Annotated in this window: 43 protein-coding genes (2 of these 43 cut by a window edge); 24 read left to right on the top strand and 19 right to left on the bottom strand. The window is 60.7% G+C overall.

Annotation, left to right across the window (positions count from 1 at the left end; translation table 11 throughout):
- Nucleotides 1-685: the 5' portion of an SGNH/GDSL hydrolase family protein gene (locus tag ESZ00_RS01775; protein ID WP_164981290.1), read on the bottom strand. It extends 20 nt beyond the left edge of the window; 685 of the gene's 705 nt are visible here — the first part of the coding sequence; it begins with the start codon at nt 683-685; its stop codon lies beyond the left edge, outside the window.
- Between the two features lie 40 nt (nt 686-725).
- Between ESZ00_RS01775 and hemW the strand changes: the two genes are divergently transcribed.
- Nucleotides 726-1,907: a radical SAM family heme chaperone HemW gene (hemW, locus tag ESZ00_RS01770; RefSeq protein WP_129206450.1), complete on the top strand. Its 1,182-nt coding sequence runs from the start codon at nt 726-728 to the stop codon at nt 1,905-1,907.
- A gap of 6 nt (nt 1,908-1,913) precedes the next feature.
- On the opposite strand, the gene ESZ00_RS01765 is transcribed toward hemW, so the two are convergent.
- The 7 genes from ESZ00_RS01765 to ESZ00_RS01735 form a co-directional block, all read right to left on the bottom strand.
- The gene (locus tag ESZ00_RS01765) at nt 1,914-3,056 is read right to left on the bottom strand and encodes a glycosyltransferase (RefSeq protein ID WP_129206449.1); all 1,143 of its coding nucleotides are present in this window, start codon (nt 3,054-3,056) and stop codon (nt 1,914-1,916) included.
- A 2-nt stretch (nt 3,057-3,058) separates the two neighbouring features.
- Complete coding sequence (locus ESZ00_RS01760) at nt 3,059-4,144, bottom strand: O-antigen ligase family protein (RefSeq protein ID WP_164981289.1); 1,086 nt, start codon at nt 4,142-4,144, stop codon at nt 3,059-3,061.
- A 241-nt stretch (nt 4,145-4,385) separates the two neighbouring features.
- The gene (locus tag ESZ00_RS01755; RefSeq protein ID WP_164981288.1) at nt 4,386-5,318 is read right to left on the bottom strand and encodes a polysaccharide biosynthesis/export family protein; all 933 of its coding nucleotides are present in this window, start codon (nt 5,316-5,318) and stop codon (nt 4,386-4,388) included.
- Nucleotides 5,319-5,336: 18 nt separating this feature from the next.
- A complete protein-coding gene (locus ESZ00_RS01750) occupies nt 5,337-7,664 on the bottom strand; it encodes a GumC family protein (protein WP_129206446.1) in 2,328 nt (775 codons plus the stop codon).
- On the bottom strand, nt 7,661-8,641 hold the full coding sequence (locus tag ESZ00_RS01745; RefSeq protein WP_229740888.1) for a GHMP family kinase ATP-binding protein: 981 nt from the start codon (nt 8,639-8,641) through the stop codon (nt 7,661-7,663). Before ESZ00_RS01745 ends, ESZ00_RS01750 begins: the two co-directional genes overlap by 4 nt.
- Before the next feature lie 2 nt (nt 8,642-8,643).
- A complete protein-coding gene (locus tag ESZ00_RS01740; RefSeq protein WP_229740887.1) occupies nt 8,644-9,375 on the bottom strand; it encodes a nucleotidyltransferase family protein in 732 nt (243 codons plus the stop codon).
- Nucleotides 9,368-10,390 (bottom strand): NAD-dependent epimerase/dehydratase family protein, encoded by a 1,023-nt coding sequence (locus ESZ00_RS01735; protein WP_129206444.1) that lies wholly within the window; start codon nt 10,388-10,390, stop codon nt 9,368-9,370. Before ESZ00_RS01735 ends, ESZ00_RS01740 begins: the two co-directional genes overlap by 8 nt.
- A 135-nt stretch (nt 10,391-10,525) precedes the next feature.
- On the opposite strand from ESZ00_RS01735, the gene ESZ00_RS01730 reads away from it, so the two are divergent.
- The 3 genes from ESZ00_RS01730 to ESZ00_RS01720 are packed head-to-tail and all read left to right on the top strand — an operon-like array spanning nt 10,526 to nt 13,283.
- On the top strand, nt 10,526-11,572 hold the full coding sequence (locus tag ESZ00_RS01730; protein WP_129206443.1) for a glycosyltransferase family 2 protein: 1,047 nt from the start codon (nt 10,526-10,528) through the stop codon (nt 11,570-11,572).
- Nucleotides 11,563-12,390, top strand: coding sequence for a WecB/TagA/CpsF family glycosyltransferase (locus tag ESZ00_RS01725; RefSeq protein ID WP_129206442.1), 828 nt, complete (start codon nt 11,563-11,565; stop codon nt 12,388-12,390). The genes ESZ00_RS01730 and ESZ00_RS01725 overlap by 10 nt, the downstream gene beginning before the upstream one ends.
- Nucleotides 12,391-12,422: 32 nt before the next feature.
- Entirely contained in the window at nt 12,423-13,283 is an 861-nt protein-coding gene (locus ESZ00_RS01720) for a transaldolase (RefSeq protein ID WP_129206441.1), read from the top strand.
- On the opposite strand, the gene ESZ00_RS01715 is transcribed toward ESZ00_RS01720, so the two are convergent.
- From ESZ00_RS01715 to ESZ00_RS01705, 3 genes are read right to left on the bottom strand one after another with little or no spacing between them, the layout of a single operon-like run.
- A complete protein-coding gene (locus ESZ00_RS01715; protein WP_164981287.1) occupies nt 13,202-13,864 on the bottom strand; it encodes a D-glycero-alpha-D-manno-heptose-1,7-bisphosphate 7-phosphatase in 663 nt (220 codons plus the stop codon). The genes ESZ00_RS01720 and ESZ00_RS01715 overlap by 82 nt on opposite strands.
- Nucleotides 13,819-14,457 carry an SIS domain-containing protein gene (locus tag ESZ00_RS01710; RefSeq protein WP_129206439.1) on the bottom strand — a complete coding sequence of 213 codons (639 nt, stop codon included), beginning with the start codon at nt 14,455-14,457 and terminating at the stop codon, nt 13,819-13,821. Before ESZ00_RS01710 ends, ESZ00_RS01715 begins: the two co-directional genes overlap by 46 nt.
- Nucleotides 14,458-14,477: 20 nt before the next feature.
- Nucleotides 14,478-15,551 (bottom strand): glycosyltransferase family 2 protein, encoded by a 1,074-nt coding sequence (locus tag ESZ00_RS01705; RefSeq protein ID WP_164981286.1) that lies wholly within the window; start codon nt 15,549-15,551, stop codon nt 14,478-14,480.
- Between the two features lie 233 nt (nt 15,552-15,784).
- Between ESZ00_RS01705 and ESZ00_RS01700 the strand changes: the two genes are divergently transcribed.
- Nucleotides 15,785-18,268, top strand: a complete 2,484-nt coding sequence (locus ESZ00_RS01700) for a transglycosylase SLT domain-containing protein (RefSeq protein WP_129206437.1) — start codon at nt 15,785-15,787, stop codon at nt 18,266-18,268.
- 64 nt (nt 18,269-18,332) lie between these two features.
- Here ESZ00_RS01700 and poxB read toward each other — a convergent pair whose 3' ends face one another.
- Complete coding sequence (poxB, locus tag ESZ00_RS01695; RefSeq protein WP_129206436.1) at nt 18,333-20,054, bottom strand: ubiquinone-dependent pyruvate dehydrogenase; 1,722 nt, start codon at nt 20,052-20,054, stop codon at nt 18,333-18,335.
- 152 nt (nt 20,055-20,206) lie between these two features.
- Nucleotides 20,207-21,814, bottom strand: coding sequence for a S41 family peptidase (locus ESZ00_RS01690; protein WP_129206435.1), 1,608 nt, complete (start codon nt 21,812-21,814; stop codon nt 20,207-20,209).
- 204 nt (nt 21,815-22,018) lie between these two features.
- Here ESZ00_RS01690 and ESZ00_RS01685 point away from each other — a divergent pair, with 204 nt between their 5' ends.
- The 11 genes from ESZ00_RS01685 to ESZ00_RS01635 all read left to right on the top strand — a co-directional run bounded on the left by ESZ00_RS01685 (nt 22,019) and on the right by ESZ00_RS01635 (nt 35,786).
- Nucleotides 22,019-23,239, top strand: a complete 1,221-nt coding sequence (locus ESZ00_RS01685; RefSeq protein ID WP_129206434.1) for a hypothetical protein — start codon at nt 22,019-22,021, stop codon at nt 23,237-23,239.
- A 157-nt stretch (nt 23,240-23,396) separates the two neighbouring features.
- Nucleotides 23,397-25,244 carry a peptidylprolyl isomerase gene (locus ESZ00_RS01680; RefSeq protein ID WP_164981285.1) on the top strand — a complete coding sequence of 616 codons (1,848 nt, stop codon included), beginning with the start codon at nt 23,397-23,399 and terminating at the stop codon, nt 25,242-25,244.
- A gap of 4 nt (nt 25,245-25,248) precedes the next feature.
- Nucleotides 25,249-26,424 carry a 3'-5' exoribonuclease YhaM family protein gene (locus tag ESZ00_RS01675; protein ID WP_129206432.1) on the top strand — a complete coding sequence of 392 codons (1,176 nt, stop codon included), beginning with the start codon at nt 25,249-25,251 and terminating at the stop codon, nt 26,422-26,424.
- A 61-nt stretch (nt 26,425-26,485) separates the two neighbouring features.
- Nucleotides 26,486-26,878: an EVE domain-containing protein gene (locus ESZ00_RS01670; RefSeq protein WP_129206431.1), complete on the top strand. Its 393-nt coding sequence runs from the start codon at nt 26,486-26,488 to the stop codon at nt 26,876-26,878.
- Between the two features lie 175 nt (nt 26,879-27,053).
- Nucleotides 27,054-28,235 (top strand): chorismate synthase, encoded by a 1,182-nt coding sequence (gene aroC / locus ESZ00_RS01665; protein ID WP_129206430.1) that lies wholly within the window; start codon nt 27,054-27,056, stop codon nt 28,233-28,235.
- An 11-nt stretch (nt 28,236-28,246) separates the two neighbouring features.
- Nucleotides 28,247-28,756 carry a peptide deformylase gene (def, locus tag ESZ00_RS01660; RefSeq protein ID WP_129206429.1) on the top strand — a complete coding sequence of 170 codons (510 nt, stop codon included), beginning with the start codon at nt 28,247-28,249 and terminating at the stop codon, nt 28,754-28,756.
- 53 nt (nt 28,757-28,809) lie between these two features.
- Complete coding sequence (gene fmt / locus ESZ00_RS01655) at nt 28,810-29,769, top strand: methionyl-tRNA formyltransferase (protein ID WP_129206428.1); 960 nt, start codon at nt 28,810-28,812, stop codon at nt 29,767-29,769.
- Nucleotides 29,766-31,097, top strand: coding sequence for a transcription antitermination factor NusB (locus ESZ00_RS01650; RefSeq protein ID WP_129206427.1), 1,332 nt, complete (start codon nt 29,766-29,768; stop codon nt 31,095-31,097). The genes fmt and ESZ00_RS01650 overlap by 4 nt, the downstream gene beginning before the upstream one ends.
- A 19-nt stretch (nt 31,098-31,116) precedes the next feature.
- The gene (locus ESZ00_RS01645) at nt 31,117-32,079 is read left to right on the top strand and encodes a hypothetical protein (RefSeq protein ID WP_129206426.1); all 963 of its coding nucleotides are present in this window, start codon (nt 31,117-31,119) and stop codon (nt 32,077-32,079) included.
- 45 nt (nt 32,080-32,124) lie between these two features.
- Entirely contained in the window at nt 32,125-33,609 is a 1,485-nt protein-coding gene (locus ESZ00_RS01640; protein WP_129206425.1) for an NAD-dependent succinate-semialdehyde dehydrogenase, read from the top strand.
- 338 nt (nt 33,610-33,947) lie between these two features.
- Nucleotides 33,948-35,786, top strand: coding sequence for an ABC transporter ATP-binding protein (locus tag ESZ00_RS01635; protein ID WP_129206424.1), 1,839 nt, complete (start codon nt 33,948-33,950; stop codon nt 35,784-35,786).
- A gap of 10 nt (nt 35,787-35,796) precedes the next feature.
- Here the strand turns inward: ESZ00_RS01635 and ESZ00_RS01630 are convergent, their stop codons facing one another.
- Together ESZ00_RS01630 and ESZ00_RS01625 are read right to left on the bottom strand one after the other, a co-directional pair.
- Complete coding sequence (locus ESZ00_RS01630; RefSeq protein ID WP_164981284.1) at nt 35,797-38,277, bottom strand: PAS domain-containing protein; 2,481 nt, start codon at nt 38,275-38,277, stop codon at nt 35,797-35,799.
- Between the two features lie 156 nt (nt 38,278-38,433).
- Nucleotides 38,434-39,093: an HAD family hydrolase gene (locus tag ESZ00_RS01625; protein WP_129206422.1), complete on the bottom strand. Its 660-nt coding sequence runs from the start codon at nt 39,091-39,093 to the stop codon at nt 38,434-38,436.
- A 137-nt stretch (nt 39,094-39,230) separates the two neighbouring features.
- Between ESZ00_RS01625 and ESZ00_RS01620 the strand changes: the two genes are divergently transcribed.
- From ESZ00_RS01620 to ESZ00_RS01605, 4 genes are all read left to right on the top strand, one after another.
- Nucleotides 39,231-40,415, top strand: coding sequence for a pyridoxal phosphate-dependent aminotransferase (locus ESZ00_RS01620; RefSeq protein ID WP_129206421.1), 1,185 nt, complete (start codon nt 39,231-39,233; stop codon nt 40,413-40,415).
- Nucleotides 40,416-40,475: 60 nt separating this feature from the next.
- Nucleotides 40,476-42,941, top strand: a complete 2,466-nt coding sequence (locus ESZ00_RS01615) for a TonB-dependent receptor (protein WP_129206420.1) — start codon at nt 40,476-40,478, stop codon at nt 42,939-42,941.
- 293 nt (nt 42,942-43,234) lie between these two features.
- Nucleotides 43,235-47,326 carry a TonB-dependent receptor gene (locus ESZ00_RS01610; protein ID WP_164981283.1) on the top strand — a complete coding sequence of 1,364 codons (4,092 nt, stop codon included), beginning with the start codon at nt 43,235-43,237 and terminating at the stop codon, nt 47,324-47,326.
- A gap of 206 nt (nt 47,327-47,532) precedes the next feature.
- Complete coding sequence (locus tag ESZ00_RS01605; RefSeq protein WP_129206418.1) at nt 47,533-48,375, top strand: DUF2076 domain-containing protein; 843 nt, start codon at nt 47,533-47,535, stop codon at nt 48,373-48,375.
- Between the two features lie 78 nt (nt 48,376-48,453).
- On the opposite strand, the gene ESZ00_RS01600 is transcribed toward ESZ00_RS01605, so the two are convergent.
- From ESZ00_RS01600 to ESZ00_RS01590, 3 genes are all read right to left on the bottom strand, one after another.
- Complete coding sequence (locus ESZ00_RS01600) at nt 48,454-50,139, bottom strand: S10 family peptidase (RefSeq protein ID WP_129206417.1); 1,686 nt, start codon at nt 50,137-50,139, stop codon at nt 48,454-48,456.
- Between the two features lie 88 nt (nt 50,140-50,227).
- Entirely contained in the window at nt 50,228-51,982 is a 1,755-nt protein-coding gene (locus ESZ00_RS01595) for a chloride channel protein (RefSeq protein ID WP_129206416.1), read from the bottom strand.
- A 7-nt stretch (nt 51,983-51,989) separates the two neighbouring features.
- On the bottom strand, nt 51,990-53,246 hold the full coding sequence (locus ESZ00_RS01590) for a tetratricopeptide repeat protein (protein ID WP_129206415.1): 1,257 nt from the start codon (nt 53,244-53,246) through the stop codon (nt 51,990-51,992).
- Between the two features lie 156 nt (nt 53,247-53,402).
- On the opposite strand from ESZ00_RS01590, the gene larE reads away from it, so the two are divergent.
- The 3 genes from larE (at nt 53,403) to larB (ending at nt 56,417) form a co-directional block, all read left to right on the top strand.
- A complete protein-coding gene (gene larE, locus ESZ00_RS01585; protein WP_229740885.1) occupies nt 53,403-54,257 on the top strand; it encodes an ATP-dependent sacrificial sulfur transferase LarE in 855 nt (284 codons plus the stop codon).
- A gap of 67 nt (nt 54,258-54,324) precedes the next feature.
- Entirely contained in the window at nt 54,325-55,656 is a 1,332-nt protein-coding gene (larC, locus tag ESZ00_RS01580; RefSeq protein WP_129206414.1) for a nickel pincer cofactor biosynthesis protein LarC, read from the top strand.
- Nucleotides 55,653-56,417 carry a nickel pincer cofactor biosynthesis protein LarB gene (gene larB, locus ESZ00_RS01575; protein WP_129206413.1) on the top strand — a complete coding sequence of 255 codons (765 nt, stop codon included), beginning with the start codon at nt 55,653-55,655 and terminating at the stop codon, nt 56,415-56,417. Before larC ends, larB begins: the two co-directional genes overlap by 4 nt.
- A gap of 52 nt (nt 56,418-56,469) precedes the next feature.
- On the opposite strand, the gene ESZ00_RS01570 is transcribed toward larB, so the two are convergent.
- Nucleotides 56,470-57,060, bottom strand: a complete 591-nt coding sequence (locus tag ESZ00_RS01570; protein WP_129206412.1) for a YceI family protein — start codon at nt 57,058-57,060, stop codon at nt 56,470-56,472.
- Nucleotides 57,061-57,195: 135 nt separating this feature from the next.
- Between ESZ00_RS01570 and ESZ00_RS01565 the strand changes: the two genes are divergently transcribed.
- On the top strand, nt 57,196-57,671 hold the 5' portion of the coding sequence (locus tag ESZ00_RS01565) for a TetR/AcrR family transcriptional regulator (protein ID WP_129206411.1). The gene runs 211 nt beyond the window's last position; 476 of the gene's 687 nt are visible here — the first part of the coding sequence; it begins with the start codon at nt 57,196-57,198; its stop codon lies beyond the right edge, outside the window.

Here is a 57,671-nt window from a genome sequence, read left to right as displayed (position 1 = left end):
CGTTGACGGTTTCGAGCCAGGTCCTGGCCATCAGCTCATGCCCGGCGTAGGTTTCGTGCACGCCGTCCCAGCTCCAATAGTCGGCAGGAGCCCGCTTGAGCGCCTTATTCAGCGCATCCTGGTACATGACTTCCGGAAGGTGGTACTTCGCGGCGAGCTTCGCAACCACGTCCTGGCGCTTCTTCACCTCCGCGAGCTCTGCGGCATAGTTGTCATGGTGTTTGCCGACCGGCATGAGGAAAGGCTCGCCGAGCACGATCTTTATCCCCGGCAGCGCAGACAACGTTTCGCTGATGAGGTGATCGTATGTCGTCTCATACTGCTCGAGAGTCTCTCCCGGCACGATGAAATCGTTGATGCCGACTAGAATGCTCAGCAGATTCGGTTTGAGTGCCAGCGTGTCCGTCTGCCAGCGCTTTTCAAGGTCGATCGCCCGGTTCCCGCTGATTCCCCGATTGAGGAACTGGAGGTCGCGCTCGGGGAACTGCTCCCCCATCTCTGCCGCGATCAGGTAGGCATAACTCTGGCCCATGGTGTGATTCAGATCCTGGCTGCCGATCCACCTTCCACCATCGGTAATCGAATCCCCTTGAAACAGAACGACATCGTGCGGGTGAAAGACCGGCATGGCTTCCTGCGCCGCAAGAGGCAGGCATCCGCTGAGCATGAGAACAGTCGCGAACATACGCATGCGGAAAGTGTAGCGTGGGAGAATAAGAACTGGCATGGACCCCGTCGGACTCTACATCTCGATCCCCTTTTGCCGGTCCAAGTGCACCTACTGCAACTTCGCCTCAGGCGTTTTTCCGCTCGCGCAGATGGATCGCTATCTCGACCGCCTCGAGGCCGATCTTGGCGCTGCACGGGACTCTGCGCCATGGCGCGCCGCGCTGCCCGCAAAGGCCGATTCCATCTACCTTGGTGGAGGCACTCCCTCGCTGCTCTCCGCTTCGCAGGTCGATCGCCTCTTTCTGCTTTTGCGCCGTCACTTCGAGGTCCTTCCTGGCGCCGAAATTACCGTCGAGTGCGCTCCCGGCCAGTTGGAAGACGCGACCCTCACGGCCATGGCCGCAAATGGTGTCAATCGCCTCAGCTTCGGCGTACAGTCCTTCATCGATGAAGAGGCCAAGCACACTGGCCGTCTGCACACACGCGCCATTGCTCTCGAAGATGTCGCCCGCGTCCACTGTTCCGGCATCGCCCGCATCAGTCTCGACCTGATTGCCGGTCTTCCCGGGCAGACAGAGGCTTCCTGGCGAGAATCGGTAGAAGTGCTGATCGCCAGCGGTGTCAATCATGCCAGCCTCTACATGCTCGAGATCGATGACGACTCCCGCCTTGGCCGGGAGATCGAGAACGGCGGCCTGCGCTACTATGCGCCGCAGGTGCCTTCCGATGAAGCCATCACTACGATGTATCTCGAAGGCGCGGCCATGCTTGAAGCTGCAGGTCTCTTGCAGTACGAGATATCCAACTTCGCGCGCCCCGGTTACGAGTCTGCGCATAATCTCAAATACTGGGAGCGACGGCCTTATCTGGGCCTGGGGCTGGATGCGCATTCGATGCTGCGCGATGCGCAGGGCAGGGTGTTTCGCTTTGCCACGAGCAGCGAACTGCCGCGCTTCCTCGAGGCTCCTGGGTGGCATGATGCGCAGGCGCTTAAAGGTGAGGAAGAGCTGGAAGAAGCATGGTTCCTTGGTCTTCGTCTGAACCGTGGCGTTTCTTTGACTGAGTTGGAAGCGGAGTTCGGCACAGAGGCCATTGAGCCTTTTCAGCAGACGATCGCCGAGTTGAAGGAGGAGTCTCTCCTGGCGCAACAGCAGGATCGAATCTGCCTTACAGCCAAAGGCCGCCTGCTTTCCAATGATGTCTTCGAGCGTTTCCTGATGTCTGAAACAGAAGCTTGAAGCCCGTCAGGCGATCCGCCGCGTAGCCGCATCCACAACACGATCGTAGATGTCTTCGAGCAGGGCAGTCTGATGCCGGATATCGAAGAATTCCGCGGCTCTCCGCTGGCCTGCTTCGCCGAATTGTGTGAGCAGTTGCGGATCGCTGAGCAGCCGGGTGATGGCCTCGCCAAGTTCACGATCATCGCCAGGCGCGGCCAGCAGAGCGGTTTCTCCGTGCACGACTGCTTCATCCACTCCTGGTCCCCGGAAAGAAACTACGGGCAATCCCATGGCTTGAGCCTCGCACATCACGGTGGGCAGTCCTTCCGAGTCGCCGCTGCGCGCCACGATACTTGGCGCCGCGAGTACCTGAGCCCGGCGCATCCAGCTGATGACCTCATTGTGCGGCTGCATGCCAAGGAATTCGGCTTTCACGCCTAGCTTTCGCGCCTCTTCTTCCAGTTCCGGTTTCAGGGGACCATCGCCAAGCAGCACGAGTCGCGCATGGGGCAGGTGCGCCTGTACACTCTGCATCGCCCGAACCAGATGAATCGCGCCTTTTTTCTCAACCATGCGGCCGACGAAGAGCACAATGGGCTCCTGCTTTTCAGCCGGAAGGAAGCGGGTCAGGTCGATGCCGATCCGATGCACGAGCAGCTTGTCTTCCGGGAAGCCCCGCTCGAGGGCCATCTGCCGGATATGTTCGGAGACGCAGACAAATAAGGATGCCTGCTGCCAGAGATCCGCTCGCCGGCTCAGGTACATGCGTCCGAAGAGAGAGTCGCGAAAGGCTTCATCGCCTTTGGTGACATCGAAACCGTGCAATGTCACGATCAGCGGTACATCCAGCAGCTTTTGCACCTTGAGCGCAAGGCTCCCATCCGGTGCAAAGTGAGCATGGATGAGTGAGGGCCGGATCTGCTGCACCTTTCGATGAAAGCTGGGAGAGATGCGGCTGAGCAGATAGGCGCGCCGAATAAGCTTGTCCTGAAAGTTATTACCTTTGGTAACTGAAAGTACCCTCGAAGCGTCCAGGGTAAGTCCCTTGGTATAACGGCGCAGGCCAGCAAACCAGGGTGTGTATCGCTGCAAAGAAGCGGTTTGGCCCGTAATAAAGGTCTCGGACGGCGGAAGCAGGTCTGCTCTGTAGATGAGAACGCGTTTCAAATTCAATCCCAGTTGCGGCTCTCTTGCAGCGCGCCGTGCGCCATTCTTGATGTGACTGCGTGCTGGAGGGAAAGTTCGGCAGCCAATCGATCTTCGTGTCGCAGGAACTCCAGATTACACAAGACTGAAACGTAAACGACCCAGAATAACCCGTTGTAAATGAGAAGCGTGTTCTCATCCAGATCATAGAGGCCAATTAACAGGAGCAGAAGTAGAAACCAGATGAGGTGCCTGTCCCTTGCCTCTCTCATCCTCAGCCATAGTATCCGCCAGGCGCGTGCATAGCTGCAGAGAAAGATTGCTAGTCCAACGGCTCCCAGTTCCAGCCCGATCTCCAGAAAACCATTATGGGCATGATAGACGATAAAGCGCACAGCAGCTACGACTCGAAAGGCTTCGCCCTCCAGCCCCTTCCAGAAACCTGCGTAACCCCATCCGAGTAACGGATGTGTGATGACGAATGGCCATACTTGTGCCCAGATTTGGGTTCTTCCGCTCAGGGTGGTGTCTCGTCCGAGGAGGGCCATCGCTGCTTTCAGATGGGTCATGAGCACGGCGGCTGCTGTGATCGTGAAGCATGCGAGTGCCATGCCGAGCACAATCCGGCTGCGACGGGTGCTCGCCAGCATCAGGCAGATTCCACCGTACACGGTCAGTACGCCGCCTTCGATGACCCACGCTCCGCGTGAGCCGCTCATGGCGATTACAAAAAGAAAGAGCAGCATCGGAGGCAGGCTTCGCAGAACTCCACGGTTTTCGCCGAGGACAATGGCTGTGGCCAGAACCATGATGCGTCCGCAGGCATTCTTCGACGTGAAAATGCCTTGCCAATCGGTGACATGACCGGTAGAGCGATCCAGTGCCAGTCCGGGAAACAGGATGACCATGATGATCGTGGCCAAAGCCAGTCCGAGCATGCTCATGCGCAGGATCGAGAGTTGCCGCTTCACCGGATAGCGAAGCGCAAACCACAATCCGAACAGCCCGGCCATGGCAAAGGGGATAGAACGGCGCAAAGTATAGGAGGGAAACTGGGACCACACGGAAGAAGCAATGGCCAGCAGCGCAAGGCCGAGTGTCCAGCGCATCGCGCGGAGCCAGCGCAGGATGCGCGGCAGGTCGAGGAGGAGCAGCGCGGCGATGCTTCCATATACCGCTGTCTGGCTCAGAATTCCGCCCCAGAACATGAGTCCTGAAGCGGCCTGACCGGTTGTTTCCAGCGCCTGGTTGGGCGCAATGAAGGGTATAGCTCCCTGTACGGCAAAAAAAGCCAGCAGCGTGGCACACAAAATCCCCTCGACCCCAGGAGAGGTATCTGCAGCGTTGGGCCTAATGACCGGCATAGACCGCGGCCGAACTGGCTGCCGCCACGATTGCCGTTGCCCCCATCAGGATGTGCTTGCCCAGGTGAAATGGCACGTAGATGACATCGTTTGCCTGCAGCAGAAGATCGGGGACCTGTCCCCGTTCGATCTCTTTGAGTGGAAGCTCCTGCTCGTCGATGTCGCCGTCATGATTGCGCACCAGGCGCACGTGCTCTTCCGACGCGGTATGGTTTGCACCGCCGGCCAGAGCTACGGCCTGGAGCAGTGTCATCCGCGATTCATTCTGCATCAGGTATCCGCCCGGGCGGCCAACGTCTCCGAGGACGTAGATCAGTCCGGCTTTGGGTACGATGATGCGGTCACCGGCACGGATCTGCACATTTGCCTCCAGCGCATCGGCTGCCTGGTTGGAAAGAAACACCTGCGCCGGCGTCCGCCCATCGCTATGCTCGATCATCAGATGCCGGTCTGCGGAGTCGGTCAGTCCGCCGGCCATTGCCAGCACATCGAGGAGCGTGCGCGGCGATTCGAGGAGATAGGTTCCTGGGTGTGCGACCTGACCGAGCACAGCCACCTGCTGCGTCGCATATTCCTGAACCAGCACCGAGACTTCAGGGTGACGGAGATAGCCTGCTTCCTCAAGCCGCTGCGCAATCGCTGTGCCGGCTTCGTCCGGGCTGAGACCCATCACCTGGATTTGTCCAGCGAGCGGTACGTCGATCTCGCCTGAGTCGCGCACGCGCACTTTCCGATCCATCTCCGGTTCGCGCAATACCGTGATGGCCAGCAGATCGCCTGGACCAATTCTCAGGCTCTCCTGTGAGGCGGAGGAATGCGGAATATCCGATGCGGCCTGCGCGGGAGCATTCTGAGCTGTAGCAACATTCTCCGCCAGAGACAGGCACGCTGCCAGCAGTATGGCCAGTACTGTTCTCATGTTGTTCTCCATCTCTGCTTATGCCGTTTTCCGTCTCGAATAGGTCTTGTTGTCACCGTAGTAATCGTGAAAGTCCTGGCTGTCTTTGGAGATTCCGTTCAGCACCACGCGCAATGTGCCGGTCTCCGGAATCTGCTCGCGGAGCAGGGCCATGGAGCGATGCACGGCCTGGCAGGTGGTAACGCCGTGCCGTGCCACGAGGATGGTGACATCGCTCGCCTGCGCCAGCAGCGCCGGATCGGTTGCCGGCAGAATCGGAGGGCTGTCAAGTAGCACAACGTCGTAATTCCGGCGCCATTCGCGGAGCAGTTCCTGCATCTTTGCCGACGCCAGCAGTTCTGCCGGCATACTTGCAGCCGTGCTTCCGCACAGTACGGAGAGGCTGGGAAGACCGGGGAATTTCTGGATGGCGGGCTCGCTCTTGCTGCGCAGTGCATGTCTCAATCCAAGGCCGGCGGGCATGCCGAGCTCGTGGTAAATGCCCGGCCGTCGCAGATCGGCATCGACGAGCAACACTCGCTCGCCGGATTGCGCCAGCACTCCGGCCAGATTGGCGGCAATCGTACTCTTGCCTTCGCCGGCTACTGCGCTGGTGATTAATACCACCTGCGAGCTGTCTCCATCGCGCAGCCGCAGCAGGGATGTTCGTAGAGAGCATAGTGCTTCGACAAAGATCTCCTGTCGCGCCTGGTCTGCGATGCCTGTTCTGCTCATGAACAAGGGCGAAGTCGAGACCGATTCTCTGCGCATCAGGATTTCTCTCCAGGAGGCTCGACGGCGCGTCTTCAAACGCCGAGAGAATTCTGGCAGGATGCCGAGCAGAGGAGAGCCGACTTCCTCTTCGAGCTGCTCAAGGGAGCGTACCGAGTGATCGAAGCGTTCGGCTGTCCAGCCTCCGGTGCAGCCCAGGAACAGTCCGCCGATGAGGGCGCATGCGTAGACAAGCAGCATGCGCGGGCTGCTGGGCCGATGTGTCGGAGGAACCTGTGCCGGCGCTACTACGGTGAGGTTGGTCGAGCGCAGGCCTTCGAGCACCCCAGCCTGTTTGAGCTTCGCGAGCAGGCCTTCATAGACATTGCGGCTGCTGTCGGCTTCCTGCCGCGCCAGTTGATAGGCGACGGTGCGATTGCTCATCGCATCGGCGGTGGAGCGCTGTTTTTCGAAGGCGTCGCGGGCGGCATTCTCGGTGTTCTGCGCGATATCGAGATCGACCCGTGCGCGATGTCCCATGCGCTCTGCTTCTGCCCGGATCGATCGCTGCACGCCGGTAAGCTCTGCCTGCAACTCAGCGGTATGCGGATGGGCGGGACCATACCGCGCATCGTTTTCTGCGATCTCTGCTTCGAGTGCGGCCTCACGCATGCGCAGTTCCTGGATCACTGCCAGCTGCGGTCCATACCCGGGCATGCCACTGCCGCCTCCTCCGCTCAGCGCGGGTAGAAGCTCGGGATCTCCGCTCTCCGCAGCCTGCGCGATGGCTTGCATCAGAATGCGGTTTGTCTCTGCTGCGGCGAGCCGTTGGTTCAGGGTCGTGAGCCGATCCAATACGATGTTGTGCCCTGCATCATCCCCATAAATTCCCGTATCCCGCTGCAGGCGACTGGCACGGTCTTCAAGTGCCTGTGTCTGGGCGCGCAGACCCTTGAGTTGGCCGGCGAGCCAGTCGGAGGCCTGCGCGGTGGCCTGAAAACGTGCTTGATAGGTGTACTCCGTCAGCGCGGATAACAAGCGGTTGACCACTGCAGTCGCCAGATACGGGTTGGGGTCTGCATAGCTCACATCGATCAGGCGTGTACCCGGTTCCGCCTTCACCTTGAGGTGATGTTCGAAGATCTTCAACGCGACATAGCGCCGGTTCGGAGCATCTTCCAGGCGGATGTTCAGCGGCTCCAGAGGCTGTCGCCAGAAGAACAACCATGCAGGCAGATGCCATCCTGTCGTCCGCTGCGGGAAGTAGTCATGCGTCGTCTCCAGCTCGAGATCGTGCATGACCCTGAGTGCCAGCGTGGGTGACTCGAGGATTTTCGATTCCGTCTCGAGCGTCATGCTGTAGTCCAGTGAATCTCCCTCTGCCTGGGAAGGCTCGCCGTTTACCGAATTATCGAGGCCAAAAGCAGCGGCGGATTCTCTCTGGACTTCGATTTCTCCGTTCGCCTGGAAGCGTGGCGTCGCCAGCAGCCAATAGAGTGTTGCCAGCAGAAGGGCGGCGCCTGTCGGCCACAGGACCCATCGCCTGCGCCTGCGCATGACCTGCCACAGGTCCAGCATTGTCCACTCTCTCCGCGGCCGGGTGAGCAAGTCTGTCCACTCCAGCGGGCGGCCCGCCAGCAATGCTTTCTCATTCATACGCTTCTCGTGTGCACGACGGATCCGTCGAAATCGAACTGGAAGTCCATTTCCTCGACTCCCGCTTCTCGCATGCAGTTGCGGAGACGCCGCCGGTCGAAGGTCTGGAAGAGCAGGAAGCCACAGCCGCCGGCACCCACCAGCTTGCCGCCTAGCGCACCGCCGCTGCGGCGAGCCATCTCATAGAGGCCATCGATCCGCGCGTTGCTCATGCCCCGGCTCCGGTTTCGTTTCCGCTCCCAGTGCTGGTGCATCAGTGGGCCAAACGCAGCCACATCTCCGGCTTCGAGTATGTGGCGAATCTCCAATCCGAGTTGCCGTGCGAAGTGCAGCCCCTCGAGCATCGCCGGATCGTCTTCTTCAGTTCGCTTACGCTGCTCTTCCAGGATGACCGAAGCCTGCCGCGTCTCTCCGGCAAAGAACAGCATTAGGGAATCGCAAAAATCGCGTAGCGTATCTGCACGCATGGACAGGGGCTCGAGTGTGACCGTGTCGTCCTGGTGATAGTGCTGGCAGAGCAGGCCGCCATACGCGGCAATGTACTGGTCCTGCTTGCCTACTGGTTCGCCCAGGCGCTCCATCTCGATCTCGATGGCCTCGCGAGCCAATTGCTCCGGAGTGACCGGCTCGCACTTATGGGCATGCAGTAGGTGCACGAGGCCGACGACGAATGCGCCTGAGGAGCCCAGCCCCGTTCCTGCCGGCACGTCTGCTATGCTTACGATCTCCAGCGGGTCCCTGACTTCCTGCATCTCGATGGCATGGCGCAGCAGAGGATGGCGAATCTCAGAGGTATGTGAGACATGTTCATTGATGGAGTAACGCAGCAAATAGCCATGGGTGAAGCTTCGATTTGCCGTAAGGTAGACATGCTTGTTGATCGCTGCGGAAATGACGAATCCCTCGAAGCGCCGGTAGTAAGACGGAAGATCCGTTCCTCCTCCGCCGATCGAAATACGTAACGGTGTCCGTGTCATAATCACGGCGTTGTCTCCCGGAGCCTGCGCGGCTGTGAGCGGAGGTAGGCTTCTGTCTCGGCCAGTCCGCTCGGCGAGCCAATCTCGTAGAAACGCTGTGAAACCTCGAACGCCGCCATGCGTTTCCCCGCGGCCAGCATGCTTTGCACCTCGGTAAGAGGAAATGCAGCGTCATCCGGCCAGCTTGCGAAGACCTCGGCGCGAAACAGGCTCAGCCCATAGTCGATGTACTCCATCCCCGGAGAAGAATCGCAACCGTACTGCGTGACCAGGCCGCCGCGCATCCGGACATTGTTCGCGCCCCAGCGGCTCCGATTGAGAAGCGTGGTCATCAGCGCAGGCAGTCCGCTTTGCACGAAGGCGCAATAGACCTCGGCCAGATCGACTTCCAGATAGCTGTCACCGTAAAGAACAAAAAACTCTTCGCCTAGCATCGGCAGGGCATGGCGCAGCGCGCCTCCAGTGCCCAGCGGCGATGCGCCGTCGCGGGAATAATGTAGGTGCAGACCGAAGTCGCTACCGTCCCCGGCATAGCGTGCAATCTGCTCGGCGAGATACCCACAGCACAGCACGACATCGCTCACGCCGCGCTGCGCGAGCAGATGCAACTGGTGCCCCAGGAATGGTTCGCCGGCTACGGGCAGAAGCACCTTCGGCACCCACTCCGTGGTGGGACGCATCCGGGTTCCCAGCCCACCGGCCAGGATCGCTACCGGCGGGAGGCATTCAGACAAGCGCCACATGCTCATCTCTCAGCATCTCCTCGAGCGATAGCCGTATGGCATCGCGGCTGTTGTAGCGAGGTGCCCAGCCCAGTGCCCGCAGCTTCGCACAATCCAGTCGAACGATGGGCACATCTCCCTTCCAGCCGCGATCGCCGCCGCTGTATTCGATCATGGGCCGAAGGCCCAGAGCTTCGGACGCAAATCCCACGATGTCCGTGACCGTAATGGTGTCTTCTGTCGCTACGTTGTAGATCGCGTATGCCTGCTTCGATCGAGATTCGGCATGGAGCACGGCCTCGACGACATCGGAGACGTGAATGTAGCTCTTCTTCTGGCGTCCGTCGCCCAGAACACGAAGGCGCGCCGGATCATGCTGCAGGCGCTGCAGGAAGTCGTAACCTACGCCGTGTGTCTGCCGCGCGCCGACTACGTTAGCGAAGCGGAAGACACAAGCTGTCATGTCGAACATCGCGCAATAGCTGGCGATCAGAGCCTCCCCAGCTACCTTGCTTGCTCCATAGGTTGAGATCGGCGCTCGGGGACCATCCTCCTCTCGCAGGATTTGTTCGCCAGCATCGCCATAGACGCCGCTCCCGGAGGCATAGAGCACGCGCTTTACGTTGCAGGCGCGTGCCGCTTCGAGGATGTGCTGCGTAAGCTCCGTACCTTCGCGAAAATCGATCTCAGGCTCAATAGCGGCACGCGCGATATCTGCGTTCGACGCTAGGTGAAGGACCAGCGTGTGGCCCTCCATTGCCTCCATCAGCTTCTGCCGGTCGTGCACGTCTCCATGCACCATGCGAAAGCGCGGGTCGGCTCCCGAGAGATGCTTTCGCAGGTGACGGTGACGGCCGGTGCGGAAGTTATCCAGCACCGTAACGGCTTCGGTGCGGTCGTCTTCCATCAGGCGGTCAGCGAAGTGGCTGCCGATGAATCCCGCGCCGCCGATGATGCAGTAGCGGCGCTGTTCGTGGATCGGGAGAGCCTCGATCCATGATCCTGGTTCGGTGGCTGCGTGAAGCATATCCGTTACCTCGTCCCGGTTTTGGCGTTTTCTAGATTCGTCGAAGTTTGTGCAATAAGTCGGAAATACTGCACATGTGAGGCAACGCTGGTGAAAGTAGCATGCGCGATTCGGGAATGACAGATTACGTCGGTTATGGAGTTACAGATTTCTGCGTTGACGCGCTTCAAGCATCTGGCCAAAGCTGTCTTTACGAAAGGGGCGAGAATGCAGAGCGACCTGTTAACCATCGGTCTGCCTGTGCGCAATGCGATGCCGTTGCTCGCAGAGTGTATGGATAGTCTGCTCGCTCAGAGCGATGCGGATTTTCGCATTCTTGCCATCGTGGATGGCGGTGAAGATAGCAGTGCTGCGTATCTCCACTCTCTGCGGGATTCGCGTCTGCATGTGATCGAGCAGCCTGGGCAGGGCCTTGCGTATACGCTCAATCGGATGCTCCTCGAATGTGAGACGCCGTGGCTGGTGCGTCAGGATGCTGACGATATCGCGCATCCGCATCGCATCGCGGTTTTGCGGGAAGCCATTCGCAGTTATCCCGATGCAGGCATGTTCTATTCCTATGCGAACTATCATCCGCGAGGCAGGGCCGTCGGCTTTTTCCGCAGTTCACGTGGCTCTCCGGAAGAGCTGCGTGCTATTGTGCGCTCGGGATATCTTCTCGCTATCTGCCATTCGAGCGCAGTGCTCCATGTGCGCCGCACGCTTGCCTGCGGCGGCTACCGCGTCGGGCTGCATAACGAAGATGCCGATCTGTGGTGGCGCATGGCTCTGCATGCCGATATCTGCTGCATCCCGGAGGTGCTTGTCGGCTTTCGCCAGAATGCGGAGAGCGTCAGCTCGCGCCATCTCGGCGAGCAGATGATCGCGGGGCTTTATGTCCAGTATCTTCTGCTCTCTCATCTTTTGCGGCGTCAACCTCGTCCTATCGAAGCCATTCGTGCGGCGCTTGTGCAGATGCTTCCGCGCGGTGAGCGGGAGGCCAAAGAGCGGTTGCGCGCCTGCAATATGTCCCTGGCGCAGCGCAGCTTTCTGAATGCGGGACGGCATCTGGGCGCATCCTGTGTGGCGTCTCCCCGCTATTTATGGCGTCGTATCCGCGATGAGTATTTTTCTTCTGCACGCATTGCGAACGGCCTTCCCCCAAACTTCTTTCTGGAGCGCTCGGAGCTGTTATGGCCATGATGACGGCGTCTTCCCCGGATGCCGTGCGGCCGCCGCGCGTGCTGGTGGGGAATGTCTGCGTCGACAGCTTTACGCTGGCGGGGGCGGTCGCCTGGGTAATGACCGTACTTGGCCGAAGACAGCGCCCGCCAATGCTGATTATGGGGCCGAATGCGCAGCTAATACAGCTGGCCGAAAAACACGCGGGATTTGCCGCTGCCTTGCACGCAGCGGATCTCTGCGTTGCAGATGGTATTTCCGTGGTGTGGGCGGCGAGGTTGCTTGGCGGCCGCATGCCGGAACGTGTGACGGGAGGCGATCTGATGATCGCGCTTTGTGCCGCCTGTGCGGCGCAGGGGAGAAACGTCTTCTTTCTCGGAGGACTTCCCGGAGCCGCTGCTGCCGCTGCTGCAAATTTGCAGCGCCGCTATGTCGAACTGAAGATCGCAGGTTGCTACTGTCCTCCACTCGGGTTCGATGAGGACCCCGGAGAACTGAGCCTGATCCGCAGAATGATCGCGCAGGCGCATCCTGATCTGCTCTGTGTCGCGTTTGGAGCGCCGCGGCAGGAACTCTGGATGCTGGAGCATTGCCCGTCGCTGCCGATCGGCGCTGCGATCAGCGTCGGAGCTGCGCTCGATACCTGCGCAGGACTTCGCCGTCGCGCGCCGCGATGGACGCACCGTCTTGGGCTCGAATGGCTTTATCGTCTTATCCGCGAGCCGCGCCGTCTCTGGCGGCGCTACTTGCTCGGCAATCCGCGCTTCGCAGCCATCGTTCTGATCCAGTTCTGGAAGCAGCGGATCGCATCCCGCACGCGGCCGCCTGTCCCGGCCTGACTGCTCTCATGCACACTCACTGGAGGATCATCATGCCCCCATCCGGCCAGAACCATATCCGTATCTTCTGCGATGGCGCTGATCTCGACAGCGTCCGCGCTTACGCTGCAAATCCCACTGTGCAAGGCTTTACGACCAATCCCACGCTGATGCGTAAGGCGGGGATCACAGACTATGAGGCGTTCGCGCGAACCTTCCTCCATCTTGTTCCTCATCTTCCTGTTTCATTCGAGGTCTTTGCCGATGACGAAGCGGAGATGGAGGCGCAGGCCTATGCCATCGCCCGCTGGTCTCCAAATGTCAATGTGAAGATTCCTGTTACGGACCGCTCAGGCCGCTTTCTCGGGGAATTGATGCAGCGCCTTGCCGTTGCAGGCATCACCGTCAACGTGACGGCGGTGCTTACCCTGGAGCAAGTCGAACGAATTCTCGAGATACTTCCGGCGCAAGCCCCGGCAATTGTCTCTATATTTGCCGGGCGGATTGCCGACACTGGAGTGAATCCGGTGCCAGTCATGCGGCGTGCTGCCGAATGGCTCCATGCGCATTCGAGCGCACAGCTCCTCTGGGCCAGCCCGCGCGAGGTGCTCAACTTCTATCAGGCCGAGGAGGCCGGATGCGACATCATTACCATGCCTCCGGATCTGCTCGCCAAGCTTTCTCTTGCAGGCAAGAATCTGGACCAGTATTCACTGGAAACCGTCGAGATGTTTTTCCGTGATGCGCAGGCTGCGGCCTATGCGATCGACACCGCAGATCTCTTTCCGCCTCAACCTCTCGCGATGGGAGTAGAAACTCCCATGCATGCCATTCAGCGCAATGGAGAGTCCGAAGTGCTCGTTCTGGCGGATGGCAATCGTCGTTCGCCCTTGCCGCGGCCTGCCGCGCCATAACCTGGCGCGGTGTCCCGGTAGAGAATGATCTGCGCGGCTTCGCGCAGATCGCGCGCCCGGATATCCGCGCGCGGTGCTTCCGGCCACGCTTCTCCGACCCACGCGGTATGTGTACCCGCTGCCTGGCCGCAGACAATATCGGTTGCTCGATCGCCGATCATCCAGGAGCCAGGCAGGTCCACGTCGAAGCTGCGGCTGGCCATCCGCAGGAAATAGGGAGATGGTTTCCGGCAGAGACAGCAGCCGGTGTAATCTCTGATGCGTCCATCCGGATGATGAAAGCAGTAAAAGCAGCCGGTAAAAGAGATATCTGCGCGCTGCATGCGCTTGAGGAACGTGCGGTGGATCGCCGCCGGATCATTCAGTCCGGCTTTGCCCTTGGCGTAGTTCGGCTGATTGGAGACGAGAAACAGCAGATAACCGGCTCGTGCCAGGCATCGAAGCGCATCGATGACGCCGGGAATCAGTATGAACTGCGATGCCGAGAGAGGCGCCTCGAAGGCGCCTGTGTCAGGATTCCAGATATTGCGATTGATTACGCCGTCGCGATCGAGAAAGATCGCTCGCTGCAGGCCATGCATGTTTTCTCCCACTGCGGCTCGTTCTGTTTCAATCGCGGGTGGTTCACCATGAGGTGCCATAGCGTCCCCTGGGCGGATTCGGCGTGGGCGGTTACGGAGCTCTCCGCAACCGTAGGCACCAGCACGAAAGCATCGGCGACCTGGGCGGTATAGCCGCCCTGACGTCCGACAATGCCGACGATATTTGCGCCACGCCGCTGGCCGAGCCGCAGAGCCTCGATCAGGTTCAGGCTCAGCCCTTTTTCCTCATCGCCTCCGCCGACGGAGAGAACGAAGAGCGTGTCTGTGGAGCGCAGGCGGCTGGCCTCCAGCCAACCCGCGTAGGCGCGCAGCCAGCTCTCGTCGTTGCTGCGGGCGGTCAACTCGGCCGTATTGTCGGAAACGGAATAGGATTCGATGCCGCAGATCTTGCGGAAGTCTGCCGCGGCATGGCTGGCATTGGCGGCGCTACCTCCCACGCCGAGAAAGAAGATCCTTCCTCCGCGATCCCGCGTGCGGCTGAGAATTTCTACAACCTGCTCGATGGCCTGGAAGCTCAGCAGTGAGAGTGTCTGCTTCGCCTCCTCAAGATATTGCTCCGTATAGCCGTTCATGGACATAACTCGTGTCTCCGTTAGCTGTGCGTGGTGATGGCAGGAGAGCCGAGGCTGCCGATCTCCTGAGGCGTCATGGCATTTTCTGTGCTGGATTCGGATGGCTGCAGCCGCGTACGGGCTGCGCGCCGTATCCGCGTCTGTACCGGAGGCGGTACGAAGAGAAAGCCGGCCAGCGTCAGCAGGGAGCGCACGGTGGGCCGTCCGGACAGGAAGTAATCGCGGATCAGCGGCGCGTAGGCCTTCCAGCCGGCCCGGCTCTTGACGGCGCGGGAGACGCATTCGGTGGCCAGGAAGAAGGAATAGGCCCGGGGAGTGAATCCGTGCCGCATCTCTGTCGCCCAGGCGTGCGAGAACTCCCAGTCCTGTCCTCGACCGACGCTGTTTCTGCCCTCCTCCACATGGAAGATACTCAGCGGCTGCGCCACCATGTGGAATGCTACTCCTGGCTGCTTGGCCGCACGCAGAAGCCAGTCCCAGTCCTGGTGGCGCCGCAGATGAGGGCGGAATGGAATCTTTAACAGCAGCTCCTGCGGCACCAGCAGAGACGAGGTCTGCATGTACTGGGCTCCATCGATAAAGCGGCTGCGGCAGAAGAGGAAATCGCTGATCGCTTCGTCTGCCTGAAAGGCGCGTTCGGGAGATATCCATGCGCGGGTGTTCGATTGCACCAGGCTCTGCGAAGAGATCACGGGAAATTCCACCTGCATCGTCCGGGTGGCCTGCATCTGTCGTGCGAGTTTTTCCGGGTGCCACTCATCGTCATCGTCAAGGAAGGCGATCCAGGGCGTTCTTGCCATTCGGACGCCAATGTTGCGCGCCTGTGCGCCGCCTCTTCGCAGCCATAGAGGCACGACACGCAGCCGTCTGTCGCGGAACTCATCGACAATGGCCTGTGCATCCGAGCCGTCGTCTCCGTCGGAGACCACGATGACCTCCAGTGCGCTGTAGCTCTGTCGCAGGACGCTCATGAGAGCCCGCCGCAGAAGCTCCGGACGCTGATGCGTCGGGATTACAACCGTGATGTCGGCCTCCCTGGGCCGGTCAGCATGACCGTGCATCGAGCCGGCTCGGCTGAAGAGGGACTCAGGCATGACTTCATCCTTATGGAGAGCTGCCTCAGCATAGCCGTGTCTGCACTCCGGCAGGCTGGCATTCGGAACTGCAACCAGACTTTCGTAATGCGCGGTTCCGAAATTGAACCGAGGATGCCGGCCTGTTCCTTTTTTGCCCGTTGTCGAAGTCGGAAACCCTGTTGCCTTTGCCGATATCCGTCCGGCAATTTCCTGTTGCATTCGGCATAGAGTAGAAACAGGAGTCGAACCACTTGGCAGCCGCGGAGTTTTCACATTGCAGCAAATGGGCGAAGGCCGGAAGCGGAGCAGCGCTGCTGCTCGCGGCTACGCTCGTCCTCTCATCGCACCTGGGTGCGCAGACCATCTCGCATAAGAAGAAATCGACGCATCACGCGGCTTCTGCCTCGGCTGAGAAGAAATCGACAGGGCATGCATCCGGCCACTCTGCAGCCCGGACCTCCGAGCACAGCCATGCCGCGGCTATCCGCAAGGCAGCCATGCGCCGTCATCCGCGGCGCCCTCTGACCGCGCGGCAGATCGCGGTCAGCCATAAGCTGCAGCAGGCTTTTGTCGCCTCCTCGCAGCTGCGCCCGATGGCCCAGCAGCTGGCAGTCATGCGCACGCCGGCCGCTTATGACGGCGTTGCCGCCTATGCGCATGCGCATACCGGCGAAGCTGCGGCGACGGCTTACCTGGCCATGGGGCACGCCTACCTGCTCGATCACAAGTACGCGGATGCCGTGACCGCTTTTACTTCGGCGAACCGTGTCGGCGATGCGCTCGACGATTACGCGGATTACCTGACCGCGCAGGCGTATCTGCAGAGCAACCAGCTTCCGCAGGCCGAGTCCGTGCTGAGCAGCTTTAGCTCCAAGCATCCGGATTCCATCTTTGTTGCGAGTATCCCGGTTCTTGAAGCGAACCTCTATATCCAGGAAGGCGATCCGCAGTCCGCGCTGCGTGTTCTGAATGCCCATCGTTCTGAGCCGCTGGCCGGCAAAGCTGATTTTCAGCTTGCCGATGCGAAGGCGCAGCTGATGGCCGGCAATGCCGCGCAGGCGACGCAGCTCTTCCGTCATATTTATCTGAGCTATCCGCTCTCGCCTGAGGCTGCTGCCGCGCGCACGCAGCTCGCCTCTTCCGGAGCTCTTACTGCATTGCCCGCCTCCGAGCGCCGCAGCCATGCGGATGCACTCTATAACGCCGGACGTTATGATCCTGCGGCGGAAGAATACCGCTCACTGGCCAATGATCCGAGCCTGGATGCCTCCGGGCACAATGCCATGCTGGTGGCCGCTGCGGCCTGCGACTGGAAGCTCAAGCGCCTGAATGCGTCAGAGCTCATGCGTCTTCCCGACACTTCGGACGACGCAGGCGCGCGTCGCCAATACCTGCTCATGGAACTGGCCCGCGATAAGGACGATGGCGAGACGCAGCGCTCGATCGTCGAGAGCATGAAGGCCCGCTTCCCCTCGAGCCCGTGGCTGGCCGAAGCGCTCTACTCGAGCGGCAACATGTATCTGCTGCGCAAGGATTTCCCGACCGCCATCGGCTATTATTCCGAGCTGGCGAGACGGTTCCCGAAGTCGTGCGAATCTCCGCACTCCGGTCCCTGCTCGAATTACTCTCCGAGCGCGCACTGGCGCGCTGCATGGCTCACCTATCGGCAGGGGGATGTCACCACGGCCGCGCGTATGTTCGATGAGCAGATTGCACAGTACGCCGGTGGCAAGGAGATTCCTTCGGCTCTCTATTGGCGTGCCCGCGTCTATGAGGACAATCGCCAGTATGCCGAAGCGGCCAAGTATTACCGCACTCTTACCCGCGTTTATCGCCACTATTACTATGCCGAGCTTGCGCAGGAGCACCTGGCTCATCTCTCCCAACTCGATCCTTCGCTGTCGCTGCAGACCGCTTCTGCGAACGTGAGCGCGCAGCCTACGCAGATCCCGAGCCTCGATGCGCTTCAGCCCGAGGATATTCCCGAGCTTTCTGCCGATGTACCCGATCAGGACCCGCATCTGGTCAAGGCCAAGCTGCTGGCCAACGCCGGACTTAATGAGTACATCCCTGCCGAGATTCGCGCCGCTGACGGCAGCGATTCATGGGGCGCGTTCGCGGAAGCATCCATCTATGCTGCGTACGGTGAAACGTCGCATGCCATGCGCCTGATGAAGCGTGCTGTGCCCTTTTATACCTCGGCGCCGGTCAATTCGATGCCCATGGCTTACTGGCGCATTCTCTTTCCGCAGTCCTACTGGCTGGAGATTAAAGGCGCTGCCGCTGCCAACGGTCTTGATCCCATCATGATCGCCTCGCTCATCCGCCAGGAGACGGAGTTCAACCCCAATGCCGTCTCGAACAAGAGCGCTTATGGACTGATGCAGCTACTGCCGAGCGTGGGCAAACAGATGGCGCATGAAGAGGGCATGGGACGCTTCAGCACCGAGGATCTGCTCGATCCGGGGACGAATATCCGTCTCGGCGCCCGCTATCTCAAGCAGACCCTCGATAAGTTCGGCGACAAACCCGAATATGCTTTTGCCGCTTACAACGCCGGCGACAACCGTGTCCTCGACTGGCAGTCCAGCGGCCGTTACCGCGATATGGACGAGTTTGTCGAATCCATCCCCTTTACGGAAACCCGCGAGTACGTCCAGGCCATTATCCGCAACGAAGAGATTTACCGTGAGCTGGAGAAGGCGCAGGGCGGACACGCAGCTACGAATAACTAGTTCTGGTATGAATGCAGCAGGCAGAAAGCGGCAGATCGATATCGATCTGCCGCTTTCTGCTTTCCTACCGAAACAAATTCGTCTTCGCCAGGTCGATGACCTCGTCACCGCGGCCGCTCATCACGGCGCGCAACATGTAGAGGCTGAAGCCGAGGGCTTCCTGCGCGGAGATTGTCGGCGGCATGGAGAGTTCCTGTCGATTGACGACGACATCGACCAGCGTCGGGCCGTTGTGTGCGAGAGCCTTGCGCAGCGCAGGCTCCAGTTCTTCGGGCGACTCGACATGTATACCCAGAACGCCTGTGGTGTTCGCCAGTTCGGCAAAGTTGGGATTCACCAGCTCGGTGCCGAAGTCGACCAGGCCGGCGGCTTTCATTTCGAGTTCGACAAAACCCAGCGTGTCGTTGTGGAAGACCACCAGCTTGACCGGCAGACTATGCTGACGCAGGGTGAGCAGATCGCCGAGCAGCATGGCGAGGCCGCCGTCGCCGGAGAGCGTAATCACCTGCCGCCCGGGATAAGCTGCCTGCGCGCCGAGCGCTTGGGGCAGGGCATTGGCCATCGATCCATGATTCAGCGAGCCCAGCAGGCGGCGCTTGCCGTTCATGTGCAGGTAGCGCGCGGCCCAGATGGTTGGCGTGCCCACATCGAAGGCAAAGACAGCGTCATCTGCGGCGACTTCATCAAGAACCTTCGCGACAAATTGTGGATGGATCGGCTTCTTCCCCGGTTCGCCGACAGCCAGATCGTCGAGGTCCGCGCGCGTCTTCGCATAGTGATCGCGGCATTTCTCGAGATACGAGGCGTCCCTCTTGTCCTCGAGCAGCGGCTGCAGCTTGTCGAGCGTCTCCTTTACGGTGCCGACGAGACCCAGCGCCACATCGGTGCGGCGGCCGATCTGCTCGCCGCGCACATCGATCTGGATGATCTTTGCTTTCGGCGGATAGAACTGCCGGTAGGGGAAGTCCGTGCCCAGCATCAGCAGCGCGTCGCAGTTCATCATGGCGTGATAGCCAGAGGAGAAACCGAGCAGCCCGGTCATGCCGACGTCATACGGGTTGTCGTACTCGATGAACTCCTTGCCGCGCAGGGCATGTACGATCGGTGATTTCAGCTTTGCTGCCGTAGCCAGCAGCTCCGTATGCGATCCCTGGCAGCCCGCGCCGCCAAGAATCACCACCTTCTTTGCACTATTCAGGATCGATGCGGCCTGTTCGAGCTCTGCTAGCGAGGGTACGACAGCGGACTGCGAGGTGAGGATGCCAAGCTCGAGCGCCGGGGACGGACACTTGCGCAGCGCCACGTCGCCGGAGAGCACAATGACCGCGACCCCACGTTTGGTGAGCGCCGTGCGCATCGCGATTCCCAGTACGGTCGGCATCTGCTCAGCCTGCGTGATGACGCCTACGTAGTGGCTGCATTCCTTGAAGAGGTGCTCCGGGCTGGTCTCCTGAAAGTAGTTCGAACCCACTTCCTGGCTGGGAATCTGCGCGGCGATGGCCAGCACCGGCACGCGGCTGCGATGGCAGTCGTAGAGGCCGTTGATCAGGTGCAGATTACCCGGTCCGCAGCTGCCGGCGCAGACGGCCAGTGTCCCTGTCAGGTGCGCCTCGGCTCCTGCCGCGAAGGCTGCAGACTCCTCATGGCGCACGTGCATCCAAGCGAGCCCTTTGGTCGTGCGGATCGCATTCGTGATCCCGTTCAGTGAATCGCCGGTTACGCCCCACACGCGTTCCACGCCAGCCTTTGCGAGTGTCTCAACCAGAACTTCCGCCACAATTGCCATCTCGATCCCTTTCGCTTTTCTGGTGATTTCTACAGACTTCGATTGGTGATGTGTGCTGTGAGTTGGCCGCTGCCGCTCTCCTTGCAAAGCAAAAGGCACAATCCTTTTTGAGGACTGTGCCTTTTGTGTGCCTGTAAACGGCGGAAGAGCAGTTATTCGGTAGGCGAGTTTTGCGCCGTCTGTTTTGCCGCCGCATCCTTGAGTGCCGTCTGCTCCAGCGCTTCAGCCTGCGGCATGTAGGTCAGGGCCTTGGCGATCATCGGATCCCAGTCGGCTTCGATGCGCAGGCGCTGCGTCTCGCCGAATTGCGTGCCGAAGAGATACGCCTTGATATTGGTCTTCAGCCAGTCGTCCACGCCGTTCAGATCCTGGTCGGTATAGCTGATGTTCTGCGCCGTCAGGAACTGCTTGAAGTCGGTCATGACCGCATCATCCACCTGGAAGTTTTTATCGACCGTATGGTTGATGAAGTAATGCTTGGTGTAGTTGAAAAAGACGTTGTGCGCGGCGAGCAATTCCTGGAAGTGGTTCGCCTTGGGGGTCGTAATATCGTCGTCCGGCGTGATGCCGCCGCCGCCGTAGACCGTTCTGCCCGAGTCGGTCAGCTTGACCTCGCGGTCCTTGTTGTTCTGCGGCTGGCCGTGATTGTAGTAGTAGTCGTACAAAGACACGCCGTTGTAATTGCGCTGGATCAGGCGTCCGCTGGGCGTGTAGTAGTGGTAGGTCGTCAATGCCAGGCCGGTGTTGTCCGAGAGCGGATAGACCGTCTGCACCAGTCCTTTGCCGAAGGTGATCTCGCCGGAGATGATGGCGCGGTCATGGTCCTGCAGCGCGCCGGAGACAATCTCCGCCGCCGAGGCGGTGCCGTGATTCACCAGCACGACGACGGGGAAGACATGTCCGCCGTTGCCATGCTGAGCGCGATAGCTCTGCTCCGGATAGGCGCGGCCGCGCTGTGAGACGATGAGCTGTCCTTTGTTGAGCAGCTTGTCGCAGACCGATACCGCTTCGGTCAGCAGGCCGCCGGGGTTGCCGCGCAGATCAAGCAGCAGGCCTTTGATGTCGCCGGCCTGGTCGATGGCGTCCGAAAATTCGCGGCCTGTCGTCTCCTGGAATTGCGTAATGTGGATGTAGAGCACGCCCGGACGAATTTCATACTTGAGATCGATCGAGGGATGCGAAATATCGTCGCGCACCAGGTCGAAAGTCAGCGGAGAGGCCGCACCCTCACGCGTGACGGTGAGGTGCACATGCGTGCCCTTGGGGCCCTTCAGAAGGTCGGCCACGGCTGAAGTATCCAGGCCCTCGGTCGGTTTGCCATCCACGGAAACGATCAGGTCGCCGGGGCGGATACCGGCCTTGAAGGCCGGCGTGCCTTCGGAGGGATAGACGACGATGATCTTGTTGTTCTGCTGCTGGATCGTCATGCCCACGCCGAAATAGCGGCCGTGCTGGTCCTCGCGCATCTTCGCGTAGGACTTCGGATCGTAGAAGTTCGAGTGCGGGTCGAGCGTATGCAGCATCGACGGAATGGCCCCGTCGTAGATCACATCGTCCGGCTTGTCGCCGGTCAGGGGTTCGGCGTAGTTATCCGCAACCACCTGATAGACATCGGTGAACTTCTTGAGGCTGTCGCGGAATGCCGATTCGTCGGTCGAAGACTGCGCTCCCACCTTCTGGCTGATGAACATGCCCGCTACACCGCAGGCAGTGAAAAAGACAATGAGGGAGAGAAGCGTGCGACGGGCGCGTGAAGACATTCTGGGAAGAATCCTCTGGCTCCCGGCCCCGCAGGAAAAGGACTTTGCGGGAGCGCTCTAGGCCGAAGTATAGCACCGGAGAGCCTCGCAGATAGCCGGCGGCCCGGAACCTGAGTGCGTGTGGCGCAAATGTCTGTTATGGCGGCCCGGAACCGGTGATATAGTGATTTTCTCCCCTGCGCAGCTCCCTGAATACTTAAAGCCATGTCTGCTTCCCATCGTACGCACGCTGCTGACGGCGGTCCGGATCCGTTTATCCCCAAGCTGCCCCCGGCCTTATTTCTGTTTCTTGCGACCCTGGCCGTGCTTGGGGTCTATGTGTGGCTGAATCCGAGCGGAGCCCGCTATTTCTGGGACGCCAAGGTGTATGCCCGTGCGGTTACCGACTGGCAGGCCCATCGCGATCCCTATACGGATGGTGAGGGCCTGCTTTTCGTGTATCCGCCCCTGGTTCTTGCAGCTGCGACGGCTCTGTCCCATCTTCTGCCCGGAGTCATCGGCTGGACGGTCTTTTTCACCCTGCACTTCGCATCTGTGCTGGTGATTCCCTGGCTGTTTGCCCGTTTTTACTTCCAAAGGCCCTGGCTCAGCCTGCCCTTTGCCTTTCTTATCTATGCGGCGGAGCCGAGCTACGCCAGCGTCGTTGCTCTGCGCGGCGGGAATATTGCGAGCGTGGTGTATGCGGCAGCCTTTGCCGCCGCCGTCCCCGGAATCCGCTCCAACCGCTGGGGCTGGTTTTATACCGTCGTTTTCCTGTGCGGCCTGATCAAACCGCCTTTCCTGCTGCTGCTTTTATTTCCAGTGCTTGCAGGGCATTGGTGGAAGAGCATCGCTTGCGGCCTGCTCTCCGCCTCCAGCTATCCGCTCCAGCAGTGGCTGGCGCCGGATCTCTACCGCCGGTTTGTCATCGCCGCGCGCATTCAGGTGGCAGATCACAGCGATTTCGGCTCAGGCATCCTCGGTGCAGTGGCCACGATCGAGCGCAAGCTCTTTCATCACCCCGTGAACTGGTTTCCTTACCTAGTGCAGGGAATAGTGCTTGCCGTCATCGTTTTTCTGCTGTTTCGAGCCCGCCGCCATGCCGTCAACTCGGAAGCGCTATGGTTGGGTTGCCTGACCGTGGCTGTGATCCTGGCCAATCCCCGGCTCCTGCGATATGACACCTGCATCAGCCTGTTCGCCGCCTTCTTTGTGCTGGTCGAGGCACTCCGAATCCGGCGTCCGCTCCTGCTGCTCGGTGTAATTTATTTCCCGTCGCTGCTTTCTTTATATGTACGTCTCAAGTCTCATCGTGTGGATGCCTGGGGTACGTGGGAGACCATTGTGATGGTTGCTGCGCTGCTTGTAGGCCTCTGGCGGCTGTGGCAGCTCTCTCAGGCAGAAGTTCCGGAATCCGGGCGGCTTGCGGCTTCTTCGCAAGCCTGACGTGCCTGTCCCGCGCGCGGTTGCCGCCTTACCTGCAAGACCGGGCCCGCTTCACTGGCGTTCAACAAGGCGGGTGTTTAGAATGACCACAAGCGCGGCCAGGATGGGTCAGGACTTATCGCTCCCCCTAATGCCGCCGATCGAGACGTTCATACAGATGACCCTTCGTTTTCCGACGCATCGAATTGCCTGCGCCGTGCTGGCCGCCAGCCTGGCTGTTCCCACTCTCCATCCCGCCTTCGCACAGACGAAGCAGCCTGCACAGGATGCTTCTCCCTACCAGGGCGAGGTCGTCGAGGACATCGTCGCGCGCGTCAATGACCAGGTCATCAGCCGCTCCGACTACGAGCGCGCCGAGCAGGACCTGGAGAACCAGGCCCGCCAGCAGAATTGGACCCAGCAGCAGCTTTTCGAGCAGAAGCACGACATGCTCCGCGACCTGATCGATCGCCAGCTCCTGCTCTCCAAGGCCAAGGAGCTGGACATCACCGGCGAGACCGAGCTGGTCAAGCGCCTCGACGAGATGCGTAAGCAGAACAATCTGCCCACGCTGGAAGCCCTGCAGAAGGCCGCCGAGGATCAGGGCGTCTCCTGGGAAGACTTCAAGCAGAGCATCCGCAACCAGATCATTGCGCAGCAGGTGATCCGCCAGGAAGTCGGCCAGCACGTCAACGTAACGCCCTCCGAGCTGCAGGCCTATTACAACGACCATAAGCAGGACTTTGAGCAGCCGGAGCAGGTCCAGGTCAGCGAAATCCTGATCTCGACTGCGAATCCGGACGATGCTGCCCAGGTGGCGGCGGCGCAGAAGAAGACCGACGACCTCTATAACCAGCTCAAGAACGGCGGTGATTTCGCCGCGCTGGCCAAGGCTGACTCTGGTGGTCCGACGGCAGCACAGGGCGGCGAACTGGGCGAGTTCAAGCGCGGTGCCCTGTTCCCCTCCTCCAAGGACCTGGAAGACAAGGTTTTCGCTCTTCAGAGCGGCCAGTTTACCGAGCCGATCCGCACCCGCCAGGGCTTTGCGATTCTGAAGGTTACCGAGCACACCCCGGCCGGTGTCCAGCCGTACAAGGATGTCGAGCCACAGGTGGAAGACGCGGTCGGCATGGCCAAGATGGGCCCTGCCATGCGTGAATACCTCACCCATCTTCGTGAGGATGCCTATATCAACATCAAGAGCGGCTATGAAGATTCCGGCGCCAGCCCCAACGAGATGAAGCCGATCTTCAGCGCCTACGAGCCGCCGAAGCCCAAGAAGAAGAAGAAGGTTGTCCGCGCCCGCTTCCATCAGCGCGGTCGGAGCGCGGGCGTTGCTGCGCCTGAGACGGAAACCGCTTCGGCTCCGGCCGGGGCTGCGCCGCCAGCCGGTACTCCCTCGCTCGCGGATGTTCCGCAGGGCAATGCTCCGGCTGCATCGGCCACCGCTACCGCGGCTCCCGCTGCAACCGGAAAGACGCGCAAGCAACAGGAAGCCAGTGCAAAGGCTACTGCCAAGTCTTCGACGATGAAGGCGGGCAAGAAGGAGAAGATCCGCTTCGGTCAGGCTCCGCGTGAGACGCTTCCCTCGGCTCCCACCAAGACTGAAGACGCCGGCGCTACCGCCGACACCAGCACGCAGACGGGTACGGGAAACACCTCGAACCTCAAGGTCGTCAACCCGGATGGCTCTGCCGCGGCTCCTGAGCAGGTAGAAGAGAAGAAGGTGAAATCCCGCTATTCGGCGCACAAGTCCGAGCCGAAGAAGAAGAAGGTCGATCCCTTTGCTCCGGAAGCGCCCTCGTCCGACGAGGTTGCCACTCGCCAGCAGCAGCGGAAAGCTCTTGGCCTGAACGGCGATACCTCGAAGGTGAAAAAGGTCGACGATTCCAAGACCGGTCCCAAGCGCCGCATGAAGGACCGGAAGAAGAAGAACAGCGACCAGAATCAGAGCCAGCCGCAGGCCCCCGCGCCTGCCCAGCCGGCCTCCAACCCGGCGCCCGCCGCGCCGTCGCAGCAGAACTAGCCTGATGAAAGAGCCCTCTGTCGCCGAGCTGGCGAAGTACGAGAACCGAAGCATCACCGCGTACTTCGCCGTTACGGCGAAACAGGTCCGCAGCAAGAAGGACGGCGCCCCTTACTTTTCCCTCACCCTCGCCGACCGTACCGGTCAGGCGGAAGGGGTGATGTGGGAGACCTCGGGGGCCGGCGAATTCTCCACTGGCGACATTGTCAAGGTCCACTGCCAGGTTGGCCGCTACCGCGACAAGATCCAGCTCACACTTGAGCGTATCCGTGTCGCTGAGCCCGGCAGCTATCAGCTCTCCGATTTCGTCCCCAGCACGGTGTACAACATCGACGACCTGTGGGCCAGGCTCAATGGCTACGTCGCCAGCTTCACCGATCCGTATCTCCACGCCCTGCTCGGCTCGTTTCTCGATGATCCGGAGTTCTCTGCGGCCTTTCGCGAGGCTCCAGCGGCCAAGGGCATGCACCATGCCTGGATCGGCGGCCTGCTCGAGCACGTGGTCTCGCTGCTCGGCATCGCCGATCTCGCCGCCGGCCACTATCCCGTCCATCGCGACTTACTGCTGACCGGCGCGATCCTGCACGATATCGGCAAACTCTACGAGCTGCGTTGGGGCGCGACGTTCGATTACACCCTCGAAGGTCAGCTCCTCGGCCACATCACCATGGGCGTCAACCTGATCGACAAGCGTATCGACGCCATCCCCGGCTTTCCGCCGGCACTTCGCGTCCTGGTCGAGCACATCGTCCTCAGCCATCACGGCAAGTACGAGTTCGGCTCACCCAAGCTCCCCATGATTCCCGAGGCGATCCTGCTGCATTACCTCGACGACATGGATGCCAAGATGCAGACCATCCAGTCGGAGTTCGAGCGCACCGTCGCCGCTGGACGGACTCCGGGCGAAATGACGGACTACGTCCGCGCCATGGAGCGGCCGCTGCTCGATACAAAGGCGTTTCTGGCGAAGAGCGGCGTGCCGTCGCTCGCCTTGGAGCCTGCAGCCGTTCCGGTGCCGCCATCCGCTGGGAATGAGTCGGTTGTCGTGGCCGAAGTTGCGGAGAGCGTTGCCGTCACGCCTGTTCCGGAAAGTGAAGACGATGAGCCCGAAGAGCACAAAGCCGCTGCTGAGGTTTCTGAGTCTGTGATCGAACCGCAGTTCGGCTTGTTCGGTTCCTGAAAAATACACAGTGGCTGGGTGCCCCGCACCCTATACCCTGAGTCGTAAGAGAAAAAACATCATGAATACTATCGCCGGATACCTGCTCAAGACCGAGCCTTCTGTCTACTCCTTCGCCGATCTTCAGCGCGACGTCGAAACTATCTGGGATGGCGTCACCAATCCTGCCGCCGTGAAGTACCTGCGCGAGATGAAGAAGGGCGCGAAGTGCATCATTTATCACACCGGGGATGAGCGCACCGCGATGGGAGCGGCGACTGTCCTTTCCGTCGATCCCACCGATCCGAAGGTGCCGATCGTTCGCATCAAAGTCGGCAAGCCGGTCAAGACGCCGCATAACCTTGCCGAGATCAAGGCGAACCCGATCTTTACGCAGTCGCCGCTGGTTACGCAGGGACGGCTCTCGGTCGTGCCTTTGAATGAGGCGCAGTGGGACTGGCTCACGCTCTCGTAAGAATCCGTCATCCCGACCGCAGCAAACGAAGTGAGCGGAGGGACCTGCGGTTGATCCATCAGTGCGAGCGGTCAGCTTCGCGCTTCTACTACAATGAAAAGTCAGGTGTCTTGAGCCGCTGGCGCTACGCGCCGCGGCCAGTCCCTTTTAGGCAGAACGGACGGTACAGGGAAGAATGCTGCGTTTTTCAACCGCCGGGGAATCCCACGGCGAGAGCCTCATTGCATTGGTTTCGGGCATGCCTGCGGGCGTTCCCATTGACGGTGCGCGCGTTAACCGCGAGCTCTGGCGCCGCCAGCAGGGCTACGGCCGTGGTGGCCGTATGCGTATCGAGCAGGACACCGCGCAGTTCCTCTCCGGCGTGCGCCATGGCAAGACCATCGGCTCGCCCATCGCCATCGAGATTGAGAATCGCGACTGGAAGAACTGGACCGAGATTCTGCCTGTCGAGACCGGCGATCCCGCGAAGCACAAGGCCGTAGCCTCGCCGCGCCCCGGCCATGCCGACCTGGCCGGCGCTCTCAAGTGGGATTTTCCCGACGCTCGTTACGTCCTCGAGCGCGCCTCGGCGCGTGAGACCACCTCGCGTGTCGCTGCCGGAGCCGTTGCCAAGGCGCTGCTGCTTGAACTCGGCATCGATGTTGCCAGCCACATCGTTCGCGTCGGCGGCGCCGAGCTTTCGCGTCCCGCAACCTGGGCTGAGATCAGCGCGCTCCGCGAGAAGAACGAAGTCCTGCTCAATTGCGTCGATGAAGAATCCGAAGCCCGCATGAAGGCCGAGGTCGATATCGCGCTGCGCACCGGCGATTCCGTCGGCGGTATCTTCGAAGTCGTCATCCACGGCGCGCCCGCGGGCGTGGGCACCTGCGCCAACTGGGACGAACGCCTCGACGGACTGCTCGCGCAAGCCGTCATGTCGCTCCAGGCCGTCAAGGCCGTCGAGATCGGCCGCGGCGTGACCGCTGCTGCTTCCATGGGCTCGACCGTGCATGACTCCATCGGATACGCGGACGCTCCGCAGGAAGGTGCGCACACGCGCTTCACCCGCGATCACAACAACGCAGGCGGCATCGAAGGCGGCATCTCGAACGGCGAGGACATCGTCGTGCGCGGCTACCTCAAGCCCATCTCCACGCTGCGCCGTCCGCTTGGTTCGGTGAAGTTCGATACCCGTGAGCTGACCAAGGCGGCCTATGAACGCAGCGACGTCTGTGCGGTTCCGGCTGCCGGTGTTGCGGCTGAGGCCATGGTCGCCCTAGCCTTTGGCAAACTCGTTCTCGAGAAGTTCGGTGGCGATTCGCTGCGCGAGCTCAAGCGTAACTATGACGGTTACGTAGATCAGATCCGGGCGTACTAGGAGACATTGCGATGATCAGACCAATCGTGAAGTATCCTGACCCCATTCTTGAGCAGCCCACCGAGCCTGTTACCGAGTTCAACGACGAGCTGCGTCAGCTCGTCGACGACATGTTCGAGTCGATGTACGACGCCAAGGGCATCGGCCTCGCCGCGCCGCAGATCGGCGTTGCCAAGCGTCTTACGGTGATCGATCTGAGCTTCAAGGAAGATCCGGAAGACAAGATCGTTCTCATCAACCCTGAGATCATTCATCGCGAAGGCAAGCAGTACGAGGAAGAAGGCTGCCTCAGCCTGCCGGATATCCGCGAAAAGGTTTCGCGCGCCGCAAAGGTGACGGTGAAGGCACAGGATGTGAACGGCGAATGGTTTGAAATCGACGGCGAAGAATTGCTGGCCCGCGCCTTCCAGCATGAAATCGACCATCTTGACGGCGTGCTCTTCTTCCGCCGTGTCAGTGCCCTTAAGCGCGATCTCATCCTGCGCCGCATCCGTAAGCTGCAAAAGGCAGGGGACTGGTAGAGACCAGTCCCGCCGGACTATTTTCTTAACCTGTAAAGCTTTCGAGGCGAACGATGAAATTCGTATTCTGCGGCACCCCATCCTTCGCCGTTCCTACGTTTGAGGCTGTGCTGCGCGCCGGGCACGAGCCGCTGCTTGTCGTTACCCAGCCCGACCGCCCGGTGGGCCGGAAGCAGGAGCTTGTTGCTCCGCCGGTCAAACAGGCTGCGCTTGCGCATGGCCTGCCCGTTGTGCAGCCCGAGAAGATCAAGACCAACGCAGAGTTTCGCGCCCAGCTCGAAGCACTCAAGCCGGATGTGATCCTGGTCGTCGCCTACGGGCGCATCATCCCCGTGTGGATGCTCGACCTGCCTCCACACGGCAACATCAATTTGCACGGATCGCTGCTCCCGAAATATCGCGGAGCCGCGCCCATCCAGTGGGCCGTCGCCAACGGCGAGCCCATCACCGGCAACACCACCATGCGCATCGACGAAGGTCTCGATACGGGCAACATGCTTCTGCAGCGTGAGCTGACGATTGCTCCGGACATGACTTCGGAAGACCTTTTTCCGCGCCTCGCTGCGATGGGTGCAGATTTGATGGTCGAAACGCTCGCCGGTCTTGAGGCAGGTATACTGCTGCCGCGCAAGCAGGATCACGCCCTGGCTACGCATGCGCCGATCCTCACACGCGAAGACGGCCGTATGAATTTCTCGCAGCCTGCAATGGTGCTCTACAACCGCTGGCGCGGCTTCCAGCCCTGGCCCGGTGCCTGGACGACGCTCGACGGCAAGAAGCTCATCGTTCATCGCTTGATGCCGCATGAAGCCGGCGCCCTCGCCGGTAGCCATGCAGCGCCCGGCGAGCTTCGTGTCGAACAGGGCAGGCTCTTCGCCGCCTGCGGAGAGCAGACATGGCTTGAGCTTGTGGACGTCCAGCTCGAAGGCAAGCGCCGTGTCGCTGCGTCGGAGTTCCTCCGAGGCCACTCGCTTGAAGGCGTGAAGCTTGGTCATTTCCCAGGTGAACCATGATCGCCCCGGCACGCTCCATTGCCTTTGAGATTCTTCTGTATGTAACCGATACGGATACAAATGCGCATAGCGATGAGCTGCTGCGCGATCCGCAGGTCAACGCGCTCTCCGCGCAGGATCGCGCCCTTGCCACCACGCTGGTGATGGGCACCCTGCGCTGGCAGCTCCAGCTGGATGCGCATATTCGTCCATTGCTTGCGCGTCCGGATACGAAGCTCTCGCCGGCTGCGGAAACGGCGCTCCGTCTTGGAGCCTTTCAGCTTTTGCATCTCGATCGCATTCCGCCGCACGCTGCCATTGGCGAGAGCGTGGAGTTGACCAGGCGCGCCGGCGAACACTTCGCCACCGGGCTGGTCAACGCAGTTCTGCGCAAGCTTGCGAAAGCGCCGAAGCCGACTGCGGTTCCCTCGTCGCTCGCCGGAGAGTTCGCGCACCCCGCGTGGCTTGCGGAACGATGGGCCCGCAATTACGGCGAGCCTGCGGCTCGCGCCATCTGTGCCTTTGACCAGCAGCCTGCGCCGGTCACTATCCGTCTCGCTCATCCCGAAGCTGAGGCATCGCTTGCTGCAGCAGGCATCGAGCTTGCTCCTGGTGATTTCCTCTCTGCCGCTCGCCGCGTCCTCAGCGGCGATGTTGCCCGTACGAAGGCCTTTCGTGACGGCTGGATTCGCATCCAGGACGAAGGCTCACAGCTGGTCGCTGAGCTTGCCGGGCAGGGAAGCCGCATCCTCGATGCCTGCGCTGCTCCCGGTGGCAAGACGGCTATCCTTGTCGAGCGCAATCCTGAGGCGCATTTGACCGCGGCCGACATCAACCGCCGTCGCCTCGACTCCATGCGCCGTAACCTCTCCGCATGCGGGGACCGCGTGCGCTTCGCCGTGCAGGATGCAGCCGCAATGACACTCGAACCCGAGTACGATCTCATCCTCTGCGATGTCCCGTGCAGCGGCACCGGCACCATCGCCCGCAATCCTGAGATTCGTTTTCGCCTCGCCGCAGGCGATCTCGCCCGCCATAGTCAACGCCAGCGCCGTATTCTTGCAGCCGCGCTGACGGGGCTCGCCCCGGGCGGACGCCTCGTCTACTCTACGTGCTCACTCGAGCCAGAGGAGAACGAGCAGGTTGTGGATGCGGTTCTCGCTGCGCATCCCAGCTATGAGCGCATTCCCATTTCTGCTGAACTCGCCGCTCTCGCTGTCAGCGGCCGTATTCATGCGGAAGGCGCAGCTGCGCTTGCAGCACACGCGCTACGCGATGGTTGCCTCCGCACGATTCCGGGTATTCTCAACTGCGACGGCTTCTTCGCTGCCATTCTGACCCGATCGTAGCGGCAAGGAGATACTGCACATGGCAAAGAAACGGATGGAGCAGGATCTCGAAGCCCTCGATGCCGTGGCTCTGTTGCCGGTTAAGGATCGTATCGAGCCCCTGCGAGCGGCGCTGCGCCATCGTAATAACTTTGTCGTAGCCCGCGCTGCAAAGCTCGTCGAGCTGGCCCCGGCCCCTGCGCTCATTCCCGATCTGCTCATCGCTTATGATCGCTTTTTTGCCGATCCCGTGAAGACCGATCCGCAATGCTGGGCCAAGAATGCACTCGTGCATGCGCTGGCTGCGCTCGATTACCAAGAGGCCGATCCGTATCTGCGCGGCCTCGCGCATCGCCAGTTTGAGCCTGTATGGGGTGGCCAGTCCGACACCGCATCTACGCTGCGTTCCTATGCTCTTTTCGCATTGATCCCGTGCCGTGAGCTCTCCGAGTCCGTGCTCCTTCGTCATTTCGTCGCTGCTTTCGCAGATCCCGTCCCCGCGGTGCGCGCCGCGGCTGCGCGTGCCACTGCGCAACTCGGGTCGGATACCGCCGCATTGCTTTTGCGCCTTCGTGCGGAGGTGGGTCGCGACGAAGCCGAGGTGCTTGGCGCCTGTTACAGCGGCGTGCTTGGGATCGAAGGTCACTCTGCCATCGGGTGGGTTGCGAAGTTTCTTGTAAAGGAAGACGAGCCGGCCGCCGAAGCAGCCCTGGCTCTCGCCGCCACACGCGCACCGGAAGCCGTTCCCCTCTTGCGTGCGGCCTTTGCCCGCGTTGGAGATCCGTGGTTCGCTTCCATTCTGCTCTCCGCGCTTGCGCTCACGCGGCAACCGGAGGCCGCACGGTTTCTCTTCGATCTGGTTGAGTCTGAATCGTATTACGCGGAGCAGGCAGTTGAGGCGATCCTTCGTTCGTCGCCCGCTTCTGAAACGGTTGAGCAGATTGCAGCGCTCGTGCAGGGAAATGCACGTTTGCAGCGCGCCTTTGATCGCGAGCGTAGCTGACAGCTTTGCTTTTCAGCGGCGCGCGCATAGGTCTACCATCGCCTCATGTCCGGAATAGTGCCGTCCGCTATCGACTCGCTTCGTCTGAAAGATTCCACGCTCCTTCGCACGCAGGCCTGGATCGACGGTCAGTGGAGCGATGCTGACAGTGGTCAGCGCTTCGATGTGTACGATCCGGCTACCGGGAGTGTTCTCGCGTCTGTGCCGTGGATGGGGGCTGCCGAGACGCGTCGGGCTATCGAGGCCGCCAATGCCGCATGGCCTGCATGGCGCAGGCAGACCGCGAAGGCTCGCGCTGCCATCCTGCGCCGCTTCTCCGACCTCATCCTCGAGAGCGCCGATGACCTCGCGCGCATCATGACTGCAGAGCAGGGCAAACCTCTTGCTGAGTCGAAGGGCGAGATCCAGTACGCGGCATCCTGCCTGGAGTGGTTTGGCGAGGAGGCAAAGCGTATCTATGGAGATACAATCCCCGGTCCTACTGGAGACCGCCGCATCGTGGTCATCAAAGAACCTGTGGGAGTCTGTGCTGCGATTACGCCGTGGAACTTTCCTGCTGCGATGATCACGCGCAAGATTGCGCCAGCGCTTGCCGCGGGCTGCACTATCGTGGTGAAGCCCGCAGAAGCCACACCGCTTACAGCGCTTGCGCTTGCCGAGCTCAGCCATCGTGCCGGTGTTCCTGCAGGGGTGCTCAGTGTCATCACCGGTGAGCCGAAGAGCATTGGTGCCGAGATGACGTCGAATCCGATTGTTCGCAAGTTAAGTTTTACCGGTTCTACTGCCGTGGGGAAGCAGCTCATGGCTCAGTGTGCTTCAACCGTGAAGAAGCTTTCGCTTGAACTCGGCGGCAACGCGCCTTTCATCGTCTTCGAGGATGCGGATCTCGATCAGGCGGTGGAAGGAGCGATCGCATCGAAGTATCGCAACAGCGGCCAGACCTGCGTGTGCGCCAATCGTTTCTATGTGCACGAGGCGGTCTACGATGCGTTTGCTGCGAAGCTCGAAGATGCCGTGGCCACTCTGTGCGTCGGGCCCGGTACTGAGCCTGGTGTGACGCAGGGACCGCTGATCAACGAAGCTGCCGTGCGCAAGGTGGAGGCGCACATCGAAGATGCCGTGAGCAAAGGCGCGCATATCGTTATCGGAGGTAAACGCCACGCACTGGGCGGAACGTTCTTTGCGCCTACGATCCTTACCGGCATGCATGCGGAGATGCGCATGGCGCGTGAAGAGACCTTCGGTCCTGTGGCGCCACTCTTTCGCTTTTCAAGCGATGAAGAGGTGATCGAGCTTGCGAATAAAACAGAATTCGGCCTCGCAGCCTATTTCTACAGCCGCGATATCGGCCGGGTTTGGCGCATTGCCGAGGCGCTCGAATATGGAATGGTCGGCATCAATACCGGACTCATCTCGAATGAGGTTGCGCCTTTCGGAGGAGTGAAGGAGTCCGGGATCGGACGCGAGGGATCGCGCTATGGTATCGACGAGTATGTTGTCGTGAAGTATCTCTGCATGGGCGGTATTTAGGTTCTCTCTGCGGAGATACATTCCATGCGGATATAGCCCGCTATCTGCATCATTGCGATATTTTTGCCGGATATAGTCATCTCTTTGTGTCGAAACCCTGCTATCATGCAGGCATCTATTTTGCGAAAGGGAGGCATCATGATGAATATCGATCTGCCTGGCGTCGTTACTGGATTCCGGCCCATGGTCCTTCCCGAAGTCTCGCGCCGCTAGTTTCCATCCTCCAATCCACTTGGTGGCTCTGAGCGCAGCTTCAGCCTTCGCCGGTTCCTTCTTTCCTCTTTGATCGCCAACGGATTCGTTTTCCGTGGCCACTGGTCTCTTCAACGGGTGTTTTTATGAGTCAACGTTCCAGCGAGAACGCGATACGGGAAGTGCTTACTTTTCTGCTGCGCCACTGGTGGCGAGAGAAATGGTTTGTCGCCTGGGTAGCCGGCTGCATGCTTTCGGCTACGGCGGCTGATCTGCTCATGCCTGTCTATTCCGGCCACCTGGTGGATGCGCTCGCCGCTCATCCTGTCTCTCGTGCGATGGCACTGATGGCTGCGATACGCGCCATCGCTATGATGGCCTTCCTCGGCGTGTCTCTCGCGCTGTTGCGTTATGCGGGGATGGCCGGGATCATCCGTCTCACGCTGCGCCTCATGTCACGCTTCGCGGGCCAGGCTTTCTGGCGGGTGCAGCGTTTCTCCACCGATTGGCACGCGAATAACTTCGCGGGCGCTATCGTGCGCCGCATCACGCGCGGCATGTGGGCGGTCGACATGATGGACGACATCCTGCTGCTCGATTTGCTCCCCGCGCTTGTGGTGCTTGTCGGTTCTTCGCTTCTGCTCGGCTGGCACTGGCCCATCATGGGTGCGCTTGTCGGTGCTGGCGCGGTGGCATATATCACCATCTCCATCCTGCTTTCGCTCTACTACGTGTCTCCGGCGTCGCGCCTCTCGAATGCGCAGGACACGCGCATTGGTGCGGCGATGGCCGACTCGATTACCTGCAATACGGTGGTCAAGTCGTTCGGTGCCGAGCGCCGCGAAGATGTGCGGCTGGGCCGCGTTCTCGATAAATGGCATCGCCGCACTGCGCGTTCCTGGACCTTCGCTACGCGCAACGGAGCCGCGCAGCAGCTTCTTCTGCAGGTACTGCGTGCCGTGGTCCTGGCCTGTGCTGTCTGGCTCTGGTGGAAGGGACGTGCTACTGCGGGCGATCTGACCTTTGTGCTGACCAGCTACTTCATCGTGCATGGCTATCTGAGAGACATCGGGCAGCACGTGCGTAATCTCCAACGCTCGGCCAATGACATGGAAGAGATGGTGCAGTTCTACGCTCGTCCGCTGGGTATTGAGGATCGTCCGGGTGCCGTGCCGATTCGCGTTCGCGAAGGTGAGATTGTCTACGATCACGTGACCTTCCGTTATGCGGGGCAGACGGATGCGCTGTTCGAGGATTTTTCTCTGCGCATTCGCTCCGGAGAGCGCATCGGTTTGGTGGGACATTCCGGCTCAGGCAAGACGACGTTCGTAAAATTGCTGCATCGTCTCTATGACGCGGACAGCGGCAGCATTCTTGTTGACGGGCAAGATATTTCTCACGGAGTGCAGGAATCGCTGCGCGCACAGATTGCACTGGTGCCGCAGGAGCCGATTCTCTTCCATCGCACGCTGGCTGAGAACATCGCGTACGGTCGTCCGAATGCGCCGATGCACGAGATCGAAGCCGCGGCGCGGCTGGCCAACGCGCACGACTTCATCGTGCGACAGCCTAAGGGCTACCAGACGCTGGTAGGAGAGCGCGGCGTCAAGCTCTCCGGTGGGGAACGCCAGCGCGTAGCTCTGGCGCGGGCATTTCTCGCCAATACACCGGTGCTGGTTCTCGATGAAGCGACCTCGAGCCTGGATTCCGAATCCGAGGCGCTGATTCAGGAAGCGATGGAGCGGCTGATGGCCGGTCGTACCTCGATCGTGATTGCGCATCGTCTTTCCACGGTGCGCATGCTGGACCGCATTCTCGTTTTCGAACGCGGCCGCATCATCGAGGAGGGAACGCACGAGGAATTGGTGCGGCGCATCGGTGGCACCTATCAGCGGCTCTTTGAGCGTCAGGCTCTTGGGCTGGTGGTGGATGGCATCGATGAGGAAGAGACTGGCTTTAACGATGAGGCTCTCGCGTATGAATGACGCGAGAGCCTCAGTTCCAGAAACCAGGAGGAGACGGAGGCAGGGGTTCTGGCTGCATCAGCTCCGAGGCGAAGGGCTTTGGCCTGTGGAACATGTAACCCTGAAAATGATGAATGCCCAGTTCGAGCAGTGCGGCCAGATCGTCCTGTGTCTCCACGCCTTCGGCCACGAGCTGAAGGCCCATACTTCTGGCGATGGCCGCTGAAGCCACAGCCAATGCGCGGTCTACAGGATCAGAGCCGAGATCCCGGACCACCTGCCGATCCAGCTTGATGCCGTCGAAGCGTACTTTCTTGAGCACATCGAAGGAGTTGTAGCCCATGCCAAAGTCATCGAGCATGACCAGCACGCCCTGCGCGCGTAGTCGATCCACAAAGCCGATCTCTTCCCTGGTCCAGCTGATGCGTTCGGTCTCGGTGATCTCGATACGCAGTTTCGAGCAAATGCCGGGATGCGCGTCGAGCAGTTCCAGCAGCCAGAAGGCGAACTCGGAATCTGCGAGGGTACCCGAACTGAGATTGATAGACAGATAGCTGCCGATCTCTGCGGCGAGGGAAGAGTCGCTCAGTGACTGTGTCAGCAGCTGTGCTGCACGCTGTGCGACCCAGCGGTCGATGTGCTTGAGCAATCCCATGCGTTCGGCTGCGGGAATGAAGGCATCTGGAAAGATGTGATGATGCTCTCCGTCGCGCAGGCGCAGAAGGCATTCGACGCCGAGCAGTGTCCCGTCAGCGGTATTGATCTGCTGATGGAACAGCTCGAATTGCTCTTCATGGATGGCTGTGCGGATCTTATGCGCCCAGTTCAGGTCCTGCTGGATCAGGGAAAGCTTGGGGTCGCGGCTGGAATAGAAACGGAAGCGGTTTCTTCCCTGATCCTTGGCCAGGTAGCATGCGGAATCGGCCTCGGTCAGCAGGCGATCGAGGGAGCCTGGGCCGCCTGTAATCTGGGTGACGCCGATGCTGGCCGTCATCTGGTGCCGATGCTGTTGATAGGGAAAGGTGTAGCCGGCAATTGCCTCAAGAAGGCGCTCGGCACTGCGATGCGCTGCTTCGTAGTTCGCATTGCGCAGAATCAGCACAAATTCGTCGCCGCCAAAGCGCGCGAAGAAGTCGGTTGTGCGGATTACGCTTCGAACCAGCTGTGCGAGATGCTTGACCAGGAGGTCGCCGGCGGCGTGTCCGCTCGTGTCATTTACAACCTTGAAGTGGTCAAGATCCATGAAGAAGAGAAAGTGCTGCCGGTTCTCCGATTCCGGCTCTTCCAGCAGGGACTGAATCATCTGTTCTGCGGCTGAGCGATTGGGCAGGCCGGTCAGAAAGTCATGCGTGGCCTGGAAATGCAGCTTTTCAGTAAAGGAAACAGACTCGGATGCGTCCTGGAAAACAAAAACCGCGCCGATAATTTCGCCTCTTGCATTGCGCAGGGGAGAAATCGAATCTGTAATCGGCCGCAGATCCCCGGAGGTGGTTCTCACCCGCGTAAACGCCGGAATGCGGCTCAGCTGGCCAGACTGCAGGGTGTGCTCCAGGGGGTCGCCATGGAGAGGATTGCCGGATGCGTCGCAGAGCGCAATGGCAAAGGAAAAAGGGCGGTCGAGAATCTTTTCTATCGGCGCATCGATCATCCGGGCCGCGGCCTCATTGCAGTAGGTGATGGTGCCGTTCAGGTCGGTGCGAATGACGCCGTCGGCAATCGAGGCCAGTGTGACCTGCGCGAGTTCTTTGGCTTCAAATAATTCTGCTTCGTATTGCCGCTGCGCCGTAATATCGCGGCACTGGGCAAGGTAATGCATCGGCTCGCCCTGGCCGTCTCGTATCAGCGTCAGGGCGACTTCCATCCAGACATAGCTTCCGTCGCGCTTCCGGTATCGTTTCTGGTGTACGCAGCGATCCAGCTCGCCGCGCCACAGCAGGCTGCGGTACTTTGCAGAGATCGGCCGGTCTTCCGCGTGCGTGAGATCAACCGTGGTCTGCTCAAGCAGGTCCTGTTCACGGTATCCCAGTGCGGTGCAGAAAGAGGGATTCACCAGCAGAATGCGTGTCTGCGCATCGGTCAGCACCAGGCCGTCCGGCGAATTCCAGGTAAGCGTGCGAAAGCGTTCTTCTGCGGTCTGTTGGGACTTGCGTTCCTGCTCGATGGCATCGACGTCGAAGATGACGCCGGAGACGCTTTGTACCAGCCCGTCACGAAGCACCGGCCGTCCGGCGGCCATGACTTCGATGACCTGTCCATCGGCGCGGCGCAGTTTCAGATGGAGCGCGTAATCCTTGCCTGAGCCCGTGGCCTCTGCCAGCGCGGCTTCGAGCAGGGGACGGGATTCCTCGGTGAAGTACTGGACTGCGGTCTCAACGGTGGGCGTGTATGCACCGGGTGTAAGCCCGTAGATCCGATACGTGCCGTTTGACCACCAGAGCTCACCGGTGATCCAGTTCAGGGTCCATGTTCCCGCGTGTGTGCGTTCTTCAAGAAGATTGAGGGCAGATTGCATCGATGGCGGGTTTCTCAGGTCCGGAATTCTCATTTCGCGGATGGACGATCATGAGCATGCAGGCGAACCAGGCGACACATAGACTCATGGTGAGCGTGCATTCAGAGTAGAGCGTTCGTATTCCCCCTCTCTATAGCACTTCCGGGGGAGACTTTGCTATTCGCTGGAAGTGGCTCCACGCGCGGCTCCGGGCAGCGGCAGGCCGCTGTCGAGGCCGCGTTCTTTTAGCTCGCGCAGAACCTGCTCGAGCGAGTGAAACTGGATCGCCTGCAGCCCCATCTGCGCCGCGGCTTCAATGTTCTCCGGCTTGTCGTCGACAAACAGTGTCGTTTCCGGTGCTACGCCCAGCCGCTCGCAGGTATGCGTGTAGATCGCCGGGTCCGGCTTGCCGATGCCGATTTCGCACGACCAGGTGTGATGCTGGAAATGCGCCAGCCAGCCGAACTCCTGCCGCATATAGCGCAGCATATCCTCGCCCATGTTCGAGAGGATGGCCGTCGGGTAACCGGCATCCTGGAGGGCGACCACCCAGGCCAGCATCTGTTCGTTCAGAGAAGCCCACATGAGGATGTCGGTTTCGATCAGGTTCTCGATCTGTTCCGGCGTGAAGGCTGTTCCCGCGTCCGCGGCCACCTTGTTCCAGTAAGACGGGCCGTTCAGCTCGCCCAGATCGTAGGCGTGGCGGAACTTCCAGTACGAAGGGAAAAGCTGTTCTTCGGTCAGCCCGCTCAGCGCGATCATTTTGGCCTTGGCTGCTGCATCTTCGGGATTGCTGAGAACACGTCCATAGTCGAAGATGACGGCGTGAATGGGCATGGGGGATACGCTCCTTAAGCGGGTAGGGGCCTGTGGCACGAGAATCGATTATGCAGCGGGGGCTTGCGTCCGCATCTGCATAGCTATGTCTTTATTATGCCCAAGCCGGACGCGGATTTCGTGAAAGGATAATCCGGATGAGCGTTGTTCCGAGCTTCTCCTCCCGCACCGGGTGGAACACCGAAGAGACCGATCTTGCTCGCGCCCTGCGCGAGCGCCGCATGGCGGGGCTGCCGCTCTTTGACCTTACCGCTTCAAACCCTACGCACTGTGGCTTTGAATATGATGCGGAAGCAATACTCGCGCCACTGCGGGAATCACGGGCGCTCGATTACGATCCCGATCCGCGTGGCATGCAGACTGCGCGTGAGGCGGTTGTCCGTTATTACGCCGAGCAGGGAAGTCCTCTTCCTGCCGAGCATGTTCTACTCACCACCAGCACCAGCGAAGCCTACAGCTACCTCTTTCGGCTGCTTGCCGACCCGGGCGATGAGATTCTCATCGCCCAGCCCAGCTACCCGCTTTTCGATTTTCTCGTGCAGCTCGAAGATGTGCGCCTTGTCCCGTATGCGCTCTTCTACGATCATGGCTGGCATCTCGATCCCGAATCATTGCGCCGCCGCATCGGGCCGCGCACCCGCGCCATCGCGCTGGTGCATCCGAACAATCCCACCGGCCATTTCACCAAGGCTTCCGAGCGGGAAGCCCTTGAGCAGCTTTGCGCCGAGCATGGTCTGGCGCTCATCGTCGACGAAGTCTTTCTTGATTACAGCATTGAAAGTTTTCCGGCGGTGAGCTTTGCTGCCGGCGAGCATCCGGTGCTTACCTTCGTGCTCAGCGGGCTCAGCAAGGTGGCCGGGCTGCCGCAGATGAAGGCGTCCTGGATTGCAGCCTTCGGCCCGCAGCCTGTCCTCGATGCGGCACTGAAGCGGCTTGAAGTTATTGCCGACACCTTCCTTGCGATGAACGCGCCTGTCCAGTGCGCGCTGCCCGCGTGGCTTGAGAACCGGGTCGCGATCCAGCAGCAGATCCGTCTTCGCCTACGCGAAAATCTCAATCTGCTCGATGCTGCACTGGCCCGGCAGGTTATGGTTTCCCGGCTTGAGCTCGAAGCCGGCTGGTATGCTGTTCTCCGCATTCCCGCGCTGGTTCCGGATGAGGACTTCGCTCTGCGTATGGTCCTCGAACACGGCGTCAGCGTGCATCCGGGCTCATCCTTCGGTTTTGCCGGCAGCGGATGGCTGGTAGTCAGCCTGCTTGCGCCTCCGCACGAGTTCGCATCCGGTATGGAGAGCCTTCTTGGGGTCTTTCGGGGAAACTGACTCTGCGAGAAAGCCGTTTTCTCGCAGGAAGGGTAGCGCTTCTCAGTAGAATGACCTTGAATGCTTCGCCGCTCCCGTCTTCGTACTGTTGCCTCGCTCGCCCTCTGCACGTTGCTGGCTCCTTTGCTCCATGCGGTGAGCGTGCATGGCACGGTGAAGGACCCGGCCGGCCGGCCACTCGAAGGCATCGTGGTGGCTTTGCTGCAGGGGGGGACAGTCATCACCAGCGCCCGTACCGGCGGAGACGGAACCTTCGAGCTCACTTCCTCGGCCCATGGTCAGTTCACTGTGCTCGCAGGAGGCATCTCTTTCCGGCAGGTGCTGGCCAGAACTTTCTATGGCGGTACCTTCGATTCGGTGAATCAGGACATCATCCTCGAGCCGGAATGGGTGCGCGAGTCTATCGTGACCACTCCCGCCGGAATTCCCCAGTCGCAAGGGCAGGTCAGCAATGCGGTCACTACCATTGAAAAATCGGCCTTCACCAACCGTTTTGACCTGATCGACCCACTGCGCCAGGTGCCGGGCTTCCAGGTTATCCAGAACGGTCAGCGCGGCGGCGAAACCTCGATCTACGTTCGTGGCGGCAATGCCGATGCGAACAAGGTCCTGCTCGATGGTGCTCCGATCGAAGATATCGGCGGCCATTTCGACCTCTCGGCCATCCCTTCGACCGGCATCGCTTCGGTCGAGGCTTATCGCGGCCCTGACAGCGTGCTGTGGGGCTCGGATGCAGCCTCTGGAGTCGTGGCTTTTACTACTCCGCGCGGTACCACGACCTTTCCCTCGCTTCTTTACGAAGGGGATGGCGGTGGCTTCGGCACCTATCGGAATGAGGTCCAGCTCGGCGGCGCGTTCACCCGTCTGGACTACTACGGAGCCTATGCCAACCTCCAGACGGGGAACTCATTGCCGATGGATCAGCACCACAACATCACCGAAGTGGTGAACCTCGGCTATCAGTACTCGGGCAGCACCGCGATTCGCCTCATCGCGCGCAGTGGCAACGTGGCTACCGGTCAGCCTGGCACCTACTCCTTCTTCGGTATGTCGAACGATGGCAAGCAGGCCGATCAGGATATTTTCATGACCGGCACCATCGACCACACCTTCAGCGATACCTCGCAGGGCACGGTCCGCTATGGCATGGCGCGTGCGCGCGAGCAGTCGCAGCAGTGGTATCCGGCGGGCGATTACATTGAGGGCAATTATTACGGCAAGCAGGTGACCATCGGCGGCGAGAACGGTTACACCGCCAGCGGACGCGCGCTGATGAATTACGGCGGCGTCGGCGCGCATACCACCAACCTTGACTCGAATCGCGACAACCTCGATGCGCAGTTAAACTTCGGCCTCGGTTCTCATCTCAACGGCGTGGCTGGCTTCCGCTATGAAGATGAGCGCGGCATGGAGAACAAGCTGTCCTACGGCATCAGCCAGACGCTCGAGCGCGCCAACTACGACTACCGGCTGATGCTCAATGGCGATCTCGCTCACCAGCGCATCCGGTACTCGTTCGGCGGAGGCGTGCAGAAGAATCAGCTCTACGGCACGCAGGGCTCACCCAGCGCAGGCGCGGTCTGGTATCCATTCCTGCCCGGCGCGGGCATGGTCCAGGGCACGCGTCTCAGTTTCCAGTACAGTCAGGGCGTCAAGGAGCCGAGCCTCGACGACCAGTTCGGTTCGCTCCAGCAATTCCTGCTTGAAAACGGCGGCTGGTCCACAGTGCAGAAGTACGGCATCTCCGCGATCGGTGCGGAGCAATCGCGCAGCTACGAGGGCGGCGTCGAGCAGTATCTCTTCAACGAGCACATCCTGCTGCGCGCAACCTACTTCCATAACCAGTTCGGCCGCCAGATCGAATACGTCGGAGCCAACCTGGTGCCGTCCCTGCTGCCCCAGCTCTCCGCCGCGCAGCAGCAGAGCCTCGAAGGCTATCTCGAAAGCGAATCCGCCCAGGCGCTTACTGTCAACTCTGGTGCCTATCGCGCGCAGGGTGTGGAGACAGAGGCCGACTATGGCATCGGCAAGAATATCTTCATGCGCGGCGGTTACACCTATCTCGATGCCAGGGTGCAGCGGTCATTCACCTCAGATGCTGTCGGCCCCAGCGTGAATCCGAATATCCCCGGCGTGCTGATCGGCAACGATGCGCCGCTGGTCGGTGCCCGGCCCTTCCGTCGCCCCCCGCATACCGGTTTTGCCAGCGTGAGCTATACCCGCGGAAAAGTCACCATGTTCGCCACGGGAGTTTTCGCCAGCGCCAGCGACGATTCGACCTATCTCGGTGGCAAGGACCTCTTTGGCACCAATACGTTGCTGCTGCCCAACCGGAACCTCGACCCCGGCTATTCCAAACTCGACGTCAGCGCGACATACAAGATGTCGCAGCGGATGGACTTCTACATGCAATCGGATAATCTGCTGAGCCAGCAGTACATCGCTCCCATCGGCTACCTGTCGCTGCCGGCGAGCTATCGCGTTGGTGTGCGCATCGCTTTGGGGCATCCGAAGACGAATCCATAACAGGGTCTTCCGGGAAAAGATCTGTGGTGGTTACAAATTGCAGGCATTTGCACCTGTTTTTGTGCCGAATGCTTTCGAACCCCATTGCTACAATCAATCCAACGCATAAAAATAGCTAATCCATGAGTCAAGAGAGGGAATTCATAGGCCTTTGATCCTCCGGCCTGTGTTATTTTCGTAGTCTCTCGACGTGTACGCCTTTGCATATAGGCGGCCCTGTGTCATGGGTGCACGAACAAATAAAAGATTTTTTTTACTTTTTTGAGGCTGACAATATGAGCTCTTCACGGTGCATGCGGATCGTCTGCTTTGCTCTGCTGCTGTGTGGTCTTGGATGGCTGGCGCCTGCCGGCCTGGCGCAACAGACCCTGGGAACCATTAACGGAACGGTAACGGACTCCTCCGGTGCCGCCGTCGGTGACGCTACCGTCACCGTCACCGGCGATACCACCGGGCTGACCCGCGCGGTCAAGACCCAGAAAACCGGCTACTTCGAGGTTCTCAACCTCCCCATCGGACCCTATACGGTCATCGTCGAGCATGATGGTTTCAATACCACGAGGCTCCCGGCGATCGGTGTTCAGGAATCCATGGCCAAGACGGTGAATGTCACCCTGCAGGTCGGCCACGTCTCCGAGTCGGTGACGGTCAATGCCAATCCGATGCTGAACGCGACGGATACCACCAACGGCTACTCGCTCGACGCGCAGCAGATCAGCATGACGCCGCTGGCCACCGGCAGCTTTACGCAGCTTGCCACTCTGGCGCCGGGTGTCAACGCCGAACTGCTCAGCGGTCTCGACAGCAACGCCGGTCTCGGCAACCAGCCGATCTGGGCGAACGGTCAGCGCGATACCTCGAATACCTTCCAGGTCAACGGCGTTGACGTGACCAACCTCTTCAACGGCAAGAGCTCCAGCGGCATGACGTCGCAGCGTTACAACTTCAACATCGGCGGCGGCAGCACCTCGTCTTCGTCCTCGGCGGGTGCGGGCGCCATCGGCGGCGCCTCGCAGGTTGGTACTTCGGTCTACGGATCCACCGGCAACAGCCTGCCCTCGCCTCCGCAGGAGTTCCTGCAGGAGCTTCGCGTCAACACCTCGATGTACGACGCCCAGCAGGGCGCAACCAGCGGCGCGCAGATCGACGTCAACACTGCGACCGGCGGCAACACCTGGCACGGGCAGATCTACGGCACCTTCGCGAACAGCGCGCTTAACGCTTCGCCCTACTTCTTCAATCAGGACTACGTGCTTGGCACCCAGGGTGTCGGTTCCTTCCCGCATTCGCTGCGCGTTCCGGATATGCACCGCTGGACCACGGGCGGTGTCATCGGCGGTCCGATCATCAAGGACAAGCTCTTTGTATTCCTCGCCTACCAGCGTCTCTACAGTTCTGACCAGTCGACCGGCCTTTCGCAGATGAACGTTCCTACCGGCCTTACGGACGATCGTTCGGATGCGGGTCTCGCAGCCGTCGCTACCACCTGGGCCGGTAAGACCTTTTCTTCGAGCAGCGTCGGTCCCATCGCTTCGGCGCTTTTCAATGCCAAGCTGGCTGACGGTTCGTACATGATCCCCTCGGCGCAGACGACAGGTGCTTACCAGTACGGTGTGCCGAACGTTACCCTCATCGGCACCTCTGTCATGCAGGGGGATCATGCGAATGCCTCGGTGGACTACAACATCGACAACACCGACCATCTGACTGCGAAGTACTACTACCAGAGCGATCCGGTTAATAAGCCTTACGGCTTTTCGCAGACCGGCGGTTTCCCGCTGACGCAGGAGAACGGTTCGCAGGTCGTGGACATTGAGAACAGTAAGATCTTCGGGTCAAAGCTGAGCTGGACGCAGCGGCTGGGCTTTGCCCGCATGGGTTCCTACAGCTACTACACGCAGCAGGTTTCGAGCCCGTCCGGCGATCCTACCTTTGGCATCGGTACCGGACTTGCCGGTTATGCCGCCAATAAACTGCCCGGCCTGCTCATGTCGGAGTTCGCCTATGACAGCTCTGCTTCGCCCGGCTTGAAGGTCGGCCCCTACAGCTCCTTTGCCAACACCGGTTTCTACCAGAACCGCATCAACCCCTCGACCAATGCCTTCCTGACCATCGGCGCGCACACCATCGCTCTCGGCGGCGGCTATAACTATACGCAGCTGAATATCGAGAACAACCGCACCGGTCTGGCCCAGATCAAGACCAAGAATCTCGAGACTCTCCTCGAAGATGAGGTGCAGAGCTCGAACGTGCTCGAGACCATCGATCCAACGACCGGGAAGAACAATGCCGATCGCTACTACCGGACCAACGAGATTTCGGCCTATGCGCAGGACAAATGGCAGGCGCGCGCCAATCTCAGCATCACCTTCGGCGTGCGCTATGACTACCACGGCGGTATGACCGAGAAGTACGGCAACATGTTCAACTTCGACCCGAGCGTCTACAACGTGACGGGCGACACCACAGACGGCTTCACGGTGACCAACGCCGGCTTCGTCGTGGCTGGCAATAACAAGTACCACCCGACCGCAGGCGTGAGCGATTCGACCCTGACCGGCCGCCAGTGGGGCATCTCGCCTCGCCTCGGCTTTGCCTGGTCGCCGGAACAGAACCATGGCACGGTTGTCTTCAGCGGCGGCGCGGGCATGTACTTCGATCGCGGTGAGCTCTTCAGCTACCTCTCGCAGCCTGCGGGCAGCGGCAACGGCGGCCCCTTCGGCGTAACCGAGTCGGCCCCGCTGGCCAGCTACGTCACGGGCAACGGCAAGACACTGGCCAACCCGCTGGGCACGGCGATCACCGGCTCGACCTATGTTCCGCCGAGCGCTGACCCCAGCACCATCACCACCTCGCTCCAGAACACGCTGAATGGCATGACCGGTACCAACTCGGAGTTCGGGCGGTATTGCGGTGCGATCGACAATCAGGAAGAATACACGCAGTGCCAGGACACGCTGAACTTCGGCGCGTATGACAAGAAGAATGTCCTGCCTTACACCATCAACTTCACGTTGAAGATGCAGTGGCAGCCGCGCAGCGATCTGTCCTTTTCGCTCGGCTACACCGGCAACCGTGGCCGTCATGCCGTAGTGCCCATTCCGTTCAACGAGCCGGGCATCGCAACCTCCACCAACCCCATTCACGGCGAGACGGCCACCTACGGCTTCCAGGTTCTGAATCAAAACTCCTTCACCGGTTATGACTACAATGCGATTGCCGGCGAGCCCTGGAATACCGAAGACGGTGGTAACACCGACTTCCGTACACCGTACGTCGGTTACAGCCCCAACGCGGCCTACTTCGAGACGGTCGGCAACTCGGCCTATGACGCCCTCGAAGCTCACCTCGAGAAGCGCCTTTCGCATCATTTCCAGGCCGGCGCCAGCTATACCTTCAGCCATACCCATGACGAGCAGAGCGATATCGGCCTGTTCTTTACCGGCGATAATCCGAACAACCTGCGCGATTCCTATTCGCTCTCTGACTTCGATCGCACCCATGTTTTCAGCGCGAACTTCCAGGTGCAGGGCCCGAACGTCGCCCGTCCGCACTCGCTGCTGGCCGACGTGGTCAACGACTGGTATCTGACCGGCATCGGCATCCTGCAGAGCGGCGAGCCGTATTCGCTCTACGAGTTCTACGGTGCGGTGGGCAGCGTCTACTTCGGCGACTACCCGACGCTGCTTAACCCGGTGCTTCCCATCAAGGACCCGGCGCATCCCAAGAATGCGCTGACCGGCAACAACGGCCGCACGCGCGGCGCGGGCGGCAGCTATATCCCGGCTATCGATCCCTCGCAGATCGATATCCACTACCTTTCTCCGGGTGAGAAGGGTGTGCCAATCTCGACTGGCGACGATCCGCAGGATATCTACGAAACCGACTTTGCTCCCGGCCAGCGCAACCTCTTCCGGCAGGAGTTCCAGAAGCGCCTGGATCTCTCGCTGCGCAAGACCGTCAAGGTCAACAACCGCTTCAGCCTGGAATATCACTTCAACGTCTTCAATATCACCAACACGGTGAGCCCGGACGTGCCGCAGAACCAGACGGAAATCCGTCAGTCCTCGGCCTGCTCGGCTTCGGCCATCTCGGCTGGAAACAACTGCTCGGCCAGCGAGTACTACGTCAATTATGGCCAGATCGTTACCAGCAATTCTGCTACCGATCAGCAGTCGGCGAAGACCAACCTGGATCAGATTCCGTATCACAACGGGACTGGTAAGGGCATCAGCATTCCCACCATCCTGCCCACCGGCGTGCAGTCCTGCACTTCGGCCACGGTTACCGGCGGCTGCCCCAATAATGGTGCCAATTTCGGTTCGGTTACCGGCACCATCGGTGGACCGCGCATGGTCACCATGGGTCTGCACATGATCTTCTAATTCAACTCTTTAACCCACACAAAGGCCGGCGCAAGCCGGCCTTTGCGCTTTCCGCTCCCCAAATTGGAACCGGGCCTCCGCGCCGGACGTACTCACAACAGGGCTTTGGGGTATAACCACGATGTGGCCACCCTCCAGGCGCGCTTTCGCGTCTAAGGAAGCAGGCATATCGCGGATGCGCGATGGCCCGGTAAGAAGGAGAAGGTATGACACCGCAGGAAGCACAGATGTTGCACGATCTGGTTGGCAAGGTGCAGAGCACGCAGCTTACGGAAAAGGATCATGACGCCGAAGCTCTGCTCAAGGACGGTCTTGCCCGCGATCCCGATGCGCTCTACAAGCTGGCCCAGACCGTGCTGATCCAGAACATGGCGATCGAGCAGCTTCAGGAGCAGGCGCAGCAGATGCAGGAGCAGATCGAGCAGCTGCAGGCCGAAGAGGATGAGCTGCGCCAGCAGGTGGCCCGGCCGCAGCCGGCCAAGGCGACCAGCTTCCTGGGCAGCCTGCTCGGACGCCGCGACCCTGCGCCGCCTCCGCAGCAGTATGCGCCGCCGCAATACCAGAGCGTTCCGCCACAATACGCGGCTGCGCCGCCCAGCGGCTATGCTCCGGCGCCAGGGTATGGACCGGGTTATGTGCAGGGACCTGGCTATGCACCCGCGCCCAGCGCCGGTGGCAGCTTCCTGCGTTCCGCGGCGACCACGGCTGCTGGCGTAGCAGCGGGCGCCCTGGCTTTCGAGGGCATCGAGTCGCTCATGCATGGCGGCGAGCGCGGCTTCGGCGGTGGTTATGGTGGAGGCTACGGCGCTCCGCCGGTCGAAGAAACCATCATCAACAACAACTACGGCGACGACAGCGGACGCTATGCCGAGCATCGCGAACAGGAAGCCGGGTATGACGATCGCGCCAGCGGTCCGGATGAGCAGCCGCAAGGGCCCTATGACAACGCCGGTGCGCAGGATGTCAGCTACGACGATTCGAACTTCGGCACCGACGACGATAATTTCAGCAATGACGATAATTTCGGCAACGATGACAACTTCGCATAGGCGAACGGCGAGGCCATAAAAAGTAAAAACGGGGGCGAAATGCCCCCGTTTTGCTTTTGCTCGCAGAGGATGCCGTTTTTACTGGCCGCTCTCAGTGGATTGGATGAAGCTGGCGACGTCCTTGTGGAATTGCTTAAGGACTTCGTCGTTCACATAGATCATGTGCCCGGCTTCGTAGTAGTGGTAGCTGATGTTGGACTGCAGAGAGTCGGGCATGGGCAGATGGTGCATCTCGAACATGCCTTCGAAGTATGGCGTGGCGAGATCATAGTATCCGCCGGCGAGGAAGACCTTCATCTTCGGATTGGACTTCATCCGGTAGGCGAGGTCGGCCATGACGTTGGTGCCCTGTTCATGCGAGTCGCCGCCTCCACCGAAGCCGAAGCGGCCCGGCGGACGATGGTTCATATTCCATGAAAACTCGCCGCCCTGGCGCGCGGACATCAGGTATGTGGACTGGAAGGCGTACTTGAGATCGTTGTGCAGGTAGCTGTTGATGGCCGTGTTCCATGCCGAGGTGATAGCGTCCGACTGCGGGTCGTAGCTGGTGCTCTGGCTGAGCGGGTCCATGTCGGGCCCCTGGTAGCGGGTATCGAGACGGCCGATGGTGGTGGCTTCGTCGAGTTTGAGCGTCTTTGAGAATTCACCGCCGCTCACGCGCAGGTTTGCGCGCAGGATGTAGTCGGTGGGCAGCCCGGTGTAGCCATGCAGCTTTTCGGCGATGGCCTGCTTTTGCGCGGCGGGCAGCTCCGAGCCCTGCAGCAGCGCGGCCATGTAGTCGGTGAGGGCGAAGTGCTGGACCTCGTCCAGGAACGGCTTCAGTGCCGGAGGCTGAGTGGGCAGCTTGTGGAAGTACCATGCGGTTGCCGCATAGGTGGGCAGCGCGAGTGCGTAGGGCTGGTCGACGCCGGGGTTTTCCTGCGGGCCGTCGACGGAGTTGTCGAAGCTGAGAATCTGCGAGAGCAGGATGACACCGTTCAGATCAACGGAGCTGAGATCGGCAGCGAGCACAGCCGAGCGCGGTGTGCCATAGCTCTCACCGAAGAGATACTTGGGGGAGTTCCAGCGGTCGTACTTCGAGAGGAAGCGGCGGATGAAGCGCTCGAAGGCATGCGCATCGCCGTCGACGCCGTAGAAGGCCTCGGCCTTGTTTTTGCCGAAGGTGCGCGAGAGCCCGGTGCCGGGCGCATCGATAAAGATGATGTCGGCGACATCAAGAATCGAGTAGGGATTCGAGACGATGCTGTAGGGCGCGCCTTCCTTGTGTTCGGTGTCGGGCGTGACAATGCGCTTCGGTCCGAAGGAGCCCATGTGCAGCCACATGGTGGGCGAGCCGGGGCCGCCGTTATAGGCGAAGAGGATGGGCCGGTGCTCGGCGGCAGCGTCTTTCTTGAAGTAAGCAACGTAGAACATGCGCGCGGTAGGTGGCGCGTCGTTGGGATTGTCCGGGAGCTTCACTCCGGAATCGGGCAGCGGCTTGCCGTCGAAGCCGATGGTCGCATCCTGCGGGTCGGTGCCGCCGACGGTGATGGTGCCGGCCACGGCGCGATAGGCGATGTTCTGGCCGCCGACAGTGACGGAGCCTTCGGTTGTGGAATCAGGAGTGACGACATCGGGCGAGGGTGCGGTATGTGGGCGCTCAGCGCGCGGAGCGGGTTTGTCGTCAGGAGCATCCTGCGCGTGGAGGCGACAGGTCGGAGCGAGGATGGCAGCTGCAGCCAGGAGGGCAGGGAACAGACGACCGGCATGCCGGGTGGTGAGCATCGAGAGCACCTCGGAGTTTTTGGGATGGATCGGAGTATAGCGACAGAGCGCACGTATCCAGAGAAGAATTTTTCTCTGGATAGGATGTTCAGCTCTGCTGGTAGCGCTTCAGGACTCCATCCAGCGTGAGTATGCCTTCGAGCGTCCCTCGGCTGGCGCGATTCAGAACAGGTAGCGCTGGCCAGCGCGGAAAGTAGCGCAGAGCGGCGTCGAGTGGCAGATCGGGAAAGAGTTGCGGGGTGCGGTCGGCCTTCATGGCGCGCTCGATGGGGGTGTCGGGTGTGAGCGTGGCTGCTGCTGCTGTGAGCTCGTCGGCGCTCATGGCATACCAGGAGCCGTCCCATACTTGAATGAGGAAGGCCGGCGCATGGAGCGCAGCTATCGTCCTGGCAACGGTTTCGAGCGCGTCCTGGCTGTGTACTAACGGAAGACGCAGAGGTTCGAGCGCGTCTTCGATGTGCAGCGGGTTTTCTTCGCGCTGTTCTTCCATCGAGGGCAGCTCGAGCCCATCCTGATGCGTGAAGACTTCGAAGATCGGAACAGGCTGCAGGCTGCGTGAGAGCAGGTACGCGATGGTATTGGCGAGAATCACCGGCAGGATGATCGAGTAGTTGCCGCTGACTTCAAGGACCATGAAGACCGAGGTGAGCGGCGCACGGAGAAATCCGGCGAAGAGCACGCCCATGCCGACCAGAGAGTAGGCCGCGACAGTTCCGGTGAAGTGCGGGAAGTGGAGCTTCTCAAACGTGCCGATCGCCGCGCCCAGCATGGCGCCGACAAAAAGCGTAGGCGCAAACATGCCGCCGGGAGTACCGCTCGAAAACGAGAGCGTGGTGGCCAGAATTTTGAAGAGTGCCAGGGCCACGAGGAACTGCCACACGAAGGAGCCGTGCATGGCCTGGTCCATGGTGTCGTAGCCGGGGCCCATCACCTGCGGAAAGCCGAAGAAGCCAATGCATCCGACCAGCAGTCCGGCAACAGCCGGCTGGTAGTAGAAGGTCGAGCGAGGCAGGCGGCGCAGGCGGGGACGCAGGTACCCGAGCGCCTTCGACATCACCAGCGAGCAGAGGCCTCCGAAGATACCGAGCACGCTGTAAGCGAGCAGTTCGCGCGGGTCGCGCAGCGTCACGGAAGGGATGCGGAACATCGGCTCCGTGCCCCAGAACCAGCGGGCCACGACCACACTGGAGATCGCGGAGAGCACGATGGAGCCGAGTACCGCCGCGCTCCACTGGCCGATGACCTCTTCGATCACGAAAAGAATCGCGGAGATGGGCGCATTGAACGCAGCGGCGAGGCCAGCTGCCGCGCCGATGGGGGCAAAGAGCCGCAGGCGCTGGCGGGAGAGATTGAGGCGACGCGCAACCATGGAAGCGACGCCCGCGCCGATCTGCAGCGATGGGTCCTCGGGACCGAGCGAGTGACCGGCGCCAATGGCTAGAGCCGAGGTCAGGAATTTGCCGATGACCGTTTTGAATGAGATATAGCCGTTGTAGATGTAGAGCGCGGCTTTGGTCTGGTTGACACCCGAGCCGCGGGCGCCGGGGAAGAACCACTGTACCAGCGCGGCGACCACGAGACCGATGGCGGTGGGTGCGATCAGCAGACGGTACTGGCCGGGATGCGGAACCGAGCCGAGGGTAAGGATCTTGATCCACTCAATGGCAACACGGAATGAGACGACCAGCAGTCCCGAGAGCACCCCGATGAAGATCGAGAGGACGAGGAAGAGCCGCTCGTCGCGCTTTGGCGCAATGCGGGAGTAGTCGAAGCCGGTGCTCTCCTGTTTCGGCGAGGGCGATGACTTTGGAAGTGGGGAGATGTTCGGGAGAGTATCGCTCATGGTCGGTCTATTGTGGTTGCTCGCTGGTCCACGGGGCTTGTGCGAGCTCGAGGAGCAGGGCATCGTTGCCGGAGGGTTGGCCGCAGGTCTGGCCTTGCGCGGTGAGCTTTTCTGTGTCGTAGACCAGGGTCATCAGCTCCTGCTGGAGGTCGGGATCGTTTTCAAGGGTCTGGGCGCTGATACCGGCCGGAACCTGCTGCCAGCGGCTGACAAGAGCGCTGAGGGCATTGGGGGGTGCGATGGCCGCAGTGTTTGTGCCGGTGCTCTGTGTTTGTGCCGATGTCGGGCTGCAGGCAATGAAACGCTGGCGGGCCGTGGCAACGTTCTGCAGAATGCGTGTGGCGCGTGCAGGAGGCGCGAGGCTGGGATCGGGATACACAATGAGGAGGTGTGTTGCATTGGTCAGCTGATCGCGAACAGCGGTGCGCTCGGCTTCCGGTCTTTTGTCCATCGAATAGTCGGCGAGAGCGCGAGTGAGGTACTGGCGCGCGATCTGCAGGTGTCCGAGAGCGATAGCGGTACGGCCGGCGCCTTCCAGCGCTTCCAGAGGAGGATGCCGCTCGGTGGAGAGTGTGCGGTAGAGGCGAAAGGCATTCTGCTGGTCTTCTGCCTGCTCCATTAGGCCGGCAATGCGAAGCTTGATCTCCGGCTCATCGGGTGCATTGCCGGAAGCCGTGAGCAGTTCGCCCTGCGCACGGCTGTATTCTTTACGGCTGATCAGATAGCCGACGAGCTCGAGGCGGACCTGTAGTCGGCGCTCATAGCCGTCACCCTGCCAGACACCGTCGAGGGCACGCTGATAGCTTTCGAGCGCCTGGGCTTCGTGGCCCTGTTTCGCGGCAAGACGAGCCAGCTGAAGATTGATGATGCCATTGCCGGGAGCAGCTTCCAGCAGGGAATTGAAATAGGCTGTGGCCTCGTTGATGCGCCCCGCGGCGGCGAGTGCGGAGGCGAGCTCGATCTCGGTTTCGCGCTGCTCTGCGATGGGTGCGCCTTTCTGGTATTCGAGCGCGGAACGGAGGGCATTGACGGCCTGATCCGGCCGGTTTGCGGCCATGGCGGTCTCTCCGCGCTTCAGCCAGCGCGCGGCCAGGTCCTTGCGATGCTGGGTGAACGAGTTAAAGAGCAGCCAGGTAAGGGTAGCCAGCACGGCCGTGATGAGGGACAGCGTGACGATAGCAGTTACGTCGCGGACAATCAGCTTGCGCTTTTCAAGCTTCTCCTCAACGGATAACGGGGGATGGAGCTCCAGGCCAAGCATCATCTTCTAGGGTAATAGTTATGCGACCCGGAGAGCGACGCGAGGAGTGTTCGAAATGGCTGGATGCACCTATTCTGACAGCAGTGGTCTGACCAGAAAGCCCGAAGAGAGTTAGGATCATTGCAGACGTGGAGGCGCAGCGTGCCAGCGGAAACCGGGATGGACGGTAGACAGACGATGGAGAACCAGCTGAGCAGGCTGCAGGAGCGGCTGGATGCGGCCATTCGCCGCGCTGGCCGGGTGATCGTAGCGTATTCCGGCGGGATTGACTCGGCCTACCTGGCATTTGCAGCTTATCGACTGCTGGGCGAAGGGATGCTGGCGGTGATCGCGGATTCTCCGTCTCTGGCGCGCAGCCATTACCGCGAAGCGCTTGAATTTGCCGCTACGCACGGCATTCCGCTGAAGACCGTAGAGACCGGGGAGATGGAGCGCGAGGCTTACGCGATCAACGACGCAAATCGCTGCTTCCATTGCAAGGATGAGCTGTTCACGGTGCTTGAGCGGGAACGGGTGTCGCGGGGCTTCGACACGGTGGCCTACGGATTGAATGTGGACGACAAAAAGGATTTCAGGCCCGGGCAGCAGGCAGCCGAAGCGCATCATGTTGTGGCTCCTCTGGCGGAGGCCAGACTTACGAAAGCCGATGTGCGTGCCCTGGCGCAGGCTGCAGGGCTGGCGATCTGGGATAAGCCGGCGTCGGCATGCTTGTCGTCGCGGATCGAGTATGGACGGCGGGTGACGCCGGAGAATCTGCGGATGGTCGAGGACGCGGAAGAGGGATTACGGGCACTGGGGATGCGGCAATTTCGGGTGCGGCACCACGGCACCATGGCGCGGGTAGAAATTGCGGAAGAAGAGCTGGCGACGGGGCTGACTCGCGAACGGCTGAAACAGATTTCGACTGCGGTGCGCGCAGCCGGTTTTCAGTACGTAGCCGTGGACTGCGACGGATACCGTTCCGGCGCCATGAACGAGATTCTCCCCGTGGAAGCCTTGCTGCGCACGAGGTAGAACACAAGCGAAAGCATGCTTCTGCCGTATCCAGGGATATTCAGAACAAGATAAAGAAGGCAAAACAATGAAGGTTGGATATCTGGAGTGCTTTGCAGGCATCAGCGGCGATATGCTGCTGGGCGCACTGGTCGATGCCGGGGTTTCTGAGGATTTGCTTGCGGAGACGGCGCGAGGGCTGGGCATCGGCGCAGAATTGCGGCGGAAGAAGGTGGATCGCAGCGGCGTCATGGCAACGAAGATCGATGTGCTCGAGAGCGGAGCTGTTGCGGAAGCGGCTCACTCCCACAGCCATGAGCATCAGCACAGCCACGATCACGGCCATGCGCATAGCCATGACCATAGCCACAGTCATTCTCACGATCACACTCATGAGCATGCGCACGTGCATGGGCGCACGTGGAAAGAGATACGGACATTGATTGGCGCGGCGCGTTTGCCTGAAGATGCCCGTGAGCTGGCGTTGCGGACCTTTGCGCTGCTGGCTGCGGCCGAGGCGAAGATTCATGGCATGGATGTCGAGGATGTGCACTTTCACGAGGTGGGCGCCGTCGACACGATTACCGATATTGTCTGCGGTGCGGTTGGTCTGTGCTCCCTGGGAATTGAGCAGTGGTATGCCTCGGAGGTGAATGTGGGGCGCGGTTTTGTGGCATGCGCACATGGAACCTTCCCTGTACCGGCGCCGGCGACGGCGGAGCTGCTGAAAGGCATTCCGACATACGCGGAGGGGCCGAAGAAGGAGCTGGTGACACCGACAGGCGCGGCGCTGCTGCAGGCCCTCGGCTGCCGGTTTGGCGAAGCTCCGCGATTTATAGCTTCGACCATCGGCTACGGAGCAGGAACACAGAATCCGGAGCGCTTCCCCAATGTGCTGCGGCTGTCTGTCGGTTCGAGCTCAGCTGTATTGAGCGCGACGAGCGCGGAAAAGCGCGAACAGGTTGCGGTGCTCGAATGCGCGATCGATGACGCCAGCCCACAGGTCATTGCGCACACGCTCGAAATGGCGCTCGAGCAGGGAGCTCTCGACACCATGGCGATACCGGTGACGATGAAGAAAAGCCGGTTGGGCACACTGTTAACGGTACTGGCGCGTCCCGAGGATGCGGAGCGGCTTGAAACGCTGCTCTTTCGTGAGACCACCACGCTGGGCGTGCGGCACAGAATAGAGGAGCGCACGGTACTCATGCGCAGCTTTACCGTGGTCGAGACGCGTTTCGGGCAGGTACGGGTGAAGCTAGGCAGCGATGCGGGCGAGCTGCGCAATGCTATGCCGGAGTATGAGGATTGCCGCCGCCTGGCACGTGAGCATGCGGTTCCGTTGAAGACGGTGATGGACGCGGCGCTCGAAGCCTGGCAGGCCGGATTACGGCTGTCGCACGAGGCGGCGACGGCATGAAGCGTGAGGTTCTTGCTGAGCTGCTCGAGGCAGTGAAGAGCGGTGGCGTTTCTACGTCCGATGCGCTCGAGCAACTGGCACGGTTGCCCTATGAGGATGCCGGGATGGCGAAGATCGACCATCACCGTACCTTGCGATTGGGGTTGCCTGAGGTGATCTACGCCGAGGGCAAGACGCCGGAGCAGGTAGCAGAGATTTTCAGGCGTATGGCAGATCGGGGCGGAGCTGTGCTGGCTACGCGAGCTGGCGCTGAAGCCTGGAATGCCGTCAAAGCGCAGGTGCAGGATGCGGAATATCACGCGCTGGCGCGGGTGATCGGCCTCCGGGAGCGTCATGCCGCCACACTGCATCTGGGGCCGATTGCCGTTGTGTGCGCGGGAACGTCGGACCTGCCGGTGGCCGAAGAGGCTGCGGTAGTGGCAGAATATCTTGGCGTCAAGGTGTCGCGGATCGTGGACGTCGGCGTAGCTGGTTTGCACCGCATTCTTTCGCAACGCGAAGCGCTGGCCGAGGCTCGCGCCGTCATCGTGTGCGCCGGTATGGAGGGCGCACTGCCTTCTGTGGTGGGAGGGTTGGTTGCAGCCCCGGTGATTGCGGTGCCCACCTCTGTGGGCTATGGTGCAGCCTTCGGCGGCCTTGCCGCGCTGCTGGGGATGCTGAATTCCTGCTCGCCGAATGTAACGGTAGTGAATATCGATAACGGCTTCGGAGCCGCCTACGTGGCGGCGATGATGCTGCGGGCCGGGGCAAAATCGGCGTAACAGAATAAAGAGCCGCGGGCTTTCCCGCGGCTCTTCGTTTCTATATCGAAGATTACTGCTTCGCGGCTTCGATATCGAGCGAGATCTTCACATCGTCGCCGAGCACCGAGTCGCCGGACTTGAGGGTGCCATTCCAGACCAGGCCGAAGTCCTGGCGATGAATGGTGGTGGTGGCGCTGAAACCGCGATGGGGCTTGCCGTCCATGCCGGTGATTTCCTTCTCGGGAGCGTCGAGGTGCAGGACAACAGGCTTGGTAACGCCGTGCAGCGTAAGGTCGCCGTTCACCTTGTAGTCGTCGCCGTCACGCTCCACAGACTTCGATACAAAGGTCATCGTGGGGAACTTGGCCACGTCGAAGAAGTCGGGGCTCTTGAGGTGGCCATCGCGCTGAGCCACGCCGGTGTCCACGGTGGTGGTGTCGACGGTGGCGTTTACGCTGGACTTGGAGAGATCCTTCTCATCGAGAACGACGGTGCCGTTGATGTTCGAAAAGCGGCCATGGACATTCGAGATGCCCATGTGGCGGATGGTGAACTCGGCCTGCGAGTGGGCAGCGTCGATCTTCCAGGAAGACTGGGCGAAGGCGGCGGTAGCGGTGAGCAGCGAGGCTGCGAGGACAAGATTACGGGCGAAGAGCTTCATGGGAGTCATTCTCCTGGGCAGACTCGAGTCTGCATTTTTTGAGCAGCGATCAGAATCCTGCGCGGTACGATCGTTGTCTAAACAACAGATGTAGTGATTCGGAAAAGGTCGCTAAAATCATTTCAGGAGGGATCCATGGCCAGCCATTCGAGTGCAGAGCCGCAGTGGGCGGAGAATGGAAACGTTTCGCCTGCGGGCCCGGCAACTCCATGTGAAGCGCAGGAGCGGGTGGACCCCCGTGTACGCCGCACACGGCAGCTATTGCGAGAGGCCGTGGAGGCACTCCTCCACACGCAGCCGTTCGATGCCATCTCCGTGCAGCAGATTGCTGAGCAGGCCGGTGTGAACCGGGCTACCTTTTATGCGCACTACCTGGACCGCGAGGCCTTAGTCGAGGACCTGGTGCGCAGCCGCTTCGAAGGGTTTCTGGCCGAACGGCAGGTGACCTTCGACGGAACCTGTCCTGGAGCGCTGCGGATGGTGATTCTGGCTGTGTGTGACTTCCTGCGGCAGATGAGCCCGGGGTGTCGCGAGCAGCAGCGGCACTTTGATCCCTTTATGCAGACGGTGGTGCAGACCGAGGTCGAGAAGGTGCTGCGGATCGGCATCGA

The sequence above is a fragment of the Silvibacterium dinghuense genome (genome assembly GCF_004123295.1).
Classification (GTDB): domain Bacteria; phylum Acidobacteriota; class Terriglobia; order Terriglobales; family Acidobacteriaceae; genus Silvibacterium; species Silvibacterium dinghuense.
Note: the sequence above shows the minus strand (reverse complement) of the source record. Positions and strands in the feature narration are given on the sequence as shown.

Bases quoted from the DNA above. Each gene is read 5' to 3' on its own strand.
- ESZ00_RS01730 (WP_129206443.1), top strand. From the start codon at position 10,526: ATGGAGTTACAGATTTCTGCGTTGACGCGCTTCAAGCATCTGGCCAAA.
- ESZ00_RS01750 (WP_129206446.1), bottom strand. From the start codon at position 7,664: ATGAATGAGAAAGCATTGCTGGCGGGCCGCCCGCTGGAGTGGACAGAC.
- ESZ00_RS01680 (WP_164981285.1), top strand. From the start codon at position 23,397: ATGACCCTTCGTTTTCCGACGCATCGAATTGCCTGCGCCGTGCTGGCC.
- ESZ00_RS01760 (WP_164981289.1), bottom strand. From the start codon at position 4,144: ATGCGCTGGACACTCGGCCTTGCGCTGCTGGCCATTGCTTCTTCCGTG.
- ESZ00_RS01630 (WP_164981284.1), bottom strand. From the start codon at position 38,277: ATGCAATCTGCCCTCAATCTTCTTGAAGAACGCACACACGCGGGAACA.
- ESZ00_RS01675 (WP_129206432.1), top strand. From the start codon at position 25,249: ATGAAAGAGCCCTCTGTCGCCGAGCTGGCGAAGTACGAGAACCGAAGC.
- ESZ00_RS01570 (WP_129206412.1), bottom strand. From the start codon at position 57,060: ATGAAGCTCTTCGCCCGTAATCTTGTCCTCGCAGCCTCGCTGCTCACC.
- ESZ00_RS01640 (WP_129206425.1), top strand. From the start codon at position 32,125: ATGTCCGGAATAGTGCCGTCCGCTATCGACTCGCTTCGTCTGAAAGAT.
- ESZ00_RS01625 (WP_129206422.1), bottom strand. From the start codon at position 39,093: ATGCCCATTCACGCCGTCATCTTCGACTATGGACGTGTTCTCAGCAAT.
- ESZ00_RS01590 (WP_129206415.1), bottom strand. From the start codon at position 53,246: ATGATGCTTGGCCTGGAGCTCCATCCCCCGTTATCCGTTGAGGAGAAG.
- ESZ00_RS01715 (WP_164981287.1), bottom strand. From the start codon at position 13,864: ATGCATGGCCTGCAGCGAGCGATCTTTCTCGATCGCGACGGCGTAATC.
- ESZ00_RS01755 (WP_164981288.1), bottom strand. From the start codon at position 5,318: ATGAGAACAGTACTGGCCATACTGCTGGCAGCGTGCCTGTCTCTGGCG.
- larE (WP_229740885.1), top strand. From the start codon at position 53,403: ATGGACGGTAGACAGACGATGGAGAACCAGCTGAGCAGGCTGCAGGAG.
- ESZ00_RS01705 (WP_164981286.1), bottom strand. From the start codon at position 15,551: ATGCCTGAGTCCCTCTTCAGCCGAGCCGGCTCGATGCACGGTCATGCT.
- ESZ00_RS01685 (WP_129206434.1), top strand. From the start codon at position 22,019: ATGTCTGCTTCCCATCGTACGCACGCTGCTGACGGCGGTCCGGATCCG.
- ESZ00_RS01735 (WP_129206444.1), bottom strand. From the start codon at position 10,390: ATGCTTCACGCAGCCACCGAACCAGGATCATGGATCGAGGCTCTCCCG.
- ESZ00_RS01595 (WP_129206416.1), bottom strand. From the start codon at position 51,982: ATGAGCGATACTCTCCCGAACATCTCCCCACTTCCAAAGTCATCGCCC.
- ESZ00_RS01620 (WP_129206421.1), top strand. From the start codon at position 39,231: ATGAGCGTTGTTCCGAGCTTCTCCTCCCGCACCGGGTGGAACACCGAA.
- ESZ00_RS01670 (WP_129206431.1), top strand. From the start codon at position 26,486: ATGAATACTATCGCCGGATACCTGCTCAAGACCGAGCCTTCTGTCTAC.
- hemW (WP_129206450.1), top strand. From the start codon at position 726: ATGGACCCCGTCGGACTCTACATCTCGATCCCCTTTTGCCGGTCCAAG.
- aroC (WP_129206430.1), top strand. From the start codon at position 27,054: ATGCTGCGTTTTTCAACCGCCGGGGAATCCCACGGCGAGAGCCTCATT.
- larB (WP_129206413.1), top strand. From the start codon at position 55,653: ATGAAGCGTGAGGTTCTTGCTGAGCTGCTCGAGGCAGTGAAGAGCGGT.
- ESZ00_RS01645 (WP_129206426.1), top strand. From the start codon at position 31,117: ATGGCAAAGAAACGGATGGAGCAGGATCTCGAAGCCCTCGATGCCGTG.
- larC (WP_129206414.1), top strand. From the start codon at position 54,325: ATGAAGGTTGGATATCTGGAGTGCTTTGCAGGCATCAGCGGCGATATG.
- ESZ00_RS01745 (WP_229740888.1), bottom strand. From the start codon at position 8,641: ATGACACGGACACCGTTACGTATTTCGATCGGCGGAGGAGGAACGGAT.
- ESZ00_RS01650 (WP_129206427.1), top strand. From the start codon at position 29,766: ATGATCGCCCCGGCACGCTCCATTGCCTTTGAGATTCTTCTGTATGTA.
- ESZ00_RS01610 (WP_164981283.1), top strand. From the start codon at position 43,235: ATGCGGATCGTCTGCTTTGCTCTGCTGCTGTGTGGTCTTGGATGGCTG.
- ESZ00_RS01635 (WP_129206424.1), top strand. From the start codon at position 33,948: ATGAGTCAACGTTCCAGCGAGAACGCGATACGGGAAGTGCTTACTTTT.
- ESZ00_RS01725 (WP_129206442.1), top strand. From the start codon at position 11,563: ATGGCCATGATGACGGCGTCTTCCCCGGATGCCGTGCGGCCGCCGCGC.
- ESZ00_RS01615 (WP_129206420.1), top strand. From the start codon at position 40,476: ATGCTTCGCCGCTCCCGTCTTCGTACTGTTGCCTCGCTCGCCCTCTGC.
- fmt (WP_129206428.1), top strand. From the start codon at position 28,810: ATGAAATTCGTATTCTGCGGCACCCCATCCTTCGCCGTTCCTACGTTT.
- ESZ00_RS01690 (WP_129206435.1), bottom strand. From the start codon at position 21,814: ATGTCTTCACGCGCCCGTCGCACGCTTCTCTCCCTCATTGTCTTTTTC.
- ESZ00_RS01600 (WP_129206417.1), bottom strand. From the start codon at position 50,139: ATGCTCACCACCCGGCATGCCGGTCGTCTGTTCCCTGCCCTCCTGGCT.
- ESZ00_RS01720 (WP_129206441.1), top strand. From the start codon at position 12,423: ATGCCCCCATCCGGCCAGAACCATATCCGTATCTTCTGCGATGGCGCT.
- def (WP_129206429.1), top strand. From the start codon at position 28,247: ATGATCAGACCAATCGTGAAGTATCCTGACCCCATTCTTGAGCAGCCC.
- poxB (WP_129206436.1), bottom strand. From the start codon at position 20,054: ATGGCAATTGTGGCGGAAGTTCTGGTTGAGACACTCGCAAAGGCTGGC.
- ESZ00_RS01710 (WP_129206439.1), bottom strand. From the start codon at position 14,457: ATGAACGGCTATACGGAGCAATATCTTGAGGAGGCGAAGCAGACACTC.
- ESZ00_RS01605 (WP_129206418.1), top strand. From the start codon at position 47,533: ATGACACCGCAGGAAGCACAGATGTTGCACGATCTGGTTGGCAAGGTG.